Raw genomic sequence first — 54,730 nt, 5'->3', positions numbered from 1 at the left:
GAAGAGGGCATGCGGATTTTCCAGGACATCAAGCAAGCCTTTGGCGTACCGATCATCACCGATGTCCACGAGCCTGATCAGGCTGCGGTCGTCGCTGAAGTCTGCGACATCATCCAGTTGCCGGCCTTCCTGTCGCGCCAGACCGACCTCGTGGTCGCGATGGCCAAGACCGGCGCGGTGATCAACATCAAGAAAGCCCAATTCCTCGCGCCTCAGGAAATGAAACACATCCTGAACAAGTGCGTGGAAGCCGGTAACGATCAGTTGATCCTCTGCGAGCGTGGTTCGAGCTTCGGCTACAACAATCTCGTGGTCGACATGCTCGGCTTCGGCATCATGAAGCAGTTCGAATACCCGGTGTTCTTCGATGTGACCCACGCGCTGCAAATGCCCGGCGGTCGCTCCGATTCTGCTGGTGGTCGTCGTGCCCAGGTCACCGACCTGGCCAAGGCCGGCATGAGCCAGTCGCTGGCAGGTCTGTTCCTCGAAGCCCACCCGGACCCGGATAACGCCAAATGCGACGGCCCTTGCGCCTTGCGTCTGGACAAACTGGAACCCTTCCTGGCCCAACTCAAAGCACTGGACGAACTGGTGAAGAGTTTTCCGACGGTAGAAACCGCGTAAACCTCAATTCTCCGGTAAAGTACCGCACGATTTAATGCTCAGGCCCTCGGGCTTGAGCCTTATCGTCCGCAAGCCTGCCCGCTGTCTGTCGCTTGCCGACGATAAAAGATTTCCTTCAGCTGCGTCGTTTTCGTCAACTTTGGAGTGTTTACAACAATGGCAAAAATCGTCGACATCAAAGGTCGTGAAGTTCTCGACTCCCGTGGCAATCCCACTGTGGAAGCAGACGTGCTTCTCGATAACGGCATCATCGGCAGCGCTTGCGCGCCATCCGGTGCTTCCACTGGCTCGCGTGAAGCACTCGAGCTGCGTGATGGCGACAAGAGCCGTTACCTGGGCAAAGGCGTTCTGAAAGCCGTCGCCAACATCAACGGTCCGATCCGCGATCTGTTGCTGGGTGCAGACCCAAGCGACCAGAAAGCGCTGGATCACGCGATGATCAAGCTGGACGGCACCGAAAACAAAGCGACCCTGGGCGCCAACGCCATCCTCGCCGTTTCCCTGGCCGCGGCCAAGGCAGCAGCACAGGACCAGGACCTGCCGCTGTACGCACACATCGCTAACCTGAACGGCACTCCGGGTGTTTACTCGATGCCGGTTCCGATGATGAACATCATCAACGGTGGCGAGCACGCTGATAACAACGTCGACATCCAGGAATTCATGGTTCAGCCAGTAGGCGCCAAGTCTTTCTCGGAAGGTCTGCGCATGGGCACCGAGATTTTCCATCACCTTAAAGCTGTACTGAAGGCTCGGGGCCTGAGCACTGCCGTTGGTGACGAAGGTGGTTTCGCGCCGAACCTGGCCTCCAACGAAGACGCTTTGAAAGTGATCTCCGAAGCTGTGGCCAACGCCGGTTACAAGCTGGGCACCGACGTGACCCTGGCCCTGGACTGCGCTGCCAGCGAATTCTACGAAGACGGTAAATACAACCTGTCCGGCGAAGGCCAGGTGTTCACCGCTGAAGGTTTCGCTGACTACCTGAAAGGCCTGACCGAGCGTTATCCGATCATCTCCATCGAAGACGGTCTGGACGAGTCCGACTGGGCTGGCTGGAAAATCCTCACCGACAAGATCGGTGAGAAGACTCAGCTGGTAGGCGACGACTTGTTCGTGACCAACACCAAGATCCTGAAAGAAGGCATCGATAAAAAGATCGCCAACTCGATCCTGATCAAGTTCAACCAGATCGGCACCCTGACCGAAACCCTGGAAGCCATCCAGATGGCCAAGGCCGCTGGTTACACTGCCGTGATCTCGCACCGCTCCGGCGAAACCGAAGATTCGACCATTGCCGACCTGGCTGTGGGCACTGCGGCTGGCCAGATCAAGACCGGCTCGCTGTGCCGTTCCGACCGCGTTTCCAAGTACAACCAACTGCTGCGTATCGAAGAGCAGCTGAATGGCAAAGCCAAGTACAACGGTCGCAGCGAATTTCGCGGTTAATCGTTAACTGGTAAAAAGACACCGGATTGTGTCGAAAAAATCGCGACAGCGATGGATTTGCCACTAATCTGATGCCTTAAGAGCACAAGCCTGGTTCTTCCAGGCTTCGTGCTATCAGAAGCTTCAAAGTTTTGGCATGGCTGTCTTTTTTCACTGGATACCTGATATTCGATGCGCAGTCCCAATTGGTTGTTCCTCGTCTTGCTCTTGCTGCTGGCCGGCCTGCAGTACCGCCTGTGGGTGGGTAATGGCAGTCTGGCGCAAGTGGCCGAGCTGAAGCAGCAGATTGCGGATCAACACGCCGAGAATGAGGCGTTGCTGGAGCGTAATCGGGTGATGGACGCCGAAGTCAGCGAATTGAAAAAGGGCATGGAGACCGTTGAGGAACGGGCTCGTCATGAGTTGGGCATGGTCAAGGACGGTGAAACCCTTTACCAGTTGGCCCAATGATTAATTCGTTACCGGCCTTCTGGGCCGTGATTCCTGCCGCGGGCGTCGGTGCCCGTATGGCCGCGGACCGTCCCAAGCAATATTTGCAGCTGGGCGGGCGCACTATTCTCGAACACAGCCTCGGCTGTTTCCTCGATCATCCTGCCCTGAAAGGGTTGGTGGTCAGTCTTGCAATCGACGATCCTTACTGGCCGAACCTGGCGTGCGCTGCCGATCCGCGTATTCAGCGGGTTGAAGGTGGCGCCGAGCGTTCCGGGTCGGTGCTCAATGCCTTGCTGCATCTGCATGCCCAAGGCGCTGACGATCAGGATTGGGTATTGGTGCACGATGCTGCACGACCGAATCTGGCGCGTGATGATCTGGATAAACTGCTCAGTGAGCTGGCCGACGATCCGGTAGGCGGTCTGTTGGCGGTGCCTGCGCGCGATACCCTCAAGCGGGTCGACAAGCACGGGCGCGTGCTGGAAACGGTGGATCGCAGTGTGATCTGGCAAGCGTATACGCCGCAAATGTTTCGCCTTGGCGCGTTGCATCGGGCGTTGGCGGACAGTCTGGTGGCGGACGTTGTCATCACCGATGAAGCCTCGGCCATGGAATGGTCGGGCCAGGCGCCGCGCCTGATTGAAGGGCGATCCGATAACATCAAAGTCACTCGCCCTGAAGACCTTGAATGGTTGCGACAGCGTTGGGCCAACCGCCGCTAAAAGATCGCAGCCTTCGGCAGCTCCTACGGATGTACACATAACCATGTAGGAGCCGCCGAAGGCTGCGATCTTTTGATCTTAAACGCGATATTCCGCTCTTTCAGCCAACCCCTCCTTCAAGTAATCCACCAACTTTCGCACCTTTGGCGACAGATGCCGTTGCTGTGGGTAAAGCGCCCAAACGGCGGTGTTCGGCGGTTGATGGGCTTCCAACAGCGAAATCAATTCGCCGTTTTTCAGATATTCCAGTACGTAATAATCCGGCAACTGACACAACCCAACTCCTTGTAGCGCGGCATCCAACACTGCCTGCCCGCTGTTGCAGCGCCAGTTTCCCTGCACGCGCTGGGAAAATTCCCGACCGTTCTGTTCCAGTTGCCAGATGTCCGAGCTACCGATGAGGCAATTATGGCGACTCAGTTCCGACAAGCTGTGTGGGCGACCGTACCGTTCCAGGTAGGACGGCGAGGCGCACAGGTACATACGCCGCGGTGCCAGACGTGTGGCGACCAATCTTGAATCCTGCAGACGGCCGAGGCGGATGGCCAGGTCCAGCCCTTCATGCACCAGATCGAGCGGTCGATTGCTCAGTTCGATGTCGACGCGCAGTTGCGGATACAGCGCCATGAAGCGAGTCACCAGTGGCACGATGAATCGTTCGCCGTAGGCCACGGCACAAGTCATGCGCAGCATGCCCTTGGGTTCGCTAGTCAGGTCGCCGACAGCGCGCAACGCTTCTTCGCGACCGTCCTGCAACCGTTGGCAATGTTGCAGAAAGGTTTGCCCGGCTTCGGTCAGCGTGACCCGGCGGGTGCTGCGATAGAGCAAGCGGGTTTGCAGTCGCTCTTCCAGTCGTACGATTTGGCGACTGATGTGGGAGGAAGACACCCCAAGGCGTTCAGCCGCGGCGGTGAATTGGTTGCACTCTGCGACGGCGACGAACTCGTCGATGCCTTCCCAGCGGTTTTCGGACATCAGGATTATCCCTGTGTGGCAATAATGTTTTGCTTTTGTCCTGATTATTCATCGTAAGCCGCTGTATTACACTCCTTGTCTTGTTTTTATTCACTGGAGAGTCAGCATGATCAAGTCGCGCGCCGCCGTTGCCTTCGAGGCCAAGAAACCCCTCGAGATCGTTGAAGTCGATGTTGCCATGCCCAAGGCGGGTGAAGTCCTGCTGCGTGTAGTTGCCTCCGGTGTTTGCCATACCGATGCCTACACCCTCTCTGGCGCGGACCCGGAAGGTATCTTCCCGTCGATCCTGGGTCATGAAGGTGGCGCGGTGGTCGAAGCGATTGGTGAGGGCGTGACTTCGGTCGCGGTCGGCGATCATGTGATCCCGCTATACACCCCGGAATGTGGCAAGTGCAAATTCTGTCTGTCGGGCAAAACCAACCTCTGCCAGGCGATTCGTGCAACCCAGGGTAAAGGCCTGATGCCGGACGGCACTTCGCGCTTTTCCTACAAGGGCGAAACGATTTTCCACTACATGGGCACCTCGACTTTTTCCGAGTACACCGTGCTACCGGAAATCTCCGTGGCCAAAATTCCTAAAGAAGCCCCATTGGAAAAAGTCTGCCTGCTGGGTTGTGGCGTCACCACTGGTATCGGTGCGGTCATCAACACCGCCAAGGTCAAACCGGGTGACACCGTTGCCATCTTCGGTCTGGGCGGCATTGGTCTGTCAGCTGTGATCGGCGCGGTCAAAGCCAAGGCAGGGCGGATCATCGCCATCGATATCAATCCGGCCAAGTTCGAGATCGCCAGGCAATTGGGCGCGACCGATTGTGTAAACCCGAAAGACTTCGATCGTCCGATTCAGGAAGTGATCGTCGACATGACCGATGGCGGCGTCGACTTTTCCTTCGAATGCATCGGCAACGTCCAGTTGATGCGTGCCGCACTTGAGTGCTGCCACAAAGGCTGGGGTGAGTCGGTGATCATCGGCGTGGCCGGCGCCGGTCAGGAAATCTCCACCCGTCCGTTCCAGTTGGTGACCGGTCGCGTCTGGCGCGGTTCGGCATTCGGTGGTGTGCGTGGGCGTACCGAGTTGCCGAGCTATGTCGAAATGGCCCAGACCGGCGAGATCCCGCTGGATACCTTCATTACCCACACGATGGGCCTGGAAGATATCAACAAGGCGTTTGACCTGATGCATGAAGGCAAAAGCATCCGTAGCGTCATCCATTTCTGAGGTCGGTCATGAGCCTGGAAAATATCTCCTGTCAGAAAAGCTTCGGCGGCTGGCACAAGCGCTATCGGCACCGCTCCGACGTGCTCGGTTGCGACATGGTGTTTGCCGTATACCTGCCACCGCAAGCGGAGCAGGGCGGTAAGCTGCCGGTGCTGTATTGGTTGTCCGGCCTGACCTGCACCGACGAAAACTTCATGCAAAAGGCCGGCGCCATGCGCATGGCCGCCGAGCTGGGGCTGATCATCGTCGCACCGGACACCAGCCCGCGCGGCCCTGATGTGCCGGGTGATCCGGACGGCGCCTGGGACTTCGGTCTCGGTGCCGGGTTCTATCTGAATGCCACGCAGGAACCTTGGTCCCGGCACTATCGGATGCATGACTATGTCGTGCAGGAATTGCCGGCATTGGTCGAAGCGCATTTCCCGACATCGGACAAACGTGGCATCAGCGGTCACTCCATGGGCGGCCACGGTGCGTTGGTCTGTGCGTTGCGCAATCCGGGGCGCTATCTGTCGGTGTCGGCGTTCTCGCCAATCAATAATCCGATTGATTGCCCTTGGGGCCAGAAAGCCTTTTCCCGTTACTTGGGAGAGGACCGTTCGAAGTGGCGCGAATGGGATGCCTGTGCATTGATTGCCGAGGCTGACGAGAAGCTGCCGCTGCTGGTCGATCAGGGTGATCGCGATGATTTCCTGGCCACCCAGCTCAAGCCTGAAACCTTGCAGCAAGCCGCCAAACTGGCAGGTCATCCGCTGACGTTGCGTTTGCAACCGGGCTACGACCACAGTTATTTCTTCATCGCCAGCTTCATCGACGACCACTTGCAGCATCACGCGCGCGCTCTAGGCGCTTAATGCAGGTAGAATCACGCCCTGACAAAAATCGGGGCGTTTTTTTATGCGTATTGGCCACGGCTACGATGTGCACCGTTTCGCTGAAGGCGATTTCATCACTCTGGGCGGCGTGCGGATTGCACACAGCTTCGGGCTGCTCGCCCATTCCGACGGTGACGTTTTGCTGCACGCCTTGAGCGATGCCTTGCTCGGCGCTGCCGCGCTGGGTGATATCGGCAAGCACTTCCCGGACACCGACCCGCAATTCAAGGGCGCCGACAGCCGTGTGCTGTTGCGTCATGTCGTCGCACTGATCCACGCCAAAGGCTGGAAAGTCGGCAACGTCGATAACACCATCGTCGCCCAGGCCCCGAAAATGGCCCCGCATATCGAATCGATGCGCGCGCTGATTGCCGCGGATCTTCAAGTTGAGTTGGATCAAGTGAACGTGAAAGCTACCACCACCGAAAAGCTCGGCTTTGTCGGTCGCGAAGAAGGCATTGCCGTGCACTCCGTTGCCCTGTTGCTGCGCGCATGAACGAACTGCAATTGCTTGGCCCCCGGGCCTATGGTGAGGCTCTCGGCAGCGCGGTACTGAAAGCCACGGCGGAAGATTTTCAGGTCGATGAGGTGCTTGATATCCCCCTGAGCGGCGATGGCGAACACCTGTGGATCTGGGTGGAAAAGCGCGGTCTGAATACCGAAGAAGCGGCACGACGCATTGCCAAGGCGGCGGGTGTGCCGTTACGCACCGTCAGCTATGCCGGCCTCAAGGACCGTCAGGCGCTGACTCGCCAGTGGTTCAGCGTGCAGCTGCCGGGCAAGGCAGATCCTGATCTGTCGGCGGCGGAAAACGACACACTGAAAATCCTCAAGACCGGTCGGCACAAGCGCAAACTGCAACGCGGTGCCCACTCGGCCAACGGCTTCACCTTGCGCTTGACCCAGTTCGCCGGTGACAAGGCAGCGATTGAAGAGCGTCTGCAACTGATCGCCAAGCAAGGTATTCCCAATTATTTCGGCGCCCAGCGTTTCGGCTTTGATGGCGGCAACGTAGTCGACGCTCGTGCCTGGGCGGCGCGCAAAGCCCTGCCGGAGCAACGCAATGTGCGTTCGCGGCTGCTCTCCACCGCGCGCAGCTTTCTGTTCAATCAAGTGTTGGCGGCGCGCGTCGCCGATGGCACCTGGCAGCGCGCTCAGGTGGGTGATCTGCTGGCGTTCACCGACAGCCGCAGTTTTTTCCCGGCCGGTGAAGCCGAATGCAGCGACCCGCGCTTGGCGATTCTCGACTTGCACCCGACCGGCCCGCAGTGGGGCGAAGGTGACTCGCCGACGTCAGGCGCTGTCCATGAATTGGAGCAGGCAATCGCCGCGCGCGAAGCGGATCTGCGCGATTGGTTGATTAACGCCGGAATGAGCCACGAACGTCGCATCCTGCGGCTGCCCATTGGCGGGTTGACGTGGCATTATCCCCAGCCTGACATTCTGCAACTGGAATTCGTCCTGCCGGCCGGATGCTTCGCCACCGTATTGGTGCGTGAACTCGTCGATCTGGTGCCGGTGGGGCAGACGGACAGCCCATGCGTATTCTGATTTCTAACGACGATGGGGTAGCCGCACCCGGTCTCGCCGCGCTTTATGCTGCGCTGGCGGATTACACCGAATGCGTGGTTATCGCCCCGGACCAGGACAAAAGCGGCGCCAGCAGCTCGCTGACGCTCGACCGCCCGTTGCACCCGCAAACCCTGGCCAACGGCTTTATCAGCCTCAACGGCACACCCACCGACTGCGTGCACCTGGGCCTTAACGGCTTGCTGGAACTCGAGCCGGACATGGTGGTTTCCGGCATCAACCTGGGGGCCAACCTGGGGGATGACGTGCTGTATTCCGGCACCGTGGCGGCGGCCCTCGAGGGGCGTTTCCTTGGGCGTCCTTCGTTTGCCTTTTCGTTCGTCTCACGGCAAGTAGAGAACCTTCCCACAGCCGCCTATTTTGCGCGCAAACTGGTAGAGGCTCACGCGGACCTTGAACTGCCACCGCGCACGGTACTGAATGTGAACATTCCCAACTTGCCGCTTGAGCACATCCGCGGTATCCAGCTGACCCGCCTCGGCCATCGCGCCCGCGCCGCGGCACCGATGAAAGTGGTCGACCCGCGCGGTAAATCCGGTTACTGGATCGCCGCCGCGGGGGACGCTGAAGATGGTGGCCCGGGCACCGATTTTCATGCGGTGATGCAAGGCTATGTTTCAATCACGCCACTGCAACTGGATCGCACCTTTAATGATGCCTTCAGAAGTCTCGATGGCTGGCTGGAGGGTCTGCGTTAATGGCTCGTGAACAAGACCATATTCTGCATCGCGGTATCGGGATGACCTCTCAACGGACCCGTGAGCGTCTGATTCAGCGCCTCTATGAAGAGGGAATATCCAACGCCAAGGTGCTGGAAGTCATCCGCCGCACCCCGCGTCATCTGTTCGTCGATGAGGCGTTGGCCCATCGCGCCTATGAAGATACGGCGCTGCCGATCGGGCATAACCAGACCATCTCCCAGCCTTATATGGTGGCGCGCATGAGCGAGCTGCTGCTGGAAGCCGGTCCGTTGGACAAGGTGATGGAAATCGGCACCGGTTCGGGTTATCAGACGGCCGTGCTGTCGCAATTGGTCGAGCGGGTTTTTTCCGTGGAGCGCATCAAGGTGCTGCAAGACCGGGCCAAGGAGCGCCTAGTGGAACTGAACCTGCGCAACGTGGTGTTTCGCTGGGGCGATGGTTGGGAAGGCTGGCCGGCACTGGCGCCATACAACGGCATCATCGTCACCGCCGTGGCCACCGACGTGCCTCAGGCACTGCTCGATCAGCTGGCACCCGGCGGGCGACTGGTGATTCCGGTCGGCTCCGGTGAAGTTCAACAATTGATGTTGATCATCCGTGAGGAACAGGGCTTTTCCAGGCGTGTTCTGGGGGCGGTGCGCTTTGTGCCATTGCTCAATGGGCCGTTGGCCTGAGCATTTGTTTAAGCACGCTGAATTCTCTTCGATTGCCTGGGTCTTACAGCGGCATCAATTGGTTAAACGGAATTCATCGTCTGACAGCAAACGTGTGCCAGAAGCGAATCCGCTTCATTAAGGGTAAAGCCGGTTCGGCCCGTTTTACATGCGACATTTCGTGCCGAAGCACGACAATTCATATTTTTAGCCACCACAAAGGGAGCGGCGGGTGAGTCTCACAGTCATTGCGCAGCGAATGGGTATAACGAGCTTTCAGCGTCTGGTGACTGGCCTTGTCTTGAGTACCTTGCTGGTCGGATGTTCCAGCACAAAATCAGGGAGTGCGAGCGTCGTCGATCGCAATAACGCGGTCGCCCGACGTCCGGCCGTGACCACTGGCCAGTATGTTGTCCGGCCCAAGGACACTTTGTTCTCCATCGCCTTTCGCTACGGTTGGGACTACAAAGCCCTCGCGGCGCGGAACAATATTCCTACGCCTTACACGATCCATCCGGGTCAGACGATTCGCTTCGATGGTCGCAGCGGTTCAACGCCGACGGCAGTAGTGAGTTCGTCCAGTTCCTCGCCTTCGTCGTCGAGTAAAACCACCGTAATTCGGCGCCAGGCAAATGGCGCGACGACCAGCACAACAGTGCTTGCACCGTCCGTCGCCAACAAGCCGGCACCCGCGCCACTGCCTCCTGTCGGTCCGGCCCCGACGGGCTGGGGGTGGCCTTCTAATGGCATTCTCATTGGTAAATTCTCTTCAAACGGTAGTTTGAATAAAGGAATTGATATCGCCGGAGATTTGGGACAGCCTGTTTTAGCTGCGTCTGATGGGACGGTGGTATACGCCGGGAGTGGCTTAAGGGGCTACGGCGAATTAGTCATCATCAAACACAGCGATACCTACGTCAGTGCCTACGGACATAACCGCAGGCTGTTGGTTCGGGAGGGGCAGCAGGTCAAAGTCGGACAGACAATTGCCGAAATGGGGTCAACGGGTACAGACCGGGTGAAACTGCATTTTGAGATTCGCCGACAAGGTAAACCTGTAGATCCGCTGCAATTCCTGCCACGTCGTTGATTTGTTAGCCAGCCTGTTCCGTCACGTAGAGGGAACAGGCTCCAGCGTTGCCAGGGATAAAGGCGCCGCTTGAGCTTGAGGTCGAACTCACCAAAGGACTATAACAATGGCTCTCAGTAAAGAAGTGCCGGAGTTTGACATCGACGATGAGGTTCTCCTGATGGAGACCGGCATCGCCACGGATTCGATGTCGAATGATGAAGGGGATGCACCTCCTTCCGTTCGTGCCAAATCCAGACACTCCGCTTCGCTTAAGCAACACAAGTACATCGACTACACACGGGCACTCGATGCCACTCAGCTGTACCTAAACGAAATCGGCTTTTCCCCATTGCTCTCCCCGGAAGAAGAAGTTCATTTTGCGCGCTTGTCGCAAAGTGGCGATCCGGCCGGACGCAAGCGCATGATTGAAAGCAACCTGCGGCTGGTGGTGAAAATCGCCCGGCGCTACGTCAATCGTGGGCTGTCGTTACTGGACCTGATCGAAGAGGGCAACCTCGGACTGATCCGGGCAGTAGAAAAGTTCGATCCCGAACGTGGATTCCGCTTTTCGACCTACGCCACCTGGTGGATTCGTCAGACCATCGAGCGCGCGATCATGAATCAGACCCGGACCATCCGGTTACCGATCCATGTGGTCAAAGAGCTCAACGTGTACTTGCGCGCTGCACGGGAGCTGACTCAAAAGCTCGATCACGAACCCTCACCCGAAGAAATCGCCAACCTGCTGGAGAAACCGGTAGGCGAGGTCAAGCGCATGCTCGGCCTGAATGAGCGGGTTTCTTCGGTCGACGTCTCGCTGGGTCCGGATTCGGATAAAACCCTGCTGGACACCCTGACCGACGACCGCCCGACCGATCCATGCGAACTGTTGCAGGACGACGACCTGTCCCAGAGCATCGATCAATGGCTCTCGGAGCTGACCGACAAGCAACGCGAGGTGGTCATTCGCCGCTTTGGCTTGCGAGGTCACGAGAGCAGTACGCTTGAAGATGTAGGCCTGGAAATCGGCCTGACCCGGGAGCGGGTCAGGCAAATCCAGGTTGAAGGTCTCAAGCGTCTTCGGGAGATTCTCGAGAAAAACGGCCTGTCGAGTGAGTCGCTGTTCCAATAAGCAATTCGCTCAACCGGTAACAAATAGCCCCACCTGGTTGGGGCTTTTTGTTGTCTGGAATAGGGGAAGGGAGTTGTCTGGGACATCACCTCAAGTTTGTAGTCTCGTTTTGTAAGTCTTTGCTTACTCTTTCGTAAGTGTTCGTTATTTTTAAACCCAAGCAGTTGTCTATTTGACCTGTTGCTTATGTTTATCTTGTTGATTTATATGATTATTTTTTTAGATTAACGGCATGTGACAGCCGATTTCAGCGACAGAGGCCGATTGCCCTTAGTTGGGAATCCTCTAGTATCTGAACTGTGTCGACGGATAGACACGCCCTTCAAGGAAGAGGGGAACGGACATCGCAGGAAGCGGTTCATCAGGACGATGAAAAGGAACACAAGGAATAGGGAAAAAATGTGGGCGGGTCAAACCGCCCCTTTTTTTGTCCGCAGAAAAGCAAAAAGGCCCGCAAGGGGCCTTTTCGAGAACGCGAGGGAAATCAGCGTTCGAGGTGTTCGATTTTGTTTGGCTTGCCATCCCATTCAGCGGAATCGGGCAATGGATCTTTGCGTTCAGTGATGTTCGGCCATACCTCGGCCAATTCCATGTTCAGCTGAATGAAGTTTTCCATGCCGGCCGGTACTTCATCTTCGGAGAAGATGGCCACGGCAGGGCATTCTGGTTCGCACAGTGCGCAGTCGATGCACTCATCCGGGTGAATCACCAGGAAGTTCGGGCCTTCGTAAAAGCAGTCCACCGGACAGACTTCTACGCAGTCGGTGTACTTGCACTTGATGCAGTTGTCGGTGACGACGAAGGTCATTTCTAATTTTCTCCTCAGGCGGCGGCAGCGGAGCCCCTTCACGTTGGGGTCGCCAGGTTTGGGAGCGATAGTCTGCAGGTCAGGCTATTGGCCTGCAGCATCCCAAACCGCGCGAGATTCTAACAGCTTGCAGGCAAGTGCGTTAGATCCGTGTCTTTAGTGTATAGAGCATTTCGAGTGCACGACGCGGTGTTATGTCGTCCAGATCAAGTTTGGCCAGTTCATCCAGTACCGGATGCGGCAGGCTGGCGAACATGTCGCTCTGCTGCGGCGTAGCCGGTTTGCCTTTGGCCGGCTTCGGAACTTCATGAGGCAGTGCTGTGGATTCCAGTCGGCTCAGATGTTCACGAGCCCGCACGATCACTTCGCCCGGCACCCCGGCCAACTGCGCAACCGCCAGGCCATAGCTTTGGCTGGCGGGCCCGGGAAGTACGTGGTGCAGGAACACGATGCGTTCGTTGTGCTCAGTGGCATTGAGGTGCACGTTGGCCACCAGTGGCTGGGCTTCCGGCAGCACTGTGAGCTCGAAATAGTGAGTAGCGAACAGGGTGTAGGCCCGCAGGTGCGCCAGACGCTCAGCCGCGGCCCAGGCCAGGGACAGACCGTCGAAGGTGCTGGTGCCGCGACCGACTTCGTCCATCAGCACCAGACTGCGTTCGGTGGCGTTGTGCAGAATGTTCGCGGTTTCGCTCATTTCGACCATGAAAGTCGAACGCCCGCCCGCCAAGTCATCGCTGGAACCGATCCGGGTGAAAATCCGGTCTACCAGGGACAATTCGCAACTCGCCGCCGGCACGAAGCTGCCGATGTGCGCCAGCAGCACGATCAATGCGGTCTGACGCATGTAGGTGGATTTACCGCCCATGTTCGGACCGGTGATCACCAGCATGCGGGTGTTGTCGTCAAGGCTCAGGTCGTTGGCCACGAACGGCGTGGTGAGGACTTGCTCGACCACCGGGTGCCGACCCTGGGTGATGCGCATGCACGGCTCGCTGACGAAGCGCGGGCAGTTCAGGTCCAGATTCAGTGCACGCTCGGCAAGGTTGCTCAGCACGTCCAGTTCGGCCAACGCGGCGGCCGTGTCTTGCAAGGGCGGCAACTGGGCGATCAGGTCTTCGAGCAGCGCTTCGTAGAGCATCTTCTCGCGAGCCAGGGCGCGGCTCTTGGCCGACAGCGCCTTGTCTTCGAATGCTTTCAGTTCTGGGGTGATGAAGCGCTCGGCGCCTTTGAGGGTCTGCCGGCGAATATAGTCCGCAGGCGCCGATTCGGCCTGCTTGCTCGGCAACTCGATGAAGTATCCATGAATCCGGTTGTAGCCGACCTTCAGGTGCGACAGGCCGGTGCGGGCTTTCTCGCGTGCTTCAAGATCGATCAGGAACTGCCCGGCGTTTTCGCTGAGCGATTGCAGTTCGTCGAGTTCGCTGTCGTAACCGGTTTTCAACACGCCGCCATCACGAATGACGGCGGGCGGGTTGTCGATAATGGCTTTTTCCAGCAGGGCCGCCAGTTCCGGGTAGGTGCTGGTGGTGGTGGCCAGTTGAATGATGTGCGGGGCTTCAAGCTCGGCCATCGCGACCTGCAGCTCTGGCAGTGCACCGAGGGCATCGCGCAGACGCGCCAGGTCACGAGGACGGGCGTTACGCAGGCCGATTCGCGCCAGAATCCGCTCGATATCACCAATTTCCTTGAGCTGCGGTTGCAGTTTTTCGAAGCGGTAACCATCGAGCAGGCAAGTGATAGAACTCTGACGTGCCAGCAATACGGTCAGATCCCGTAGCGGACGATTCAGCCAGCGGGTCAGCAAGCGGCTGCCCATGGCGGTCTGGCAACGGTCGACCACCGATTGCAACGTGTTGTCGCGACCGCCGGCCAGGTTGGTATCCAGTTCCAGGTTGCGACGGCTCGCACCGTCCAGCACCACCGTGTCGTCCAGGCGTTCATGACGCAGGCTGCGCAAGTGCGGCAGGGCGGTGCGCTGGGTTTCTTTGGCGTAGCTGAGCAGGCAGCCAGCAGCGCCGATCGCCAGGGTCAGGTTCTCGCAGCCGAAACCTTTCAGGTCCTGGGTGGAAAACTGCTGGCAAAGACTTTTCAGCGCCGAGTCACGTTCGAAATCCCACGGCGCACGGCGACGAACCCCACGACGTTTTTCCGCCGGCAGGTCCTTCGGCCAGTCGTCCGGGATCATCAGCTCTACCGGATTGACCCGCTCCAGTTCCGCCAGCAGGTTTTCCCAGCCTTTGATCTCCAGCACGGTGAAGTTGCCGCTGGTGATGTCCAGCACCGCCAGACCGAACAGACGCTCATCACCCAGCACCGCCGCGATCAGATTGTCCCGACGCTCATCCAGCAGTGCTTCGTCGCTGACTGTGCCGGGGGTGATGATCCGCACCACCTGACGATCCACTGGGCCTTTGCTGGTGGCCGGGTCGCCGACCTGCTCACAGATCACCACCGACTCGCCGAGCTTCACCAGTTTCGCCAGGTAGCCTTCTGCGGCGTGGTAAGGAATCCCACACATCGGAATCGCCTGACCCGCCGATTGCCCACGAGCTGTCAGGGTGATGTCCAGCAACTTGGCGGCCTTCTTCGCGTCTTCATAGAAGATCTCGTAGAAGTCGCCCATGCGGTAGAACATCAGCTGGTCAGGGTGCTGGTTCTTCAGGCGCCAGTACTGCTGCATCATTGGCGTGTGGGAGGACAGATCGGAGAGGGCTTTATTCATCGGAAATTCAGGAAAACTCGTTGAAAGGTGTAGGGCAAAGGAGGGGCATCGGCCCGGCTTTTCCGCGATGGGCGCAAGGTTAACATGGGCAGTCCGACCTACGCAGGCATGAAAGCGCCAAGGCACACTTCTGCAAACTATGCACGATCTATGCAAATCAGCATTTGTCTTCCGAAAAAAGATCAAGCACTATGCGCGTTATGCAAAAACGCAATGTTTCAACCGTCTTAAGAGCGCTGCTCGATCAGCATGGGATCTCCCCCACGGAGCTTCACCGTCGCACCGGCGTGCCTCAATCCACTCTCTCGCGGATTCTCAGCGGGAAGATCGTCGATCCTTCGGATAAGCATATTTCGAAGATTGCCGAATACTTCGCCGTGAGCACCGATCAGTTGCGTGGCCGCGCGGATGTCGCGTACGCCGCCAGCGCTGGGCGCGATGAGTCGCATTCGGAACTCAAGGACATAAGCCTGTGGGACGACGATACGCCAGTCGATGATGACGAGGTGTCGGTCCCCTTTCTTCGCGAGGTTGAATTGGCTGCTGGATCAGGAAGATTCGTCATCGAAGAGAGCGAGCGCTCTAGCCTGCGCTTCGGCAAGCGAAGCTTGCGCCACAACGGCGTGCAGTTCGACCAGGCTAAATGCGTAACGGTGCGCGGCAACAGTATGTTGCCGGTCCTGCGCGATGGTGCCACGGTCGGGGTGAATGCCGGTAAATGCGGGATTGGCGACATCGTCGACGGCGACCTGTACGCCATCAACCACAACGGCCAGTTGCGGGTGAAACAGCTTTATCGCTTGCCGACCGGGATTCGCCTGCGCAGCTTCAATCGCGATGAGCATCCAGACGAGGACTACAGCTTCCAGGAAATCCAGGAAGAGCAGATAGTCATCCTCGGTCACGTCTTCTGGTGGGGCATGTACGCCCGTTAACCTCACCGCTGTCAGATAAAACCCGCTGCCCGGCGGTTTTTTTTTCGCCTATCGAAAACCATCAACGCCTTTGTTTGCGGGGGGCTCCATGCATCCGTGCATTCCTGATGCATAAATAAATGCATTTGTGCATTGACTGTATATGCATACATGCATATTCTTTGTCTCAAGCCGCCCAACAAGGCGGCTGGAAACAAAGCTCTTTAGTTCCACCACAAAGGCAGCGATGAACCGGCCTCAACGGTTCAGAGGGTTGGCAACTGACCCGGGTGTGCAGCGTAAAGCACCAGAAGCAGTTATCCGGCGGGCAGGGACCGCGGTCGGAAAAACAATTTGAATGGACTCGTACCGCGCCAGTAGCGCCGAAAGGTCAGCTTCCTTTTTGTACACAGGATTAAAGGAAGGCGAAGGACCGCATTACTGAAAAGCCCAGCGAGTGCCGGGCTTTTTGGAATGCCTACCTCAAGAGACATCGTTTGAACCCAACACACATCACTCATCAATCACCCCCAGGAGGCGTGACATGACAAACGAGCAACAAGCGTTGCTGGACATGCCGATCTGGCTGGTCATCGTTCTCGCCCTGGTGGGCGGGGTGTCCGGCGAAATGTGGCGTGCCGACAAGGAAGGCGCCCGTGGCTGGTCGCTGCTGCGGCGCCTGGCGCTGCGCTCCGGGGCCTGCATGATCTGCGGGGTCTCGGCCATCATGCTGCTGTACGCCGCCGGTGTGTCGATCTGGGCCGCAGGTGCCTTTGGCTGCCTGACGGCGATGGCCGGAGCGGATGTGGCCATCGGACTGTACGAGCGCTGGGCGGCCAAGCGGATTGGCGTTTGCGAAGTGCCGCCGCGCGATTCGCCTCAGGATCATTGAGGCCCCAACCTGAAGGAGCGTCATCCACAGTGCATACCGCACTGACCCGCAAGGACGCGGGTTTCCCACGGCCAGTACCGTTCACTCAAACCCGCCGCGGCGGGTTTTTTATTGCCCGGTGAAGAACCATGAAGATCACAGCCCTGATCACGCAACTGCGTGAACAATGCCCAACCCTGGCCAATCGCGTGGTGGCCGGCATCGACCTCGCCACGCTGCAAGCCAACACCCCGCTGCAAACACCCTGCGCCTATGTGGTGCCGATTGCCGATCTGGCGAGCAAAAGCGTTGCACAAAACCTGATGCTGCAACCCATCCGCGACCGCTTCGAAGTGACGCTGGTACTCGACACCACGGACGCTACAAAAGCGCTGGACCTGTTGCATGACCTGCGCGCCGAACTCTGGCGTGCTCTGGTGGGTTTCAAGCCCGGCAGCGACTACGAGGCCATCGAGTACGACGGCGGCGAACTGGTTTCCATCAACAGCAGCCGCGTGCTGTATCGCCTGCGCTTTTTTGCCGAATTCCAGCTCGGCCGCAATCTGCCGGGGCAACCGGCGGAGAGCTGGCACGAGCGTGAACTGGACGGTTTGTCGTCCTTTACCGGGGCCACCGTGCGGGTCGATGCGATTGATCCCGCGGACCCCAATCTGCAACGCCCAGGCCCCGACGGGCGCCTGGAACTGACTTTCTCTGGAGACGTAACCCCATGAGCAAACGCATCACCGTGCTGCCGGCCCCTGGCCGTGTCGTGCCGGACCCGGAAGCGGGCGATCTGTTGCCCCTCGAGGGCCGTGAAGTGCCGGACAACGCCTGGTGGCGTCGACGTCTGGCCGATGGCGATATCACTACCAAAGCCGTGAAAGCGGCGAAACCACAGGGAGCCAAATAATGGCGATCGGATTCAGCAACATCCCCGCGGACATTCGTGTTCCGCTGTTCTATGCCGAAATGGATAACTCGGCCGCCAATAGCGCGTCGTCGGCCATGCGCCGCCTGATCGTTGCTCAGGTCAACGACAACATCGCGCCGGCCGATGTCGGCAAATTGGTGTTGGTGTCCAGCGTGGCACTGGCCAAAAGCATTGGCGGCCAAGGCTCGATGCTCGCCTCGATGTACGAAACCTGGCGCAAGACCGATCCGATCGGCGAGATCTGGTGCCTGCCGCTGCACAACACTGAAGGCAGCATTGCCAAAGGTGTGCTGACCCTGAGCGGTGCGGCGACGCAAAGCGGCGTGCTCAACCTGTACGTCGGCGGCGTTCGCGTTCAGGCGGCCATCGTCAATGGTGCCACTGCGGCGCAAGCGGCCACGGCCCTGGCACTGAAAATCAATGCCTCCGCCGATCTGCCGGTCAGCGCTGCGGCGGTCGAAGGTGTGGTCACCCTGAGCGCCAAATGGACTGGCGACAGCGGCAACGACATCAGCCTGCAATTCAATCGCCTGGGCAAGAGCAACGGCGAAGAAACCCCGGCCGGCCTGACCTCGGCCATCACCGCCATGACCGGCGGCGCCGGTGTGCCGGATCAAGTGGCCGCCGTGGCGGCGCTGGGCGATGAACCGTTCGAGTTCATCTGCATGCCTTGGTCGGATCTGTCGACCCTCAACACCTGGCAAGCCGTCATGGATGACAGCACCGGTCGTTGGTCCTGGGCCAAGCAATTGTTCGGTCACGTCTACAGCGCCAAGCGCGGCAGCATCGGTACTCTGGTGGCGGCCGGTCAGGCGCGTAACGACCAGCACATGACCATCCAGGCGCTGGAGCCGGGCGTACCGCAACCGTTCTGGGTTCAGGCCGCTGCACTGGCTGCACGCACGTCAGTGTTTATCTCTGCCGACGCCAGCCGGCCGACCCAAAGCGGCAGCCTGCCAGGTCTGGACCCGGCTCCGGCGAGCGAGCGGTTTACCCTGACCGAGCGTCAGTCGCTGCTCAACTACGGCATCGCTACCGCGTACTACGAAGGCGGCTACGTACGAATTCAGCGTTCGATCACCACCTATCAGAAGAACGCCTACGGCCAGGCAGATAACTCCTATCTGGACAGCGAAACCATGCACCAGTCGGCGTTCATCGTGCGTCGTCTGCAAAGCGTGATCACCAGCAAATACGGTCGCCACAAATTGGCCTCCGACGGCACCCGTTTCGGCGCCGGTCAGCCCATCGTCACCCCGAGCACCATTCGCGGTGAGCTGATCGCCCAGTACGCCAAGCTCGAACTGGAAGGCCACGTGGAAAACGCCGAGCTGTTCGCCGAACACCTGATCGTCGAGCGCGATGTTCAGGACCCGAGCCGGGTCAACGTGCTGTTCCCGCCGGACTACATCAACGGCCTGCGCGTGTTCGCGCTGCTCAACCAGTTCCGTCTGCAGTACGACGACGCAGCCTGATCGCTGCCTTTGACTGTGTGATTTCAGCCCACCTCGCGTGGGCTTTTTATTTGAAGGGAGAAACACCATGGGTCAACTGATTGCGGGCACCTGCTACGTCAAAGTGGACGGCGCTCAATTGACTATCAACGGCGGCTGCGAAGCACCATTGATGGCCGTAAAACGGGAAACCGTCGTGCCGGGCTTCTACAAGGAAACCGACATCGCGCCGTCGTTCAAAGTGACGGCGCTGCACACCGCGGACTTCCCGCTCAAGCAACTGATTGCCGGTTCCGACATGACCGTCACCTGCGAATTCAGCAATGGCAAAGTCTATGTACTGGCTGGCGCCTATCTGGTGGAAGAGCCGGTATCCAAAGGCGATGACGCCACCATCGAACTGAAATTCGAAGGCATCAAGGGGACCTGGCAATGAGCAACGCCGTGAAGCTTCAAGTTGCGATCGAAGCCCACGGCGAGCCCTTGACCGAGCTCAACCTGCGCCGCCCGACGGTGCAGGAAGTGCGGGCGATCAAGGCGCTGCCGTACAAGATCGACAAGAGCGAAGAGGTCAGCCTCGACATGGACGTCGCGGCCAAATACATCGCCGTGTGCGCCGGCATTCCGCCGTCGTCGGTCAACCAGCTGGACCTGGCTGACCTCAACACGTTGAGTTGGGCCGTCGCGAGTTTTTTCATGAGTGCGGCGTCGGCGCCATCACCGACCTGATCGCAGTCGCCTATGACCTGGCCTGGTTCTGGAAGGTTGACCCCGAACAGATGATGGCCAGGCCACTGGATGTGCTCCGCGAATCGCTGGAGCACGCGCAACGGATCAATGCGATGCAGCAGGTGCAGTGATGGCAGACACAGAAACGAAAGAGAAAACGTCGGTGCTGCTCACGGGCATTGACGAACTGTCACCCAAACTCGGCGCCCTGCGGGCAAAGGTCGAGCGCTTCAAGAACAACCTGGAGCAGACCGGCCTCGGCAAACTGGATATCAGCGGTTTGTTCAAGGGCGGTAGCGTGATCACGCCGTTCATGGATGCGATCAAGGCGTCCGAGGCGTTCAAAGGCAAATTGACTGAGGTCAGCGAATCGGCCGAAGGCGTTGATTTGCCGAAGGCGCCGGCAAGCGTTACACAAAACATGAATGTGTTCAGCCGCTCGATGGAGCAGGTGTCGGTCGCGGCCAACACGGCCTTGCAGCCTGCCGTCGCTACGATAACGGCAGGTCTTCAACCTTTGTTGGTTGGGTTTGGCAGTCTGCTCGATGACAACCCGAAACTGGTCGAAGGCCTGGCGGCAGGGGCCATTGCGTTCTCGGCGATGCAAACCGCCGTGACCGGCGCGACGCAAGTGTTCGAGCTGATGAGCATGGTGCTCAAGACCAATCCGATCATGCTGATTGCCATGGGTATCGCCCTGGCGGCCGGTTTGATCATTGCCAACTGGGAGCCGATTTCGACGTTTTTCGCCGGGCTCTGGCAAAAGGTTGTCAGTTATTGGGCGCCGATCAGCGGAGTTTTCTCGGATATTTTTGATCGAGTAAAAGCGGTCGTGAGTGCGGGATTCGATTTCCTTAAAGCGTGGTTTGCCTGGACACCCTACGGAATGATCCTGAACAACTGGGGGGCCGTTGTCGGTTTGTTCGCGGCCATCTGGGATCTGCTCATGGCACTGACCGTGCCGGTAAAGGAGAAACTGCGCAGCCTGTTCGATTGGGTGCCGCTGGACGCCATTGCCGCGGCTTGGGATCAGGTGCCTGCCATATTCTCGGGCTGCTGGGAGTCAATCAAGCTTGGAGCGCAGGCGTTCTTTTCCTACCTCAGCGGGCTATTCAATTGGTCGCCCTTGGATGCACTGAGCGAAACATGGGCCTCTGTGGTTCAGTTTTTCAGTGAAAAAGCGGAAAAGCTCCGGGCCATTCTGGCGCCGATCCAGGAGATGCTGGGCGGTAGCGTTGGTGGTTTTATCGCCAAAATTACCGGCAAGGTCGAAGACTTCACCGAGGAGCAAAAGAAAACCAATGCCGAAGGCAAGGGTGAATTTGCGCCAGCAGCGGCGTTCTTTGGTGACGCTTCCGAGCCAGCCTCGAGCGCGCTGAGGGCTCCCGGCAGTTTGCCGATCAAGTCGCCGATGCAGCCCGATTCCCTGACACAAAACTCCAGCACCCTGATCCAGCAAACCGCCGCCAATAACCGCACGCAACTCGAAGGCGGCCTGACCGTGCGCTTCGAAAACGCGCCGGCCGGGCTGCGCACCGATCAACCGCAAACCAATCAACCGGGGCTGGCGCTCAACTCGCGTATCGGCTATCGCTCGTTGTCTCTGGGAGGTTCCAATGAACTGGCGTGACCGTTTGTTGCCGGCATCCTTTCGCGGTGTTGGTTTTTGGGTCGATCAGGCGAAAACCCCGGTCGGTAAAAAGGGTCAGTTGCACGAGTATCCGCAGCGGGATCTGCCGTTTTTCGAGGGCCTTGGCCAGCAGGCGAAGATCCATGATCTGACGGCGTTCATCGTCGGCCCCGATTGTCTGGAGCAGCGCGACAAATTGCTCAAGGCGTTGGAGCAGGGCAGTGGTGAGCTGGTCCACCCGTGGTTGGGGCGGCTGCAAGTCAAGGTCGGTGAATGCGACATGACCCAGACCCGCCAGGACGGCGGGCTGGTGACCTTTACGCTGAAGTTTTATCCCGATGAACCGCTGCCGTTTCCGACGGCCACGGTCAGCACGCAAAAGGTGCTGTTGGCATCGGCGGACACCTTGCTGGGCTCGGCGGTGGCGCGTTTCGAACAGGCCATGACCCTGATCAAGGCCGCGCGGATCGGCATCGCCAATCTGCGCAACAGCCTGACCGGGGTGTATGACGTAATCAAGGAACAGCTCAAACCGTTGATCGAGCAATATCGGCAAATCACCGAGCTGGTCAAAGCGGTCAAGGAATTACCCAAGGAAGTGGCGGCGGAATTCAAGGGCTTGCTTGGCGACATCAAATCGCTCAAGGACTTCGCGAAGGAGGGTTATCGTGGCGTGATTGCCGACGTCTCCCAACAGCTCGAAGCCATCCGCAAAGCCGATGCGCCGAAGCTCACCACCGGCAAGGACACCACGGCCGCGGCGCAAGCCATGGCCGATCTGGTGCAGGACACGCTGCTGGTGAAAGTGGCGCAATGGGTCGCCTCGATGCCAGTGGCGTCGACGCCGGTGAAACTGACGTCGCAGCCGTCGCTGGATCATCAGACGCTGCAGCCGGTCACCCGTCAGGAAGTGCCGGTCACTGACGATTTGCAGTTGTTGCAAAAGGAGTTGAACGAAGCGATCCAACTGGCACTGAACAAGGCCAGCCCCGCGCACTATCAGGCCATCAACGATGTTAAGCAGGCGTTGAATGCGCACCTAAAAGCCGTGGCGTCGTCCGGCGTGCGGCTGGTCAGTAAATCATTTCAGGAGAGCTTGCCCGCTGTCGTCGTGGCCTATCGGCAATTTGCCGACGCGACGCGGGTCATGGAGGTGACTCAGCGCAACGGTGTTGCCCATCCGTTGTTCCTGCCGCCGAACGATGTGAAAGTTTCCGGGAAGTGAACCATGAACGACATGGATAACCGGGTCACCCTGACCGTCGGCGGCCTGGAATACGGTGGCTGGAAAAGCGTGGAAATCACGGCGGATCTGGAGCGTCAGTTCCGCACCTTTAAACTCAACATCACCTGGCAATGGCCGGGGCAGACCGTGGACAAGCGGATCCAGCCAGGTGACGCCTGTGAAGTGCGCATCGGCCAGGATCTGGTGCTGACCGGGTATGTGTTCAAGGCCCCGATCAGCTATGACGGGCGCCAGATCAGCCTGAACATCGAAGGCAGTTCCTGTACCCAGGATCTGGTGGATTGCGCCGCGACCAACCGCCCGAACCAATGGCATGAGCAATCGCTGTTGAGCATCGTCGAAGCGCTGGCGATCACCTACAAGGTGTTTGTGGTCAGCGAAATTCCCGAGACCGCCCGGCTCAGCAGTCACACCATCGTGCCGGGGGAAACGGTGTTTCAATCCATCGACCGCTTGCTGACATTGTTTCGGGTGTTTTCCACCGATGATGCCCAGGGCCGGCTGGTGCTGGCCCGGCCCGGCAGTGGTGGGCGGGCCAGCGATGCGCTGGAGTTGGGCAAGAATATTCTCTCGGCCAACGCGCCGATGGATTACAGCCAGGTGTTCTCCGAATACCGGGTAATCGGTCAGCACAAGGGCACGGACAAGAAGAGCGGGGCAGCGGTCAGCGAGGTTGAATCGGTGTCCGCCGACCTGAGCTACAAGCGTCGGCGGGTCACGGTGATCAACGAAGGCATGCAGATCAATCCCGATCTTGCCTTGCAACGGGCCAACTGGGAAAGCGCCACCCGCGTGGGCAAGGCCAAAGCCACCACCTATCAGGTGCAGGGCTGGCGGCAATCGAACGGCGATCTGTGGCGTCACAACACACTGGTACGGGTCAAGGATCCGGTGCTGGGGTTTGATGACGACATGCTGATCTCGAAGGTGACCTACTCGCTGTCGGCGCAAGGTTCGGTCACCACCCTGCAAGTCGCACCGCCGCATACCTTCGACGCCAATCCCGAGCCTCCCAAAAAGGCCTGAGCCCGACACCAGAACCAGTGGGAGCGGGCTTGCCCGCGATGGCGGCGGCACATTCAACATCAAGGTGACTGACCCGCCGCTTTCGCAGGCAAGCCAGCTCCCACAAGAGCGGCGGTCGCCTTCAAGGAAAATCCAATGAGCCTACTGACACGCCTCCTGGCGCGCGGCACTGTCGTGCTCGCCAACTCGGCCACCAAGCTTCAATCGCTGCAAATGCGCCTCACCGCCGGCGAAGTTAACGACGACATGGAGCACTTCGAACCCTACGGTTTCACCAGCAATCCACTGGCCGGCGCCGAAGGTGTCGCCACGTTTCTGGGCGGTGATCGCTCCCACGCCATCGTGCTGGTGGTTGCCGACCGTCGCTACCGCCTCCAGTCCCTGGCTGCTGGCGAAGTGGCGATCTACACCGATGAAGGCGACAAAATTCACTTCAAGCGCGGGCGGATCATCGACATCGAAACCGCCACCCTGAACATCCGCGCCAGCAGCGCGGTGAACATCGACACACCGACCCTGACCCAGACCGGCAAGATCGTCTCCCAGGGCGATCAGATTGCCGGCGGTATCAGCCAGATCAAACACGTGCATGTCGGCGTTCAAGCGGGCAACGGCCAGACCGGCGCACCGGCGGGAGGGCAGTGATGTTGATCAGCCAAAACCTCCACGCCGCACTGACCCGCGCAGTGTTGATCAGCCTGTTCACCTGGCGCCGTGCCGCCGATGACGATGCCCTCGACGACGAAGAGCGTTTCGGCTGGTGGGGCGACAGCTTTCCTACGGTGGCCGACGACCGCATCGGTTCGCGGTTGTGGCTGTTGCGCCGGGTCAAGCTGACCCGACAAACCCAGATGGACGCCGAGTTCTATGCCCGCGAAGCCTTGCAATGGCTGATCGACGACGGCCATTGCAGCGCCATCGACATCATCAGCGAACGCCTCGACGCCCAGCGCCTGAACCTGCGCATGGTCCTGACCCTGGCCGACGGCGAACGTCTGGACATCAACCCTGATAACAGTTGGCAGGTGATCTATGCCGTTTGAAACCCCTTCGCTGCCGGTGCTGATCAAGCGCACCCAAAGCGACCTGGCCAGCGATTCGCTGCGCCAGTCCGATGCACAAGTGCTGGCCCGCACCCTCGGTGGCGCCGCCTATGGCCTGTATGGCTACCTGGACTGGATCGCCGAACAGATTCTCCCGGACAAGGCCGATGAGTCGACCCTGGAACGGATCGCCGCACTGCGCCTGAACCAGCCGCGCAAACCCGCACAAGCGGCCAGCGGCAGCGTCAGCTTCACCGCCAGCGTCGGTGCCGTGCTGGACGTCGACACCCTGCTGCAATCGAGCGACGGTCGCACTTACAAAGTGACCGCCGCGCGCACCACCAGCAATGGCCTCAACAGCACCACCATCGCCGCGCTCGAGGCCGGCAGCCTGGGCAATGCCGAGGCCGGTCTGGCGCTGATTCCGGTGCAGCCGATTGCAGGAATCGTCGGCAATAGCTTTACCGTGCTGGCGCCGGGACTCAACGGCGGGGTGGCGCGGGAAAGCCTGGAGTCATTGCGTGCACGGGTTATTCGCTCCTACCGCATCATCCCCCACGGCGGTTCGGCCCAGGACTATGAAACCTGGGCCCTGGAATGCCCTGGCGTGACTCGCGCCTGGTGTCGTGGCGGTTTGTTGGGGCCGGGCACGGTCAGCCTGTTCATCATGCGTGACGACGACCCGCAACCGGTGCCGAACGACGAACAACTGGCCGAAGTCCAGGCCTACATCGAGCCGCTGCGCCCGGTCACCGCCGAGGTGCATGTGCAACGGCCGGTTCAGGTACCGGTCGTCTATCACCTGACGCTGAGCCCCGACACCACAGCCATACGCGCCGCCGTCGAAGCGCAACTGCGAGACCTGCATAACCGTGAAGCCGACCTCGGCCAGAAATTGTTGATCAGTCACATCCGTGAAGCCATCAGCAGCGCCAGTGGTGAATACGACCACTCACTCACCTCGCCCGTCGCCGATGTCCCCGCCAATCAAAGCGAATTGCTGACATTCGGAGGTTGCGTATGGGGGGCATAAGAACCGCCGCGCAATACCACGCCCAACTGCGCAGCCTGCTGCCCAGCGGGCCGGCCTGGGATCCCGAACAAGTTCCTGAGCTCGAAGAAGTGCTCGAAGGCGTCGCCCAGGAACTGGCCCGCCTCGACGCCCGTGCCGCCGACCTGCTCAACGAAATGGACCCGGCCGGCGTCAGCGAGCTGGTGCCCGACTGGGAGCGGGTAATGAACCTGCCCGACCCATGCCTGGGCACCACGCCGCTGTTCGACGACCGCCGTCTCGCGGTACGCCGCCGCCTGCTCGCGGTCGGCAGCCAGGCCGTCGGCTACTACCTCGAAATCGCCAAAAGCCAGGGTTACCCGAACGCCACCATCACCGAACTGGAAGCCCCACGTATGGGGCGTTCGCGTTTCGGCGCGGCGCACTGGGGCACCTGGGAAGCGCAGTTCATGTGGACGCTCAATACCGGTGGGCGATTGCTGTTGGGCCGGCGTTTTGGGGCCAGTTACTGGGGCGAGCGCTTCGGCGTGAACCCGGGGTCTGCGCTGGAGTGTTTGATCCATCGCAGCGCACCGGCGCATACCAAGGTGCACATCAATTATGACTAGGGAGTAGAGGGATGGATTATCCGAAAAGTGTGCCCAGCGCCGGGTTGGTGAATGGGAAGTTTGTGGATGAGAACCCGCTGACCGGGACGCCGGGGTCGTTGATTCCGGCGGAATGGGGGAATGGGGTGACGCAGGAGATTGTGAACGTCATCAAGGCTGGGGAGTTGACTCCGGATGAGACAAAGTACGATCAGTTGCTGCAAGCCATTCGGAGCGTGTCAGCCAAGGGCTGGAATCTGGATTCGGCATTGCCGATCGGCTCATTGCCGCCGGCCACGGCGGCGACGGCGGATGGGCGTTTGGCGGTGACCCCGGCGGCAGTTTCGACCAACGGCGGCCGGGTGTCGATTCCGGCAGGGGTGTTGGTCAGCATTGGCCAGGAAGTCGCCGCGGGGCAATTGGGCAGGGCGCGGACGTTCACTACCCAAGCGTGGAGCAGTGATTTGTTGCCGACCTCCAGCTACTTTTTGCGGGCACAGGTGATCGGTGGTGTGCTGACGTTCTACATGCAGCGCGGAACAATCTATGACGCCACGCCCGAAGGTTTAAAGGGCACTGTCGATGGCGGGGCGGGGGGCGGTTTTCAATCCACGCCGCTGGATATCTGCATTGCCTGGGTGATGACGGCTGCGCCGGGTTCCGTGCCGATCATCAGGCCGATCTACAACCGTAACCGGTTGGCGTGGACGCAAACCGTCAACGGCAGCGGTGTGGTTTACCTGCCTCTGGATCCTCATGCCCGGGCGGCACGTCTGGTGGTGGGGAACCCGACACCTTCGGCGACGGAGATCTCGGCGGTGTCGTTTGCGCCAGCAGGTTGGGTTGGCGGCAACTACTGCTTTCTCTCACCGGCGCTGACCACCAGCTCCAATCACGATGCTGGTTGGACGAACCCGATGCCGTGCGTGATCTTTACCAATAACTTTGTCAACGACGTCACGGTCACGACCCTGACCGCCAGTTTCGACCATGCGCAATTGCGTTCGTTGTGGCAGTCCTATCAGGCCGAACACATGCTCGGTTCGACCAGCGCCGTCAGCGATGAGTTGCTGTTCAGTATGGGGATCAAGAACCACCCCGTGTCGGATTATGCCGCTGGAATCGCGGTCAACTTCTCGGCGGCAGTCAATGTCAGTCTTTCTTGGGAGTTGATTCGATGAACGTTATTCAAGAGCTGCATCAGTTCGAGGACGGTCTGCGTCCCGCACAGCCTTCTGCCGCCCATGATTGGGACGGTGAAAAATGGGTTCTGGACGCCGTGAAAGTCGCCCAGCTGGAACAACAGGAAACCGAACGCCTGTGCGCCAAAGTCGATGCCGCGGTAGACAAAGCACGCATTGCCCTGGCCGGTGATCCACTCAAAGCCATGGAATACGCCCAGGCCGCCGTCGACGCGCAGTCCTACAAGGACGCGGGCTACCCGAAAAAAGACGTGCCGCTGGCCGTCGCTGCATGGGTAGTTAAAGGCCGGACGGCCAAACAGGCCGCCGAGCAGATCCTGAGCAAAGCCGCACAGTTGAGCGACAACCTGCTGACCCTGCGCACATTGCGCCTCAAGGCCAAAATGCAAATTCGCGCGCACGCGGCCAAGGGCAAGTTGGATCTGGCCCGCAGCGTGGGCGATGACGCGTTGGTGGCTATTCGTGAATTCGTCAGCGGCTTGGCTGACTAGGCGAGAGCCATTCAATTGCGCTGTTCAGGGCCCACGTATTCGTGGGTTTTTTTTTGAAAAAAGCGTGGGCGCGATTGCACTGACAACTGCGTCGACACGGACCATTTGTTATTTCAGAGGAACGATAGACGTATGGACTATCCAAAAAGCGTCCCCAGTGTCGGGCTGGTCGATGGCCGGTTTGTCGATGAAAACCCCCTCGCCGGGACGCCGGGATCGTTGATCCCGGCAGTATGGGGAAACAGTGTGACCGAAGAGCTTCTGGCCGTTATTACAGCGGCCGGAATGACGCCATCCGAAGGTGTTAACGATCAATTGTTGGCGGCCTTGAAGACGCTCCTGAATCTGGCCAGTCCCATGTCTTCGCGAGTGACTGAAGTATCGACATCAAAGGCGTTGATGCCAGAAGAGTTGGGGCTGGTACTAATTAACGCCAGTGCGACGGAGACGACTATCACCCTGCCGGCAGCGAGTTCGTTGTCAGGTGTTCGGGATGTCGTTGTTCGACGGACTGACAACAGTGTTAATCGCTTGGTAGTACAGGCCTCAGGTAATGATCGAATCAAGTTCCACACGCACTTGTCCTCAAACGGATACCCGTTTCTGGTCTTAATGGGGGCGGGGGACTGGTGGCACCTACGAAGCGATGGAACGGGCAATTGGTGGCCCGTCGGGCGATTCGATGCAACACCATTGGGAAGGATTGTTTATGAGACGACAACCGCGTTCAGCCCCGGTGGCTATGGCGCATTGAACGGCAGAGAGTTTCTTCGCTCCGAATGGCCCTGGCTTTGGGATCACGCCGTTCAGTCCGGAATGTTGCGCGCGGAAGTCGACCGCGCCGGAGGTTGGAGCAGTGGCGATGGGATCAAAACATTCCGCGCCCCGGAAGTTCGAGGTGAGTTTATCCGCGTTCTCGATGAACAGCGCGGTGTCGATACCGCTCGCGGAGCCGGTGCCTGGCAGATAGGCACGAACATTACAGGCGATAACGGAGCAGCTCCAGCGGTTCAGGGGATTGGCAACCTTGCGACAGTGGGGGTGGACCCAACAACCTTTTCTGGTCTGTCTTACTACTCTTCCGCCGCGTTTACCGAGAATCTGAGCAGTGGTTATTGGGGGATGAGTCGCCCCAGGAACATTGCTTATCCAGGTCGAATGAAACTAATTTGAGGTGCATATGGCTTATTACTATTTAAATGAAAGTTCTCAAGAGTTGACCGGCCCAGTCGAGTTGCCGGTCATTCCTGGTATGGGCGTTGTATTGCCGGGCAATGCGATCGAGTTGCCGGAAGTTCTGCCACCAGCCGAAACTGGTTATGTATGGGTGTGGCGTAACGGTGCCGCGTCGCAACTGATCGATTTGCGCAACCACCTGGTGTATCGCAAAGACACCGGCGGTCCTCAATATTGGTACGAATTGGGTCCGTTGCCTGACTATCTGACTGTCAAGCCTCGCCCCGGCGAATACTATGTTTGGCTGAATGATGACTGGGCGCTGGACTTGGCTGCCGAACGAACAGGCAAAACCGCTCAAGCCGGCGCCGAGCGAGACAATCGTCTGCGTGAGGTGGTTATTCGCGTCGCACCGCTGCAATACGCTTATGAACTGGGTGAGGCTACCAATGTTCAACTGGCCACTCTGCAAGAGTGGAAACGCTATACGCTCAAGTTGATGAACATTGAACAGCAACCTGATTTTCCACTGATCATTGACTGGCCGGCTTCGCCTGTCAGCATACGTAGTCGTATAAACCCCGAAACTTACTAATAACTGGAAGTGCAGCCTTGTGTTGCCAGCACGCGGCTGCCTGCAAAATACCAACGGAAGGATATACCGTGGACTATCCCAATAGCGTCCCCAGCGCCGGACTGGTGGACGGCAAGTTTGTCGATGAAAACCTGATTGCGGGGACTCCGGGTTCTTTGATCCCAGCCAGCTGGGGTAACGGTGTCACTCTGGAGTTGTTGAAAGTCATCGAGGCTGCCGGTATCAAACCGTCAGAGGCAAGTAACGATCAACTGTTGACAGCGTTGCGCAGTAACAAGCTGTTTGTGACCGCGCCACAGTTCGACAGTGATCAGTCGGTCGCCACCACTGAATTCGTGACCCGCAGCGGTCTACAGTTTTCAGGTTTCAACGCCTTTCCCGCGAGCGCTGCGCTGACCGCAGCCAACGTGGGCGGGGTGGCGAGTTTTGGCAGCGCCACGCCGATCACGGCGACGTTGCCGTCCATCAATGGACTTGCCCATGCCAGCACAATCCATGTCATCAACGTCGGAAACGGCGTGCTGACCATCAACCCGGCTGGCGCCGAATTCATCGAGACCTGTAACGGCACGTTCGGGCCGGTCAAGCTCGGCCTCGGTGATTCGGCGCACTTCATCAAACTAAATAGCGAGTGGCGCCTATATGGGGGCTCGGTCAGCGACAAGTACGCTTCGTCCTTCTCCGGCGTTTACGGCAACGTCGGTTACCAGAAGTATCCCAGTGGCAACATTGAACAATGGGGCGTTGGCACCACGGATGCCAATGGCGATGTCTATATCACTTTCCCGATCTCGTTTCCGACGTCTTTTTCTTCGCTCGTCGCCACCCATGTGGGGGGCGACGGGGCGATGGTCATACTGGTCGGGGGCTCCGGGACCAAACAGGGCTGCCGCCTGAGAGTCCGGAATTTTTCCGGTCAGGCGCAGGCGGGATGGAGCGTGAATTATTTTGCAAAGGGCTATTGAATGAACGCGTTCAATGTTTTGTTTAGCGCAAGCACCTGTGGTGTTTATGTGCCAGGAATCAATGCGTCGGATATTCCTTCCGATGTCATCGAAATCCCCCAGGGTTATTGGATTTCGTTACTCCAAGAGTTGGCTGTAACCCCGAAAATGATTTCGGTGCGAGCCGATAACGGCTATCCCGTTCTTGTCGATACACCGCCTCTTGCGCCGGAGGAAGCCGCGAAGGCCGAGCGTCTTTGGCGTGATAGCCAGTTATCGGTCACTGACAGCATGGTTGCCCGCGACAGGGACGAACTGGAGGACGGCGGCGGCACGACATTGACCACCGATCAATACGCCGAGTTGCAGGCGTATCGCCGTGCACTTCGGGATTGGCCGCAAGGGTCATTCTTTCCTTTCAGCGAGCATCGACCCAGCGCGCCACTTTGGCTGGCTGGATATCTTTGACACGAACCAGACACTGGTCAGGGCCTGTGCAGAGACGACCCTTTTGGGGAGCTATATGACCGTTACGCAGCAACAACTACAGATCGTTATGCCCAACGCCCGCCACCAAGCGGGCGTTTTCATTTCCGCCCTCAACACCGCCATGTCTCACCGCAACATCAACACCCCCAAACGCATCGCCGCCTTCCTCGCGCAAGTCGGTCACGAATCGGGGCAGTTGCAGTACGTACGTGAACTGGGCAGTACTCAATACCTGAGCAAATACGACACTGGCACCCTGGCCGCGCGCCTGGGTAACACTCCAGCACCCGACGGCGACGGCCAGAAATACCGTGGCCGAGGCCTGATCCAGATCACCGGGCATAACAACTACCGCCAATGCAGTCTCGGCCTGTTCGGCGATGAGCGTCTGCTGGCTCTGCCTGAACTGCTGGAGCAGCCTCAGTGGGCAGCCGAATCAGCGGCGTGGTTTTGGGAGCAAAACGGCCTGAATGAACTGGCCGACCGTGACCAGTTCAACAGCATCACCCGCCGGATCAACGGCGGGTTGAACGGGCTGCAGGGTCGTCTGGAAATCTGGGCGCGGGCGAGGGCGGTGTTATGCCAGCCTTCGGTCTGATCGGCTGGCGACTGATCGGTCTGCTGGTGCTGGTCGGTTGTTCGGCGACGTTGGCCTGGCAGTTTCAGGATTGGCGCTATGGCCGGCAACTGGCGGAGCAGGCCAGGATGCACGCCGAAACCCTTAATCAACTGACTCTGGCCGCCGCCACCCAGCAACAGGCCGAGCAGGACAAGCACCTGGCGCTGGAGCAGCGACTGTCGGCCAGTGAACAAACACATTATCGAGCGCTTAGCGATGCCGAACGTGATCAAGGTCGCCTGCGCGATCGTCTTGCCACTGCTGATGTGCGCTTGTCAGTCCTCCTCGATGACGCTGCCTCAATCGGTGCAGTGCCAGCCGCCTCCGGCACCGGCGGCGTGGATCATGGCGCCCCGCGAGCCAGACTTGACCCGGCGCATGCTCAACGAATTATCGCCATCACCGACGCAGGTGACCGCGGACTGATTGCCCTGCAGGCGTGTCAGGCCTACGTCAGAGCCCTCGCACGCTAACATTTTGATCGATCCTGAACCTTGCAAGCGTGATCGGCTCGTGTACGGTAGGCCTCATTCCGCTCGATCAGGAGAGAGTCGTGAAAGATATCACTCAGCTGGCCGCTGAACTTGGCAGACGCTTGCAGGTTCTCAATGCCCACGTCACCACCGCCGAATCCTGTACCGGTGGCGGGATTGCCGAGGCGATCACCCGTATTCCGGGGAGTTCGGCGTGGTTCGAGGCCGGTTATGTCACGTACTCCAACCGCCAGAAAACCCAGCAACTGGATGTCCCGCCCGAATTGTTTCCAACGGTCGGGGCGGTCAGTCGCGAGGTGGTCGAGGCCATGGTCCGCGGTGCGCAGGAAAAAAGCCGGGCGCGGTTTGCCGTGGCGGTCAGTGGTGTGGCTGGGCCGGACGGCGGTTCGCCGAGCAAGCCCGTGGGCACGGTGTGGCTGGCCTGGGGCGTCGGTGAGCAAGTGTTCAGCGAGGTGCAGTACTTTCCCGGTAACCGTGACGAGGTCCGCCGACAAACGGTGAAGGCCGCGCTAGAGGGGCTGCTGCGACATACCGCTGGAGAAATCTCAAATCAGGGGTAGGCGATCCTGAAACGCTGTGGAATAATACTGGCTACTTATACAGGTGTTGGCCGTCAGGCCTTATTGATTACGTGAGGACTTTAATGGACGACAACAAGAAGAAAGCCTTGGCTGCGGCCCTGGGTCAGATCGAACGTCAATTCGGCAAGGGTGCCGTAATGCGTATGGGCGATCAGGACCGTCAGGCGATCCCGGCTATTTCCACTGGCTCTCTGGGTCTGGACATCGCGCTCGGCATTGGCGGTCTGCCAAAAGGCCGTATCGTTGAGATCTACGGTCCTGAATCCTCCGGTAAAACCACCCTGACGCTGTCGGTGATCGCCCAGGCTCAAAAAGCCGGCGCGACCTGCGCATTCGTCGATGCCGAACACGCCCTCGACCCTGAGTACGCCGGCAAACTGGGCGTCAACGTCGACGATCTGCTGGTTTCCCAGCCGGACACCGGTGAGCAGGCCCTGGAAATCACCGACATGCTGGTGCGTTCCAACGCGGTAGACGTGATCATCGTCGACTCCGTGGCCGCTCTGGTGCCAAAGGCAGAAATCGAAGGCGAAATGGGCGACATGCACGTGGGCCTGCAAGCCCGTCTGATGTCCCAGGCGCTGCGTAAAATCACCGGTAACATCAAGAACGCCAACTGCCTGGTGATCTTCATCAACCAGATCCGTATGAAAATCGGCGTGATGTTCGGCAGCCCGGAAACCACCACCGGTGGTAACGCGCTGAAGTTCTACGCATCGGTTCGTCTGGACATCCGCCGTACTGGCGCGGTGAAAGAAGGTGATGAAGTCGTCGGTAGCGAAACCCGCGTCAAAGTCGTGAAGAACAAGGTGGCTTCGCCGTTCCGTCAGGCCGAGTTCCAGATTCTTTACGGCAAGGGCATCTACCTCAACGGTGAGATGATCGACCTGGGTGTTCTGCACGGTTTCGTCGAGAAATCCGGTGCATGGTATGCCTACGAAGGCACCAAGATCGGTCAGGGCAAGGCCAACTCGGCCAAGTTCCTGGCGGACAACCCGGAGATCGCCGCGAAACTTGAGAAGCAACTGCGCGACAAGTTGCTGTCTCCAGCGCCGGACGTCAAAGCATCGCCGGTCAAAGAGACGGCTGATGACCTGGCTGACGCTGATATCTGATTGATCCGATGACCGCCGTACTCGATACACTCGTCGCGGTGCGGCGAACCGCGATGGACCTGCTCGCGCGACGCGAGCACGGTCGAGTCGAGCTGACGCGTAAACTGCGTCAGCGCGGCGCCCTCCCTGAAATGATCGACACAGCACTCGACCGCTTGACGGAAGAGGGCCTGTTGTCCGAGTCCCGTTACCTCGAGAGCTTCGTTTCCTACCGTGCCCGTTCCGGTTATGGCCCTTTGCGAATTCGCGAAGAGTTGAGCCAGCGCGGTCTGCAACGTACTGACATCGAACTGGCGTTACGCGAGAGCGGTATCAATTGGCAGGAACAACTGGAAGACACCTGGCGGCGCAAATTTGCTGGGCACCTACCGATAGACGCCCGGGAACGTGCCAAACAGGGCAGGTTCCTGAGTTATCGGGGGTACTCCATGGAAATGATCAGCCGCTTGTTCAGCGGCCGAGGGATGGACGATTAAATAAAACGGCCCGCTATTTCGATAGCGGGCCTTTTTTTGCTTCACGTCACCTTGAACGGCTCACGCGCGCGTTGTTTCGCCTGGGGTTTGGACTGGGCCCAGTTTTCCGGCAGGTTGATGTAATCCACCAACTCCCGTAGACGACCATGATCACGGGCGTTGAAGGTGAAGGCCAGTCGCGCCAGATGGCTGAACTGTGCTTCGTCGTGCTCCTCACCGCTGTAGGCATGTTGATGGAAATGATCGCTCAGGCACAGGTCGGCGAACGCCTCTTGCATGTGTTCGAGTGCCCGGTCGCTGAGTTTGTGGTTCATGCGAATCACGAACTGATGCTTGAGCCAGCGGCTGGAGTGGAAGTTGCTGTAGAACTGGTTGATCTGCTCCACTGCCTCTTCGGCGCTGTAGACCAGACTCAACAGCTTCATGTCGGTCGGCAGGATGTAGCGATTCTCCTCCAGTTGGTGGTGAATGAAATCCAGCGCGCCTTGCCAGAACTTGCCGCCCGGCGCATCCAGTAGCACCACGGGCACCAATGGGCTTTTGCCGGTCTGGATCAGGGTCAGCACTTCCAGCGCTTCATCCAGCGTACCGAAACCGCCCGGGCACAGGACCAGCGCATCGGCTTCCTTGACGAAGAACAGCTTGCGGGTAAAGAAAAAGTGGAAGGGCAGCAGATTCCCGGTGCCATTGACCGTGGGATTGGCATGTTGCTCGAAGGGCAGGGTGATATTGAATCCCAAGCTGTGTTCCAGGCCGGCACCTTCGTGGGCCGCCGCCATGATGCCGCCGCCGGCACCGGTGATGACCATCATGTCCGAGCGTGCCAGAGCGGCGCCAAGCTCTCGGGCCAAACCATACAATGGGTGTTCTATCGGCGTGCGGGCCGAGCCGAAAACGGTGACTTTGCGTCGTCCCTTGAACTGCTCCATCACACGGAAGGCATGCTCGAGTTCGCGCAAGGCTTGCAGGGTGATCTTGGCATTCCAGCGGTTGTGATCTTCCTGGGCCATGCGCAGCACAGTGAGGATCATGTCGCGGTAAATCGGGATGTTGGGGCTGTTGGGTGAAACCAGGTTGAGTTGTTCTTCGACCTTGCTGGTGAGGTCGTGGCCGCTTTCTTGAAAATGACGGCTCAGGAGGTCATTCGGTTGGTAAGGCATTCAACTTCTCCTTCTGCACAGAACCCTTGGCCCGACAAAACAGTCGTCGGCGCCGCGACACCCCTTGTGTCGCTGTCTGCCCAAGCCCTTGCCTGGGCGCTCCACCTGACTCGTTTGCAATCGAGCCATCCATACGGGCTCTGCTTATCCCTTGAATGAAAGAAACGTTTGCACAATAAGACACGCAATGGGCAGCCCCTTTTCTGCCCTGAAAAAAATCAACGTGAACACTATGAATTTAGACCCTCGCAACGATTTGCGCTGCTTGATCATTGCGCCGCAAAGTCTTTCCTGGCAACCGCTTATTGACGATTTGCAAGGTGCTTTCACCGCTCGTCTGAACGCAAGCCGTATGTCCTGCGCTCTGATTTACTAAGTTACAGGCGTGACACGACAACTTTGCGTCAATGGCAGGACGCAACGTTCAAGCAATTCAGGGATTTTTCGCGTGATCAACGACGATCAATGCGTGCAAGGAGGCGGGAAACCATGCCCAGAGTCACTCTGGAAATCGATGCGCAACTGTATCGATTGCTGAAGTTATCAGCCGAGACCAATCATTTGAGTCTCGAAGAGGAGTGCTGCCGACGTCTGGGGGGCGGAGAGCGACGTTCGCGCTACTTGCAGGCGCTGTTGGCAGAACTGCGCGCCGAGGATGAACAGCGGCGCGCTACTTCCCGATAGTTACTTCTTCTTCGTCGGGGTCGCTTTCGGGCAATCCGATTCCTGGAAGCTTGCGGAGCCGACCGGGCGGTTGGTTTTCACTTCGGTGAAGTCATAACGCATGATCGCACCTTTGGCCATCAGCTTGCGGAAGCCTTCGTTTCTGCAGACGGAGGCGCCTAGCTGGAAGTACACGGCTTTCGGATCGGCGCGCATTTTGTCGGCGTGGCTGCTTTGAACGCTCAGATGGTTGATCAGCTGTTTGCCTTCGACGGTATAACCCTGATCCAGAATGTCTTCGTTGATCGCACGTGGCGTGCCGACACTGCTTTGTACGGCGACGTTTCGCAGCTCTCTGTTGAGATTCTGCTCACTCAAGGACGCAGCCTGGGCACTGAAGGACGACGCCAGCAAAACGGCAGCGGTGGGAACGATAAGGCGCAGCATGAAACTCTCCTGGTTCAGTGACTGGTGGTTCGACCAGCCACGTGACTGTGCGTTCAGTGGCGGCGAATTATAGGGGAGGTGGCCTGGTCGGTACAGGCTTGCGCCGACCGCTCTGGTAAACTGCTGGCCTTTATTGCCTTGCCGAGTGCCGCTTGTGTCGAGTTTTCCTGTCTGCCGGTGTTGCCCACGATGAACCACGCCCCCAACGCCGTAGCCCGCTTGCGCGATCAGCGAGAGGAAGAGGGCATCAAGCCAATTCAGGCCCGTGGCTGGCGAGCAACCCGTTGCCGTGCCTGCCGTGTGATCGAGAGCCACTGTCTGTGCGCCTGGCGCCCGCAGGTCGACACCCGTAGCGGCGTGTGCCTGATCATGACCAATAAAGAAGTGTTTAAACCAAGCAACACCGGTTGGCTGATTGCCGATGTGGTGCGCGACAACCATGCATTCATCTGGTCACGTACTGAAATCGATGAACAACTGCTGGCGCTGTTGGCCGACCCGCAATGGCAGCCATATCTGGTGTTTCCGGGCGAATACGTCGAGCCCGAGCGAGTTACCCACAGCGTCGAGGTCGATAGCACCAAGCGTCCATTGTTCATTCTGCTGGACGCCACCTGGACCGAAGCCCGGAAGATTTTCCGCAAAAGCCCCTATTTTGATGCGTTCCCGATTCTGAGCCTGCTTCCTGAGAAACTTTCACGGTACCGATTGCGCAGGTCCACTCGTAGCGAGCACCTGTGCACGGCCGAAGTGGCGGCGCTATGCCTCGATCTTGCTGGTGATACAGACGCTGCATCGGCACTGGACGCTTATTTTGATGTGTTCAGCCAGCATTACCTGGACGCTAAACATCAGCTGGATATGAATGTTGCAACACCGGCCCATGCCGAGCTGATGCCCTTTGTGCAGCACGCGGCGCCCGTCATCTGCTGAGCATCGCCCATACTGCAGAGAACCAGGCTCGTTGGCGGGGCCACGCAACTTGACCACCCCGGCTTCGCTGGGCATGCTTGGCGCCGATTAGGGCGCGGCCAAAGTTTGAAACGCTGCTTTTTTTACGTGATTGGCGTTGAACGTGCCCTGTTGGTGTCGCTGCGTGGCTGCACCTCGAGTTGTTCTGGCGAGGCCTGAAATGCATCAGGCGTCCCATAAAAAACAGGATCATTTGAAAAATGGCCACATACGAAATCCTGATTGCCGATGACCATCCTCTTTTTCGTAGCGCCCTGCATCAAGCGTTGACCCTGGGCCTGGGCCCGGATGTCCGTCTGGTGGAAGTGGCGAGCATTGCCGAGCTGGAAACCCGTCTGGACGAAAAGGCCGACTGGGATCTGGTACTGCTGGACCTGAACATGCCGGGGGCGTACGGCTTTTCCGGGTTGGTGCTGTTGCGTGGGCAGTACCCGCAGATTCCGGTGGTGATGGTGTCGGCTCAGGAAGAAGCGTCGATCATGGTGAAATCCCGTGAATTCGGCGCCAGCGGTTTCATTCCCAAGTCCAGTGATTTGAGCGTCATTCAGAAAGCCGTACGCGCGGTGCTGGATGGCGACGTTTTCTGGCCGCCCCAGGCCTTCGAAGCGGTCAGCGTTTCCGCCGAAGCCAAGGCCGCCAGCGAAGGCCTTGCCAGCCTGACACCCCAACAGTTCCGGGTGTTGACCATGGTCTGTGAAGGTTTGCTGAACAAGCAGATTGCTTACGAGTTGAGTGTTTCCGAAGCGACGATCAAGGCCCATGTCACGGCAATTTTCCGTAAGCTGAATGTGCGGACCCGGACTCAGGCAGCACTGCTCTTGCAACAACTTGAGTCAATTTCGAGCAACTAAGACGCTACGTGTTCACGCTTTTTTGACTTTGCTTAATCTAGCTTTCCCACTCCTTTTTGGTCAGTTGCCTACTTTATGTCACCTTTCAAAGGCCAGACCGGCCTCAAACGCATCCTCAACGCCTCGGGCTACTCCCTGGACGGCCTGCGCGCGGCCTTCACCGGTGAAGCGGCCTTCCGGCAACTGGTGTTGCTCAACGTTATCCTGATTCCGCTGTCGTTCTTCCTGAACGTCAGCCGTGTCGAGCAGGCGCTGCTGATTGCAGTCTGCCTGTTGGCCTTGATCGTCGAGTTGCTCAATTCGGCGGTGGAAGCGGCCATTGACCGCATTTCCCTTGAGTTGCACCCACTGTCCAAGAACGCCAAGGACATGGGCAGCGCCGCTCAATTCGTTGCGTTGAGCATGATCGCGCTGGTGTGGGCGGTGATTCTGCTTTAGGCGATGGTGGGCAGGACGATCTCGTCGCTGCGCTGAACCCCGGCGGTGAACGCGCGGCACAGGTCGAGGAATTCGCGCATGGCCGATGTCTGATATTTCTGTTTGTGCCAGATGAAATAAAACTGTCGCGCCAGGTCCAGATCCGGTGTTTCCACCGGCACCAGGCTGCCGCGGCGGAACGCATCGCGTAGCGCCAGGCGCGAAATGCAGCCAATCCCCAAACCTGATTCCACCGCGCGCTTGATCGCTTCGGTGTGTTCCAGCTCCAGGCGAATGTTCAGCGCGCTACGATGGTGTCGCATGGCCTGGTCGAACGTCAGTCGTGTGCCCGAGCCTTGCTCGCGGAGAATCCACGCCTCATGACTCAGCTCCTCCACGGTCGCTATACCGCGTTTGGCCAGCGGATGCTGGGGCGCACAGAACACCACTAGCTCATCCTCGACCCAACTCTGCACTTCGATGTCCGGATGACTGCAATCGCCTTCGATTAGACCCAGATCAATTTCATAGTGCGCGACCTGTTGCACGATGTTGGCAGTGTTCTGCACATGCAGCTTCACTTGGCTTTCCGGATGGCGCTGCATGAAGCTGCCGATCAGCAGCGTTGCGAGGTAATTGCCGATGGTCAGGGTCGCGCCGACCGCCAGAGAGCCGAAACCGGACTTGCCGTTGAGCAGGTCTTCGATTTCCTTGGCCTGATCGAGCAGGGCCACCGCTTGCGGCAACAGCTGTTTGCCGAGGGCGTTGAGGCTCAGCCGTTTGCCGGCGCGATCGAACAGCTGACAGCTGCACTGGCGCTCTAGCTCGGTGATCGAGGTGCTCGCCGCCGATTGCGAAAGGTTGAGCGTCAGGGCAGCACGGGATACGCTTTCCTGCTGGGCGACGGCGACGAATACTTGAAGTTGACGGAGAGTAAATCGCATATCGATATAACCGATAACCCTTATCTTAATAATCCAGTTAACAGATATTGTCGCTGCCATTAGAATGCGCTGCAATTGCGCACATCATCGGCGCAGGCAAATCTCCAGGAGTCCCACGTACATGAGCAACATGAACCACGAGCGTGTCCTCAGTGTTCACCACTGGAACGACACTCTGTTCAGCTTCAAGTGCACCCGCGATCCGGGCCTGCGCTTCGAGAACGGTCAGTTCGTGATGATCGGCCTGCAACAGCCCAATGGCCGCCCGCTTATGCGCGCTTACTCGATTGCCAGCCCGAACTGGGAAGAGCATCTCGAGTTCTTCAGCATCAAGGTGCCTGATGGCCCGCTGACTTCCCAGTTGCAGCATCTGAAGGAAGGCGACGAGATCATCATCAGCAAAAAGCCTACCGGCACCCTGGTGCTGGATGACTTGAAGCCTGGCAAACATTTGTACCTGCTCAGCACCGGTACCGGTCTGGCGCCGTTCATGAGCGTCATCCAGGACCCGGAAACCTATGAGCGTTTCGAAAAAGTGATCCTGTGCCACGGCGTGCGTTACGTCAACGAAGTCGCGTATCGCGAGTTCATCACCGAGCACCTGCCGCAGAACGAGTTCTTCGGCGAGGCCCTGCGTGACAAGCTGATCTACTACCCGACCGTGACCCGCGAGCCATTCGAGAACGAAGGCCGCCTGACCGACCTGATGCGCAGCGGCAAGCTGTTCAGCGACATCGGCCTGCCACCGATCAACCCGCAGGACGACCGCGCCATGCTGTGCGGCAGCCCGAGCATGCTCGACGAAACCAGCGAAGTGTTGAACAGCTTCGGCCTGAAAGTTTCGCCACGGATGCGCGAGCCGGGTGATTACCTGATCGAGCGTGCGTTCGTCGAGAAGTAAGACGTTGTTTGGGTGACGCAGAGCGTCACTGGATGCATTCCCACGCGGAGCGTGGGAACGATCAGCCCCCATTGCCTGTGCAGGCAATGGGGGCTTTTTTATGCCCGACACAAACCTACAGGTTGGACACGGGAATGACTTCGAGGACGCGGATAAGGCCAGGCGTAGGGTAATGCCAGCGCACATCCACATCCCAGAACTGCGCGCCGTATTCCCTTTCCGGTGCAGGAATCTGGTACGCCGGGCGTGGGTCTTGTGCCAGGCATTGCTCGATCAGCTCGACCAAGGGCTCATCAAGCCGCTGAGCATGGCTCTGAGCCTGTTGCAGTGCTGAGTCTGTCCACTGCACGGGAATCAGCGATGGCGGGGCGCTGGCGATGCTGTTGGACGCTGTGTCGATGATATCGGCGTAGGGCACGTAGGGTTTGATGTCGAGAATCGGCGTCCCGTCGAGGAGGTCGATGCCGGAGATCCACAGCCGATTGGCTTCGACTTTGTCCAGCTTGACCACCGATTGACCGATGCCATTGGGCCGGTGCGTCGCCCGAGTGGCAAATACGCCCATGGATTTATTGCCGCCCAGGCGTGGAGGGCGGACTTTTAGACGTGGCTTTTCTTCCAGGGCCTGATGGAACAGGAACAACAGCCAGACATGGCTGACCTGCTCCAGTCCCTGCACCGCATCACCCTGATCGAACGGTGCCACCAATTCCAGCACGCCTCGAGCGGCCGGGGCCAGTTGCGGCTGGCGCGGAATGGCGAACTTCTCCTTGAAGCAGGAGCGCACGAAGCCGATGGGGGAAACGCTGTAGGTCATGGTTGGGGTCGAGTCGGGATTGGGGCGGGCATGATAACCCACGCAATGATCGTTCCCATGCTCCGCGTGGGAATACAGCCGGGGACGCTCCGCGTCCCAAAGCGGACGCAGAGCGTCCATTGAGGCATTCCCACGCAGAGCGTGGGAACGATCATCCGGAAGAGATCAGAGGCTGAACCCACCATCCAGTGGGATGATGTTCCCGGTCATATACGCCCCAGCCTTACTCGCCAGACTGATCGCCAACGCCGCCATCTCTTCTTCCCGGCCCCAGCGTTTCATCGGAATCAGCGCCGTATCCTCTGCCAGCGCCTGCTCATCATCGCCGATGTGCTGCGTCATCTTGCTTGGAAAGCGTCCCGGCGCAATCACATTGACGTTGATGTGCTGGCCCACCAGTTCCCGCGCCAGAATCCGCGACAGTTGATGCAGGGCAGCCTTGCTCGGGCCGTAGGCATATGCCTGTTCGCCGAAGGATGAAATCCCGGCCACTGAACCGATGTTGATGATCCGCGCCGGATTCGCTTCGGAGCCAGCCTTGCGCAGCATCGGCAGAAACTGCTGGATGCAGTTGAACACCGAGGTCACATTGAGCTGCATGACCTTTTCCCAGCCCTTGACCGGGTAACTCTCCAACGGCGCGCCCCAGGTGGTGCCGGCATTGTTCACCAGAATATCCAGCTGACCGATCTGTTCACTCAGGCGTGCAGCCAATTGCTGGACGCCTTCTTCGTGGGCCAGGTTGGCAGCTACCGCGTGACAAACCCCGAAGGCACTCAGTTCGTTGGCAGTTTGCTGACAGGCGTCGGCATCGCGGGCACACACGTACACAGTGGCGCCAGCCTCGACATAAGCCTTGGCGATCATTTTGCCGATACCGCGGGTGCCGCCGGTCACCAGAGCGGTGCGGCCTGCGAGAGAAAAATACGGGTGCATAGGGCGAGTCCTGAGGGCAAAGGGTCAGTACACCCTAGTCGTCAGCCGCCAGAAGCGGAGCCACTATTTTTGCGAGGAATGAGGGTCTATACAGCCTTGAACTGCCACCGCCCTTGTAGGAGCACAGCTTGCTGGCGAAGGCGTTTTGAAGATCGCCTTCGCGGGCAAGCCTCGCTCCTGCAGGGACCGTGGCGTTCGTGGGCGATTTACTGCGGGCGAACGCGCAGGGTCAGGCCCTTGAGGAAGTTGCGCAGCAACTGGTCGCCGCAGGTGCGGTAGTTGGTGTGGCCGAACTTGCGGAACAGCGCGCTCAGCTCAGGCTTGGACACCGGGAACTCGGCGGCCTTGAGGATGGCGTGCATGTCGTCTTCTTTCAGTTCGAAGGCCACGCGCAGTTTCTTCAGGATGATGTTGTTGGTCACTGGCACTTCGATCGGCTGCGGCGGACGGCTTTCGTCCTTGCCGCGCTTGAAGATCACCAGGCCATCGAGGAAATGCGCCATGACTTCGTCCGGGCAGCGTACGAAGCCTTCCTCGTCTTCCTCTTTCTTGTCGAGGTAAGTCAGCAAGTCTTCCAGGGACACGTCCATGCCACCGATCTTGATGATTTCGATGACTTTCTTGTCGCTGATGTCGAGCATGTAGCGCACGCTGCGCAGTACGTCGTTATGAATCATGGTGTGCAGTCCTGATATTCAGCAGTGGGCGCCGCATAAACAGCGACGCCAAAATGTGTGGCGGCGTGAAAAGTCTTAGAACTTCTCTTTGCCGGACAGGTAACGCCATTGCCCCAACGGCACTTTGCCGATGGACACGCCGCCGATGCGGATGCGGCGGATGGCGACGACCTTCAGGCCAACGGCCTGGCAAAACAGGGCGATCACGCCCGGTTGCGGGTTCTTCATCGCAAAGCGCAGGCGATTTTCGTTCTGCCAGCTGGCCTTGACCGGTGGCAGTTCCTTACCTTTGTAGGTGAGGCCGTGGTTCAGGCGGTTGAGGCCGTGAGCCACCATGTCGCCTTCTACCTCGACGACATATTCTTGTTCGATCTTGGCGGAATCGGCGGTGAGCTTGCGCAGGATCTTCCAGTCCTGGGTAAACACCAGCAAACCGCTGGCATTGGCCTGCAGATCGGTACTGGCGGTCAGGCGCAGGAAGTGGCCCTTGAGCGGACGTTTGCTGAAGCGATGTTCTTCGCTCAGGGTCTCGGCGCTGATGGTCGCCATGGCCGTTTCCGCGTCCATGCCCGCAGGCACGTTGAACAGGATGGTCACCGGCTCCGGCGCTGTGGCCTTGGCTTCGGGGTCGAGCTCGACTTTTTGGGTGTCGACCTTGAACTGCGGCTCGTCGATAACTTCGCCGTCCACGGTGACCCAGCCGCCCTCGATGAACAGCTCAGCCTCCCGACGGGAACAGCCGACGAGTTCGATGAGGCGTTTGGAGAGACGAATCGGGTCAGTCATGACAGGGCCGTAACAAAAAAGGGGTGGGCATTGTACCTGCCTGGCGTCGGTTAATCCCGGCTCCATTTCACCGTTTGGCTTTTTGTGTGAGCTGGCTTGCCTGCGATGGCATCGCTGCGACCTGACAGACAAACCGCGTCGTCTGTATCGCAGGCAAGCCAGCTCCCACATTGTTCTATGTTGGGTCAGCCATTAACCATTACGCGTCAGTTGTTGAGACTGACGCAAACGCATGTGCAACAACGGATAGGGCTGACCCATACCGTCGTGCTCGGAGCGACCGATCACCTCAAAGCCCTGTTTGAAGTAAAACCCCAAGGCCTGCGGGTTCTGCTCGTTGACGTCCAGTTCATCGGCGTTCAGGTGTTCCAGGGCATAGCGCAGCAATTGCTTGCCCAGGCCTTTGCCACGATGCGCTGGGTCAATGAAGAGCATTTCGATCTTGCCCGCCGCCACGCCGGCGAATCCGGTGATGCGCTGGCGCGAGTCTTTGGTGCAGATCAGCATCACCGCGTCGAGGTAGCGGGTCAGCACCAGATTCTTAAGCAGCTCGATGTAGCTGTCGGGCAGAAAGTCATGGGTGGCGCGCACCGAGGCTTCCCACACTTGGGTGAGTTCTTCGTAGTCGCTCTGTTTCGGTGTGTGAATGACCGAGTGTTGGGGCATGCCCGCTTGCCTCTTCCGTGGATGACGCGAGTTCTTTCTCTCACAAAACGATAGACGTAAAAAAGCCCCGCATCTCGTCAAGAGAGCGGGGCTTTTTGTTTTTTTTTTTAGATCTGTTCAGCCCACAGGTCGTATTCGTCGGCGTCGGTCACTTTGCACCAGACTTTGTCGCCCGGCTTCAAGTTGCTGCCGTTGTCGATGAACACGTTGCCGTCGATTTCCGGGGCATCGAAGAAGCAACGGCCGACCGCGCCTTGCTCGTCGACTTCATCGACCAGCACTTCGATTTCACGGCCGATGCGCATTTGCAGGCGCGCCGAGCTGATGGCCTGCTGGTGCGCCATGAAGCGGTCCCAACGGTCTTGCTTGACGTCGTCCGGCACGATGGCCGCGTCCAGCAGGTTGGCCGGTGCGCCTTCGACCGGCGAGTACTGGAAGCAGCCGACGCGATCGAGTTGCGCTTCGGTCAGCCAGTTCAGCAGGTACTGGAAGTCTTCTTCGGTTTCGCCGGGGAAGCCGACGATGAAGGTCGAACGGATGATCAGGTCTGGGCAGATTTCGCGCCAGTTCTTGATCCGCGCCAGGGTCTTGTCTTCGAAGGCCGGGCGTTTCATCGCTTTGAGGACTTTCGGGCTCGCGTGCTGGAACGGGATGTCCAGATACGGCAGGATCTTGCCGGCGGCCATCAGCGGGATCAGCTCGTCGACGTGCGGGTACGGGTAAACGTAGTGCAGGCGCACCCAGACACCAAGGGTGCTCAGGGCTTCGCAGAGTTCGGTCATGCGGGTTTTCACCGGCGCGCCGTTCCAGAAGCCGGTGCGGTATTTCACGTCGACGCCGTAGGCGCTGGTGTCCTGGGAAATCACTAACAGCTCTTTGACGCCGGCCTTGACAAGGCGCTGGGCCTCGTCGAGCACATCACCGACCGGGCGGCTGACCAGTTTGCCGCGCATCGACGGGATGATGCAGAAGCTGCAGCTGTGGTTGCAACCTTCGGAAATCTTCAGGTAGGCGTAGTGGCGCGGGGTCAGTTTGATCCCTTGCGGCGGCACCAGGTCGATCAGCGGGTTGTGATCCTGACGCGGCGGCACGGCGTCATGCACGGCGTTGACCACTTGCTCGTACTGCTGCGGACCGGTCACGGCCAATACGCTTGGGTGCACGTTGCGGATGTTGCCTTCTTCGACGCCCATGCAGCCGGTCACGATGACCTTGCCGTTTTCCTTGATGGCTTCGCCAATCACTTCAAGGGACTCAGCCTTGGCCGAGTCGATAAAGCCGCAAGTGTTGACCACCACGACGTCGGCGTCCTGATAAGTGGACACAACGTCATAGCCTTCCATGCGCAGCTGGGTAAGGATGCGCTCGGAGTCGACCAGTGCTTTCGGGCAACCCAGGGATACGAAGCCAACCTTTGGATTGGCCGGCGCAGGAGTGGTGGACATGTCTAACCTCGGTATTTTGGGACGCCTCCAGCCGAGAACGGCAAGGCGACTGACGGGCGCTAGTGGCGCCTCTGATCAAAAAGTGCGCAATTCTAGCGATGGGCGGCCCACTTGACCAGCTTTATGCAGGGAAATACGACGAGTGCTGCGCTATGCTCCGCGCCGTCACGCTTTACAGATTTTCTACAGTCAACAAAACGTCTGTAACAACAAGTAAAGCAGCGCATGCTGCACGGCAGAGCATAGTGTGTCTTTCGAAGAAGTCCGGGTTTGGTAGTAGGAGCGGTGGATGGGGCAGGCAAGTAGTCAGGCGGTCGCCAACGGGCATTCGGCGGCGAAGCCGATCAGCATGCTGGTGGCGGCGGCGGGAGTGGTTTACGGCGACATCGGCACCAGCCCGTTGTACACCATCAAAGAAGTGTTTTCCGGACAATACGGCGTGCAAGTCAATCATGACGGTGTCTTCGGTATTCTGGCGTTGATTTTCTGGTCGCTGATCTGGGTGGTCTCGATCAAGTACGTATTGTTCATCCTGCGTGCCGACAACCAGGGCGAAGGCGGCATCATGTCGCTGACAGCGCTGGCTCGCCGGGCTGCGGCGCCCTATCCAAAATTGCGTACCCTATTGGTGATTCTCGGGCTGATCGGTGCCTCGCTGTTTTATGGCGACAGCATGATTACCCCGGCGATTTCGGTTCTATCGGCAGTGGAAGGTCTGGAAGTCGCCTTCGATGGCCTTGAGCACTGGGTAGTGCCCATGTCGTTGGTAATATTGGTGGCCCTGTTCCTGATCCAGAAACATGGCACCGACCGGATCGGCAAGCTGTTCGGGCCGGTGATGGTGCTGTGGTTCGTGGTCCTTGGGGGGTTGGGCATTCACGGCATTGCCCAGCACCCGGAAGTGCTTAATGCCCTGAACCCGGCCTGGGGTGTGCGCTTTTTCGTCGTTCACCCGGGCATGGGCGTGGCGATTCTCGGTGCAGTGGTGTTGGCTTTGACTGGCGCCGAAGCGTTGTACGCCGATATGGGCCATTTCGGCCGCAAGCCGATTGCCCGTGCCTGGTTCGCCCTGGTGCTGCCGGGTCTGGTACTCAATTACTTCGGTCAGGGGGCTTTGCTGCTGGAAAATCCAGAGGCCGCGCGCAACCCGTTTTACCTGCTGGCCCCGAGCTGGGCCCTGGTGCCACTGGTGGTGCTGTCGACCCTGGCCACGGTGATCGCTTCCCAAGCGGTGATCTCCGGAGCATTTTCGCTGACCCGCCAGGCCATCCAGCTGGGTTACATCCCGCGCATGCATATTCAGCATACCTCCAGTGCCGAACAGGGGCAGATCTACATCGGTGCGGTGAACTGGGCGCTGATGGTCGGCGTGATTCTGTTGGTGCTGGGCTTTGAATCGTCGGGTGCCCTGGCGTCGGCTTATGGCGTGGCCGTGACCGGAACCATGTTGATCACCAGCATCCTGGTGTCGGCAGTGGCGCTGCTGTTGTGGAAGTGGCCGCCGCTACTGACCGTGCCGCTGCTGATTGGCTTCTTGTTGGTGGACGGGCTGTTCTTCGCCGCCAACGTGCCGAAGATCCTCCAGGGCGGTGCGTTTCCGGTGTTGGCGGGGATTGTGCTGTTTATCCTGATGACCACCTGGAAGCGCGGCAAGGAGTTGCTGGTCGAGCGCATCGATGAGGGCGGGTTGCCGCTGCCGGTCTTTATCGGCAGCATCCGTGTGCAACCGCCCCACCGGGTTCAGGGCACGGCGGTCTTCCTCACCGCCCGCCCGGATGCTGTGCCTCACGCGCTGTTGCACAACCTGCTGCATAACCAGGTGCTGCACGACCAAGTGGTGCTGTTGACAGTGGTGTACGAAGACATTCCGCGCGTCCCGCCGCAACGGCGTTTCGAGGTCGATTCCTACGGCGAAGGCTTCTTCCGGGTGATCCTGCACTTCGGCTTCACTGACGAGCCTGATGTGCCTGAGGCCTTGAAACTGTGCCATCTGGATGACCTGGATTTCAGTCCGATGCGCACCACCTACTTCCTCAGTCGCGAAACGGTCATTGCCTCAAAACTCGAAGGCATGGCCCGCTGGCGCGAGGTGTTGTTCGCGTTCATGTTGAAGAATGCCAACGGCAATCTGCGCTTCTTCAATCTGCCGCTGAACCGGGTGATTGAACTGGGTACGCAAGTCGAGATGTAAGCCACATGAAAAAGCCCCCGTTGCCGTGAAGGTAGCGGGGGCTTTTTATTGACCGGCATTTGATCCCAATCCCAACGAAAAACCCTGTGGGAGTGGGCTTGCCCGCGATGACGGCAGTAAATCCAACATTGATGTGGCAGACATACCGCTATCGCGGGCAAGCCCGCTCCCACAGGTAATTTCAGTGTCTGCTGGAACGCGGCTTTTCCGTCCCTGTGCCTTTACTGGCTTTCAGGCAGCTCTTCTTCAGATTCGGTCTTTGTCCGGGCAGGTCGCGGTGTCAGCACCTTCACCACATCATCAATCACAGCCTTGGACATAGCCGTCAAATAATGCGCGGCCCAGGCGTGGCGGTCGGTGTCTTTTATGTAGGCTGCATCCTCGGTAAATGATTTGGCGAGGAACAGCAGATCGGAGGCTTGTGACAATGCATCAACGATGGGGACGCCGGCGCGGACGTTGAATAACGCCTGATCCGAGCAGTAAATGAGCGGGGTGAAGCCGATGGTTTTTAATTCTGAAATCGCGGAAGCATCAATTTTAGTCATAGTCAAAAATCCTAGTTGAGGAGCTGACTCATTCGTTTCCAAGCGAATGGGTGACAGCTGTACGCAGGTTGGAAAACCGGGAACTAGGAAACCGGCACGCCCGAGGGCGTCCCACGCACAGCTGCCATAACTCATGATCACAAAAAGCGCATGCAATCATGAAGGGGCGCTGTTGCGGCTAGTATCCGACGGGTTTCCAAGCCCGATCGCTGAATGGTCAGCGATGTCCGGAGAGTATCCCGTCGAAGAAAAGCGCAACAAGGCGGCAAAGTGCCCAAAAAGCGAGATTCGGAGTTTGCCTACAAGGTCTGTGGGCGTCATCTGATATTGCGACATCTTCAATAAACAAAACTAAACATATCCCGTGAGCTTGAAAACACAGGTTGGCATATTCGCGTTTCTTGCTGCTTGATGTATGACTAATTAAGCGCAATACTCTGCGTAGAACTGTGTGTTCAAATTTGCATGATAGAGAGGTGAGTATGACGGCATTACTGGAACGTGCTGACCAGGCGATTTCGGTGACTGCGATGGTCAGGGGGTTCAGCGCGAGGCTCAAAGAGATTTCCAGCCGGGCCACCGAACGGCTGGTCATCTTCAAAGACAATCAGCCAGCAGCGGTCATTATCAATGTCGATGCGTATCAGGAAATGCTCGACGAGCTTGAGAATCTTCGGGTTGAAGCAGCGGCCCGGGAGCGACTGATCGGTTTTGACCAGTCCAAGGCGATTAGCCATGACGATATGCGGGCAAGGTACGCCAGGAAAGACTAAAGGAGCTATGGATGGTTTGGGGCGTTATCTATCATCCGGAGGTTCAGAAGGATCTGGATCTGCTGGGAGCTGTGGCGGCGAACCGCATTCTTGATGTTATCGAAGAGCGGATTATCAATGGTGAGCCGGACAAGAGCGGCAAGCCCCTGAGAGCCAGTCTTGCGGGCTGTAGACGGATCCGGACAGGCGACACGCGGATTGTTTATAGGGTCGATGGCAAGGCCATTCAGGTATTGATCGTCGCAGTCGGGGCCCGACGTGACGAAGAGGTCTATGACGCCGCAGAGCGTCGCCTATAGTAGAAAGCCCCCGTTGCCGTGAAGGTAGCGGGGGCTTTTTTTGTGTTCGGTGATTTTGAATCCACTGACCATCCCCTGTGGGAGCGAGCTTGCTCGCGATAGCGGTCTGTCAGTCGACATCAATGGCGACTGCTCGTCCGTCATCGCGAGCAAGCTCGCTCCCACAGGGGATTTATTGTGTCTTGGGAGTTACTTACTTTGAGGTAGTTCTTCTTCGGATTCGGTCATTGTCCGGGCTAGTCGCGAGGTCCGGACCAATCGGACGGTCTTGACGGCTCGATATTTTCAATAAAAAAGTGTCCACGTTTTATGGAATGTGGACACTTGGAGTTTCTGGTTTCAAGAAGAGTCAAGACGTTTTACTTTTGTTATATGTTTGCATGTAAAAAAGCCCCCGCGACCAAACGGCTACGGGGGCTTTTTCGTGGGCGCGCCTCAGATCACTCCTGAGCCGTCTCGCCCTTGGCCTGGCGCTTCTCGATGATGTCCACCAACCGCTTGGCCAGCGCCGGGTAGTTCTCATCAAAGTGATGGCCGCCAGGCAGTTTCATCGCTTCGCCCACGGCGGTCTTGTCGGTGCAGCCGCTCTCGTCGACTTCTTCCTCACCGTAGATGCACACCACTTTTGCAGGCGGCAGCTTGGCCATTTCCGGGCCGGTGGCGGCTTCTTTGCCGGCGTTGCCGAGCCAGCCTTCGACTTCGATTTCGAAGCTTCCGGTGCGGGCGAAGGCCAGCAGGATGATTGCATCGACGCGCTGCTGTTCGGCTTCTGGCAGGCGGTTGTAGATGGCGGGCAGTACGTCCGCGCCGAACGAGTAACCGGTCAGGATGAAGCGCTTGGTGCCCCATTTCTGCCGGTAGTGCTGCATCAGTTCGGTCAGGTCCAGAGCGCTTTGTTCCGGGCTCTTGTGCTGCCAGTAGTAGCGCAGGGTGTCGATGCCGACCACCGGGTAGCCGATCTTCGCCATCTCACCGGCCACGTCGCGGTCCAGGTCACGCCAGCCGCCGTCGCCGGAGAGGAACAGGGTGACGGTGTCCTTGGCCTGGCCGGCCGGGACTTCGACCACGGGGATCTGCAGGCCGCCAGCGGCTTTGTCGCCACCGACGAGGAGCTTGCGCAGTTCGTTGTTCAGCACTTGCGGCAGGTTGATGTCGTAGTCGCTGATGCTGGTTTCGGCGTTGGGCTGGTCACGCACGAAGCCGGCGCTGGTGTCATCCGGGTTGTCGTTCCAGGCCACCAGCCAGTGGCCGTGGGCGGCGCTTTTCGGCAGCAGGTGAGTGCAGCCGGGTTTTTCCAGGGCCAGGTCAACCGAAATCGCCTGGGCCTTTTCGTCCTTCTGCTCAGCCAGCCAGCGCCACGCCAGCACGGCGCCAGGGCCGATGCCGCTGACCAGGGTTGCCGGGCCTTGGAGTTGCTTGAGGCCTGCTTGCAAGGCGCGACCTTGCAGGATGCAGTCCTTGGGCAGGATCACCTGGACGATCTGCGCCGAGCCGCTGCGGCTCAGGGTCAGCAATTGTTTGTCGCTGAGCTTCTGGTCTTCATTGACCGCCACCAGCACTTGGGCGCGTGGCGTGGTGCCGGGGATGACGCGGGTCATCGCGGCGCCATCGGCCGGGGTCAGCAGTTCGAGGGTCGGTTCCGGTGCCGGGCGTTTCAGGTACCAGTAACCGCCACCGACCATCAGGGCCAGCACTACCAGTGTGGCCAGTACGTACCGCAGGGAGCGTTGAATCATCAGCGTTTCACCAATCCAGTCAAGCCACCCGCAATCAGGGCGGCAGTGTCGGCCAGGGCCACCAGCGGATCGAGTCCGGCGGGCACGGCCATATAACGGGGTTCCCAGTCGGGCTGGAACTTGTCTTTGAAGCGGCGCAAACCTTGGAAGTTGTACAGCTGCTCACCACGGCGGAATACCATCGAGCCCAGGCGCTGGGTCAGTGGTGCACCACGCCGGGGTTGTAACCCCGACAACGGCACCATGCCCAGGCTGAAACGCGCGTATCCATGATTTTTATAATGTTGAATCAGGCCGACCATCATGAACTCCATGGTCAGCTTGGGGGCGTCGGGGTGCGCGCGCATCAGGTCGAGGCTGGCCAGTTCATGGTCGTAGGTCTCGAGCAGGTTGGCGAACGCCACCGGGCGCCCTTCGAAACGAATCACCGCGACGCGGAAGTGCTTGAGGTAGTCATCACTAAAACGCCCGAGCGAGAAGCCTTTCTCGCGCACATTCTTGCCGGTCAGCCAGGCGTCCGAAATAGCCTTGAGCTCATCCATCGGCGCTTGCCCCGGCTCATGGATCTCCAGCGACAGGCCGTCACGGGTGCCACGGTTCCAGGTGTAGCGCAGCTCCTTCATCTCTTTGCCCTTGGCCTCGAGATCGAAACGCTTGAGGTCGACCCGGGCTTCCTCGCCGAGCTTGATCGCGGTCAGGCCGATGTCCATGTAGTACGGCAGGTTCTCGGCACGCACTTGATAGAACACGGGGCGGGCGTGGTGGATATCGCACAGGTCACGGAACTGCCAGATCATTTCCGCCCGTTGCTGGCTCGGGCCGATCGGGTCATACAGCGCCACCAGGCTGCGGCCACGGCGGGCGTACATCAGGAACGCCTCGTCGTTGGGATGAAACAGCAGCGCCTTGTCACCGGTCAGTGCCAGGCCACCGTCCGGTTGCGCGGAGGCCATCAGGATCTTTACCGCGCGATCCAGCTCATCCGGCGTCGGCAAGTGAATCACCGGGCGCGCGGTGCGCAGTAGCCACGTCAGGGATACCACCACCAGCAGGACCGCGGCGCCAAGCAGCGAGCGCAGGCCACGCGGGGCATCGGCGTCGAGGGTGAACTGCCACCAGAGTTGATGGCTGTACGGAACATCCTGATAGGCGAACAGCAGCAACCAGATAGACGCGCCCAGTACGCAAAGGCTGGCCACCAGATACAGCGGCGAAAATGGCACTTCGGTCAGGCGACTGGGGCGATAGAACGAGCGCCGGAAAACTCCCAGCAAACTCGCCGTCAGGGTCATCAGGCAAGCCTCTTCCCAGTCGAAGCCTTTAAGCAGAGAGAGCAGGGCGCCGACCAACAACAGAATGGTGGTCAGCATCCACGCGGCTGACAGGCGGCGACGCAGCCCCTGAGCCAGCAGCAGGCAGAGCACGCCCACCAGGCTGGCACCGAAGTGCGAGGCGTCGACCAGTCGGTGCGGAATCAGAAAACCAATGTGTTCAAGGCGGGTATCGATCTCTGGCGTCACGCCGGAAAACAGCAGCACCACGCCGGACAGGAACACCAGCACCGCCAGAATCGGCGCGGCCATGCCAGATGCAGCACGCAAGGACTGGCGCGATTGAAACAGGCGCTGACCTTCATTAACCAGCAGCAGTACGCAAGCCACCAGCAGCGGCAACACCACGTAGATCAGGCGGTAGAGCAACAGGGCAGCAGCCAGTGGCGCGGCGCCGAGTTTGTCGGCGAAGGCGGCGAGCAAAATCGCCTCGAACACCCCGACACCACCCGGCACATGGCTGAGCACGCCAGCGGCCAGGGCCAATAGATAGACCAGCAGGAACGCACCGAAGGGCGGCGCTTCCGGCAGCAACAGATAGAGCACGATCGCGGCGGCGGCCACGTCCAGAGCGGTGATGACCAATTGCAGGAACGTCAGGCGGCGACCCGGCAGGCGCAAGGTGCGGCGACCGACCTTGACCAGCAGGTTGTCAGGGTAGGGCTGCTCGGGCAATCGGCGGCGATAGATACCGATAGCCAGTACCACGGAGAGCAACAGCACGGCTACTGCAATCGCGCCCAGCAATGTTTCGGAGAAACCCAGGGCCACGGAGGCGGCGGGCAGGTTGCTGAGGGTGGCGAGGGCGGCCAGGGGCGGGAGGGCGCAGCCGAGCGAAAGGCTGGCAAACAAGGTCATGTGTGCGACTTCCGACGCCCCCACGCCATGACGTGCATACAAACGGTAGCGAACCGAGCCGCCTGACAGCAGCGAAAGGCCGATGGCATTGCCAATGGCAAATGCGGTGAAACCGCCCAATGCCAATATTCGCGGTGCGAGCGTCACGCCGGCATAACGGCTGGCCGACCATTCGTAACCCAGCAGAATGATGAAGCCGATGACGGTTGCGCCGAGCGCACCCAGCAAGGCCGGTTTTGGCACTTCCAGAATCGAGTCGTGCAGCGCGTATAGATCGAGTTCGCTCAGCAGGTGACGACAGGCAATCAACGCGATGGCGAACAACAGCAAAGTGACCGCCAGACCGATGGGCTGACGGTATTTGCTGATTCGATCCAGCAAGCGCAGGCGCTCGGCTTTGATCGGTTGTGTCGCTGTGACGGTGTCTTGTGGATCAGACGAGTTGGCGCGCATCAATCACCTCTTGGATTGTGCGCGACAGGATGGAGGTATCCAGCCAAGTTACCAATCCCTGTAGAAAAAAATAATCACAAATATTAACGCCTCTCACCGGATGTGGGCGATGGCGCGTCATCAGTCGTAGAGGGTTCCGTCTGCGGTTCAGCCTGACGATCCCGAACGGCTCGCTGCACAGTGACAGATCATTGTTGCGAAAGGACTTTTTCAACAGATACAAAAAAGGCCACTCTTTCGAGTAGCCTTTTTTGATGTTT

General features: G+C 59.0%; 62 protein-coding genes (1 of these 62 cut by a window edge). 46 read left to right on the top strand and 16 right to left on the bottom strand.

Annotated elements, in window-relative coordinates; translation table 11 throughout:
- The 4 genes from kdsA to ispD all read left to right on the top strand — a co-directional run.
- Positions 1-624 carry the 3' portion of a 3-deoxy-8-phosphooctulonate synthase gene (kdsA, locus tag MMG91_RS20635; protein WP_015093773.1) on the top strand. Its footprint begins 222 nt before the window's first position, so only the last 624 of its 846 coding nucleotides appear in the window; the start codon falls outside the window, past its left edge; the stop codon is at positions 622-624.
- A 156-nt stretch (positions 625-780) separates the two neighbouring features.
- On the top strand, positions 781-2,070 hold the full coding sequence (gene eno, locus MMG91_RS20630; protein WP_007907175.1) for a phosphopyruvate hydratase: 1,290 nt from the start codon (positions 781-783) through the stop codon (positions 2,068-2,070).
- A 171-nt stretch (positions 2,071-2,241) separates the two neighbouring features.
- Entirely contained in the window at positions 2,242-2,520 is a 279-nt protein-coding gene (gene ftsB / locus MMG91_RS20625; protein ID WP_007907178.1) for a cell division protein FtsB, read from the top strand.
- The gene (gene ispD / locus MMG91_RS20620; protein WP_310660538.1) at positions 2,517-3,224 is read left to right on the top strand and encodes a 2-C-methyl-D-erythritol 4-phosphate cytidylyltransferase; all 708 of its coding nucleotides are present in this window, start codon (positions 2,517-2,519) and stop codon (positions 3,222-3,224) included. Before ftsB ends, ispD begins: the two co-directional genes overlap by 4 nt.
- Positions 3,225-3,302: 78 nt before the next feature.
- On the opposite strand, the gene MMG91_RS20615 is transcribed toward ispD, so the two are convergent.
- Positions 3,303-4,199, bottom strand: coding sequence for a LysR substrate-binding domain-containing protein (locus tag MMG91_RS20615; RefSeq protein ID WP_310660537.1), 897 nt, complete (start codon positions 4,197-4,199; stop codon positions 3,303-3,305).
- 106 nt (positions 4,200-4,305) lie between these two features.
- On the opposite strand from MMG91_RS20615, the gene MMG91_RS20610 reads away from it, so the two are divergent.
- From MMG91_RS20610 to rpoS, 8 genes are all read left to right on the top strand, one after another.
- Positions 4,306-5,418, top strand: coding sequence for an S-(hydroxymethyl)glutathione dehydrogenase/class III alcohol dehydrogenase (locus MMG91_RS20610; RefSeq protein ID WP_018927002.1), 1,113 nt, complete (start codon positions 4,306-4,308; stop codon positions 5,416-5,418).
- 8 nt (positions 5,419-5,426) lie between these two features.
- The gene (gene fghA / locus MMG91_RS20605; protein ID WP_310660536.1) at positions 5,427-6,272 is read left to right on the top strand and encodes an S-formylglutathione hydrolase; all 846 of its coding nucleotides are present in this window, start codon (positions 5,427-5,429) and stop codon (positions 6,270-6,272) included.
- 43 nt (positions 6,273-6,315) lie between these two features.
- Positions 6,316-6,789: a 2-C-methyl-D-erythritol 2,4-cyclodiphosphate synthase gene (gene ispF / locus MMG91_RS20600; protein WP_038979164.1), complete on the top strand. Its 474-nt coding sequence runs from the start codon at positions 6,316-6,318 to the stop codon at positions 6,787-6,789.
- A complete protein-coding gene (truD, locus tag MMG91_RS20595) occupies positions 6,786-7,844 on the top strand; it encodes a tRNA pseudouridine(13) synthase TruD (protein WP_305504765.1) in 1,059 nt (352 codons plus the stop codon). The genes ispF and truD overlap by 4 nt, the downstream gene beginning before the upstream one ends.
- Complete coding sequence (gene surE / locus MMG91_RS20590) at positions 7,832-8,581, top strand: 5'/3'-nucleotidase SurE (RefSeq protein ID WP_305448401.1); 750 nt, start codon at positions 7,832-7,834, stop codon at positions 8,579-8,581. Before truD ends, surE begins: the two co-directional genes overlap by 13 nt.
- Positions 8,582-8,622: 41 nt before the next feature.
- On the top strand, positions 8,623-9,258 hold the full coding sequence (locus MMG91_RS20585; protein ID WP_177318845.1) for a protein-L-isoaspartate(D-aspartate) O-methyltransferase: 636 nt from the start codon (positions 8,623-8,625) through the stop codon (positions 9,256-9,258).
- Positions 9,259-9,469: 211 nt separating this feature from the next.
- On the top strand, positions 9,470-10,327 hold the full coding sequence (locus tag MMG91_RS20580; RefSeq protein ID WP_310660535.1) for a peptidoglycan DD-metalloendopeptidase family protein: 858 nt from the start codon (positions 9,470-9,472) through the stop codon (positions 10,325-10,327).
- A 106-nt stretch (positions 10,328-10,433) separates the two neighbouring features.
- Complete coding sequence (gene rpoS / locus MMG91_RS20575) at positions 10,434-11,441, top strand: RNA polymerase sigma factor RpoS (protein ID WP_105340288.1); 1,008 nt, start codon at positions 10,434-10,436, stop codon at positions 11,439-11,441.
- A gap of 484 nt (positions 11,442-11,925) precedes the next feature.
- On the opposite strand, the gene fdxA is transcribed toward rpoS, so the two are convergent.
- Complete coding sequence (gene fdxA, locus MMG91_RS20570; RefSeq protein ID WP_305423187.1) at positions 11,926-12,249, bottom strand: ferredoxin FdxA; 324 nt, start codon at positions 12,247-12,249, stop codon at positions 11,926-11,928.
- Between the two features lie 142 nt (positions 12,250-12,391).
- Positions 12,392-14,971, bottom strand: a complete 2,580-nt coding sequence (mutS, locus tag MMG91_RS20565) for a DNA mismatch repair protein MutS (RefSeq protein WP_310660534.1) — start codon at positions 14,969-14,971, stop codon at positions 12,392-12,394.
- Positions 14,972-15,171: 200 nt separating this feature from the next.
- Here mutS and MMG91_RS20560 point away from each other — a divergent pair, with 200 nt between their 5' ends.
- The 26 genes from MMG91_RS20560 to recX all read left to right on the top strand — a co-directional run bounded on the left by MMG91_RS20560 (position 15,172) and on the right by recX (position 34,599).
- Entirely contained in the window at positions 15,172-15,906 is a 735-nt protein-coding gene (locus MMG91_RS20560; RefSeq protein ID WP_305506767.1) for an XRE family transcriptional regulator, read from the top strand.
- 523 nt (positions 15,907-16,429) lie between these two features.
- Positions 16,430-16,777 (top strand): phage holin family protein, encoded by a 348-nt coding sequence (locus tag MMG91_RS20555; RefSeq protein ID WP_123719835.1) that lies wholly within the window; start codon positions 16,430-16,432, stop codon positions 16,775-16,777.
- A gap of 128 nt (positions 16,778-16,905) precedes the next feature.
- The gene (locus MMG91_RS20550; RefSeq protein ID WP_310660533.1) at positions 16,906-17,490 is read left to right on the top strand and encodes a hypothetical protein; all 585 of its coding nucleotides are present in this window, start codon (positions 16,906-16,908) and stop codon (positions 17,488-17,490) included.
- Positions 17,487-17,669: a DUF2635 domain-containing protein gene (locus tag MMG91_RS20545; RefSeq protein WP_007907211.1), complete on the top strand. Its 183-nt coding sequence runs from the start codon at positions 17,487-17,489 to the stop codon at positions 17,667-17,669. Before MMG91_RS20550 ends, MMG91_RS20545 begins: the two co-directional genes overlap by 4 nt.
- Positions 17,669-19,165 carry a phage tail sheath subtilisin-like domain-containing protein gene (locus MMG91_RS20540; protein ID WP_305448418.1) on the top strand — a complete coding sequence of 499 codons (1,497 nt, stop codon included), beginning with the start codon at positions 17,669-17,671 and terminating at the stop codon, positions 19,163-19,165. Before MMG91_RS20545 ends, MMG91_RS20540 begins: the two co-directional genes overlap by 1 nt.
- A gap of 67 nt (positions 19,166-19,232) precedes the next feature.
- The gene (locus MMG91_RS20535) at positions 19,233-19,580 is read left to right on the top strand and encodes a phage tail tube protein (RefSeq protein ID WP_018926973.1); all 348 of its coding nucleotides are present in this window, start codon (positions 19,233-19,235) and stop codon (positions 19,578-19,580) included.
- Positions 19,577-19,873, top strand: coding sequence for a phage tail assembly protein (locus MMG91_RS20530; protein WP_105340306.1), 297 nt, complete (start codon positions 19,577-19,579; stop codon positions 19,871-19,873). Before MMG91_RS20535 ends, MMG91_RS20530 begins: the two co-directional genes overlap by 4 nt.
- Positions 19,819-20,004: a hypothetical protein gene (locus MMG91_RS20525; RefSeq protein WP_105340307.1), complete on the top strand. Its 186-nt coding sequence runs from the start codon at positions 19,819-19,821 to the stop codon at positions 20,002-20,004. Before MMG91_RS20530 ends, MMG91_RS20525 begins: the two co-directional genes overlap by 55 nt.
- Complete coding sequence (locus MMG91_RS20520) at positions 20,004-21,503, top strand: phage tail protein (RefSeq protein ID WP_310660532.1); 1,500 nt, start codon at positions 20,004-20,006, stop codon at positions 21,501-21,503. Before MMG91_RS20525 ends, MMG91_RS20520 begins: the two co-directional genes overlap by 1 nt.
- Positions 21,490-22,728, top strand: a complete 1,239-nt coding sequence (locus MMG91_RS20515; RefSeq protein WP_310660531.1) for a DNA circularization N-terminal domain-containing protein — start codon at positions 21,490-21,492, stop codon at positions 22,726-22,728. Before MMG91_RS20520 ends, MMG91_RS20515 begins: the two co-directional genes overlap by 14 nt.
- A gap of 3 nt (positions 22,729-22,731) precedes the next feature.
- Positions 22,732-23,775, top strand: a complete 1,044-nt coding sequence (locus tag MMG91_RS20510) for a phage baseplate assembly protein (protein WP_310660530.1) — start codon at positions 22,732-22,734, stop codon at positions 23,773-23,775.
- A 135-nt stretch (positions 23,776-23,910) separates the two neighbouring features.
- Positions 23,911-24,420: a phage baseplate assembly protein V gene (locus MMG91_RS20505; protein WP_310660529.1), complete on the top strand. Its 510-nt coding sequence runs from the start codon at positions 23,911-23,913 to the stop codon at positions 24,418-24,420.
- On the top strand, positions 24,420-24,818 hold the full coding sequence (locus MMG91_RS20500; protein WP_310660528.1) for a phage GP46 family protein: 399 nt from the start codon (positions 24,420-24,422) through the stop codon (positions 24,816-24,818). Before MMG91_RS20505 ends, MMG91_RS20500 begins: the two co-directional genes overlap by 1 nt.
- The gene (locus tag MMG91_RS20495; RefSeq protein WP_310660527.1) at positions 24,808-25,851 is read left to right on the top strand and encodes a baseplate J/gp47 family protein; all 1,044 of its coding nucleotides are present in this window, start codon (positions 24,808-24,810) and stop codon (positions 25,849-25,851) included. Before MMG91_RS20500 ends, MMG91_RS20495 begins: the two co-directional genes overlap by 11 nt.
- Positions 25,839-26,438: a putative phage tail protein gene (locus MMG91_RS20490; RefSeq protein ID WP_310660526.1), complete on the top strand. Its 600-nt coding sequence runs from the start codon at positions 25,839-25,841 to the stop codon at positions 26,436-26,438. The genes MMG91_RS20495 and MMG91_RS20490 overlap by 13 nt, the downstream gene beginning before the upstream one ends.
- A gap of 11 nt (positions 26,439-26,449) precedes the next feature.
- Positions 26,450-27,598, top strand: coding sequence for a phage tail protein (locus MMG91_RS20485; protein WP_310660525.1), 1,149 nt, complete (start codon positions 26,450-26,452; stop codon positions 27,596-27,598).
- Entirely contained in the window at positions 27,595-28,110 is a 516-nt protein-coding gene (locus MMG91_RS20480; RefSeq protein ID WP_310660524.1) for a phage tail protein, read from the top strand. The genes MMG91_RS20485 and MMG91_RS20480 overlap by 4 nt, the downstream gene beginning before the upstream one ends.
- Positions 28,111-28,242: 132 nt before the next feature.
- Positions 28,243-29,283 (top strand): phage tail protein, encoded by a 1,041-nt coding sequence (locus MMG91_RS20475; RefSeq protein ID WP_310660523.1) that lies wholly within the window; start codon positions 28,243-28,245, stop codon positions 29,281-29,283.
- A gap of 7 nt (positions 29,284-29,290) precedes the next feature.
- The gene (locus MMG91_RS20470; protein WP_310660522.1) at positions 29,291-29,881 is read left to right on the top strand and encodes a tail fiber assembly protein; all 591 of its coding nucleotides are present in this window, start codon (positions 29,291-29,293) and stop codon (positions 29,879-29,881) included.
- Between the two features lie 68 nt (positions 29,882-29,949).
- A complete protein-coding gene (locus tag MMG91_RS20465; protein WP_310660521.1) occupies positions 29,950-30,846 on the top strand; it encodes a phage tail protein in 897 nt (298 codons plus the stop codon).
- Positions 30,847-31,293, top strand: a complete 447-nt coding sequence (locus MMG91_RS20460) for a phage tail assembly chaperone (RefSeq protein ID WP_305504897.1) — start codon at positions 30,847-30,849, stop codon at positions 31,291-31,293.
- A 55-nt stretch (positions 31,294-31,348) separates the two neighbouring features.
- Positions 31,349-31,912 carry a glycoside hydrolase family 19 protein gene (locus tag MMG91_RS20455; protein ID WP_310660520.1) on the top strand — a complete coding sequence of 188 codons (564 nt, stop codon included), beginning with the start codon at positions 31,349-31,351 and terminating at the stop codon, positions 31,910-31,912.
- Positions 31,894-32,406, top strand: coding sequence for a lysis system i-spanin subunit Rz (locus tag MMG91_RS20450; RefSeq protein ID WP_310660519.1), 513 nt, complete (start codon positions 31,894-31,896; stop codon positions 32,404-32,406). Before MMG91_RS20455 ends, MMG91_RS20450 begins: the two co-directional genes overlap by 19 nt.
- An 80-nt stretch (positions 32,407-32,486) precedes the next feature.
- On the top strand, positions 32,487-32,987 hold the full coding sequence (locus MMG91_RS20445) for a CinA family protein (protein ID WP_310660518.1): 501 nt from the start codon (positions 32,487-32,489) through the stop codon (positions 32,985-32,987).
- Between the two features lie 83 nt (positions 32,988-33,070).
- Positions 33,071-34,123, top strand: coding sequence for a recombinase RecA (gene recA, locus MMG91_RS20440; protein ID WP_008072704.1), 1,053 nt, complete (start codon positions 33,071-33,073; stop codon positions 34,121-34,123).
- Between the two features lie 8 nt (positions 34,124-34,131).
- Entirely contained in the window at positions 34,132-34,599 is a 468-nt protein-coding gene (recX, locus tag MMG91_RS20435; protein WP_048393833.1) for a recombination regulator RecX, read from the top strand.
- Between the two features lie 41 nt (positions 34,600-34,640).
- Here the strand turns inward: recX and MMG91_RS20430 are convergent, their stop codons facing one another.
- Positions 34,641-35,759 carry a TIGR00730 family Rossman fold protein gene (locus tag MMG91_RS20430; RefSeq protein ID WP_305504904.1) on the bottom strand — a complete coding sequence of 373 codons (1,119 nt, stop codon included), beginning with the start codon at positions 35,757-35,759 and terminating at the stop codon, positions 34,641-34,643.
- 489 nt (positions 35,760-36,248) lie between these two features.
- On the opposite strand from MMG91_RS20430, the gene MMG91_RS20425 reads away from it, so the two are divergent.
- Complete coding sequence (locus tag MMG91_RS20425; RefSeq protein WP_305448436.1) at positions 36,249-36,443, top strand: hypothetical protein; 195 nt, start codon at positions 36,249-36,251, stop codon at positions 36,441-36,443.
- Here MMG91_RS20425 and MMG91_RS20420 read toward each other — a convergent pair whose 3' ends face one another.
- Positions 36,444-36,869 (bottom strand): PA3611 family quorum-sensing-regulated virulence factor, encoded by a 426-nt coding sequence (locus MMG91_RS20420; RefSeq protein WP_305448437.1) that lies wholly within the window; start codon positions 36,867-36,869, stop codon positions 36,444-36,446.
- Between the two features lie 189 nt (positions 36,870-37,058).
- Between MMG91_RS20420 and MMG91_RS20415 the strand changes: the two genes are divergently transcribed.
- From MMG91_RS20415 to MMG91_RS20405, 3 genes are all read left to right on the top strand, one after another.
- Complete coding sequence (locus MMG91_RS20415; protein WP_008072711.1) at positions 37,059-37,802, top strand: tRNA-uridine aminocarboxypropyltransferase; 744 nt, start codon at positions 37,059-37,061, stop codon at positions 37,800-37,802.
- Between the two features lie 239 nt (positions 37,803-38,041).
- Entirely contained in the window at positions 38,042-38,692 is a 651-nt protein-coding gene (gene erdR, locus MMG91_RS20410; RefSeq protein WP_007907284.1) for a response regulator transcription factor ErdR, read from the top strand.
- Positions 38,693-38,767: 75 nt separating this feature from the next.
- Positions 38,768-39,130 carry a diacylglycerol kinase gene (locus MMG91_RS20405; RefSeq protein WP_008010143.1) on the top strand — a complete coding sequence of 121 codons (363 nt, stop codon included), beginning with the start codon at positions 38,768-38,770 and terminating at the stop codon, positions 39,128-39,130.
- Here the strand turns inward: MMG91_RS20405 and MMG91_RS20400 are convergent.
- Complete coding sequence (locus MMG91_RS20400; RefSeq protein ID WP_305448439.1) at positions 39,127-40,053, bottom strand: LysR family transcriptional regulator; 927 nt, start codon at positions 40,051-40,053, stop codon at positions 39,127-39,129. The genes MMG91_RS20405 and MMG91_RS20400 overlap by 4 nt on opposite strands.
- A gap of 121 nt (positions 40,054-40,174) precedes the next feature.
- Between MMG91_RS20400 and fpr the strand changes: the two genes are divergently transcribed.
- Positions 40,175-40,954: a ferredoxin-NADP reductase gene (fpr, locus tag MMG91_RS20395; RefSeq protein ID WP_003443014.1), complete on the top strand. Its 780-nt coding sequence runs from the start codon at positions 40,175-40,177 to the stop codon at positions 40,952-40,954.
- A 115-nt stretch (positions 40,955-41,069) separates the two neighbouring features.
- On the opposite strand, the gene tsaA is transcribed toward fpr, so the two are convergent.
- The 6 genes from tsaA to rimO form a co-directional block, all read right to left on the bottom strand.
- A complete protein-coding gene (gene tsaA, locus MMG91_RS20390; protein ID WP_310660599.1) occupies positions 41,070-41,771 on the bottom strand; it encodes a tRNA (N6-threonylcarbamoyladenosine(37)-N6)-methyltransferase TrmO in 702 nt (233 codons plus the stop codon).
- A 165-nt stretch (positions 41,772-41,936) separates the two neighbouring features.
- Positions 41,937-42,707, bottom strand: coding sequence for an SDR family oxidoreductase (locus MMG91_RS20385; RefSeq protein WP_310660517.1), 771 nt, complete (start codon positions 42,705-42,707; stop codon positions 41,937-41,939).
- Positions 42,708-42,913: 206 nt separating this feature from the next.
- Positions 42,914-43,384: a DUF1456 family protein gene (locus tag MMG91_RS20380; protein ID WP_123719811.1), complete on the bottom strand. Its 471-nt coding sequence runs from the start codon at positions 43,382-43,384 to the stop codon at positions 42,914-42,916.
- Between the two features lie 75 nt (positions 43,385-43,459).
- Entirely contained in the window at positions 43,460-44,170 is a 711-nt protein-coding gene (locus MMG91_RS20375) for an rRNA pseudouridine synthase (protein ID WP_090187685.1), read from the bottom strand.
- A 192-nt stretch (positions 44,171-44,362) separates the two neighbouring features.
- Positions 44,363-44,836, bottom strand: coding sequence for a GNAT family N-acetyltransferase (locus MMG91_RS20370; RefSeq protein ID WP_310660516.1), 474 nt, complete (start codon positions 44,834-44,836; stop codon positions 44,363-44,365).
- Between the two features lie 107 nt (positions 44,837-44,943).
- Positions 44,944-46,281, bottom strand: coding sequence for a 30S ribosomal protein S12 methylthiotransferase RimO (gene rimO / locus MMG91_RS20365; RefSeq protein ID WP_123499342.1), 1,338 nt, complete (start codon positions 46,279-46,281; stop codon positions 44,944-44,946).
- Between the two features lie 289 nt (positions 46,282-46,570).
- Between rimO and MMG91_RS20360 the strand changes: the two genes are divergently transcribed.
- Entirely contained in the window at positions 46,571-48,472 is a 1,902-nt protein-coding gene (locus MMG91_RS20360) for a potassium transporter Kup (RefSeq protein ID WP_310660515.1), read from the top strand.
- A 221-nt stretch (positions 48,473-48,693) separates the two neighbouring features.
- Here the strand turns inward: MMG91_RS20360 and MMG91_RS20355 are convergent, their stop codons facing one another.
- Positions 48,694-49,020 (bottom strand): DUF3077 domain-containing protein, encoded by a 327-nt coding sequence (locus MMG91_RS20355; RefSeq protein WP_310660514.1) that lies wholly within the window; start codon positions 49,018-49,020, stop codon positions 48,694-48,696.
- A 482-nt stretch (positions 49,021-49,502) separates the two neighbouring features.
- Here MMG91_RS20355 and MMG91_RS20350 point away from each other — a divergent pair, with 482 nt between their 5' ends.
- Together MMG91_RS20350 and MMG91_RS20345 are read left to right on the top strand one after the other, a co-directional pair.
- Positions 49,503-49,793, top strand: a complete 291-nt coding sequence (locus tag MMG91_RS20350; RefSeq protein ID WP_310660513.1) for a type II toxin-antitoxin system Phd/YefM family antitoxin — start codon at positions 49,503-49,505, stop codon at positions 49,791-49,793.
- Between the two features lie 11 nt (positions 49,794-49,804).
- Positions 49,805-50,092, top strand: coding sequence for a type II toxin-antitoxin system RelE/ParE family toxin (locus MMG91_RS20345; protein ID WP_038979200.1), 288 nt, complete (start codon positions 49,805-49,807; stop codon positions 50,090-50,092).
- Between the two features lie 440 nt (positions 50,093-50,532).
- Here the strand turns inward: MMG91_RS20345 and MMG91_RS20340 are convergent, their stop codons facing one another.
- The 3 genes from MMG91_RS20340 to MMG91_RS20330 form a co-directional block, all read right to left on the bottom strand.
- On the bottom strand, positions 50,533-51,828 hold the full coding sequence (locus tag MMG91_RS20340) for a virulence factor family protein (RefSeq protein ID WP_310660512.1): 1,296 nt from the start codon (positions 51,826-51,828) through the stop codon (positions 50,533-50,535).
- A complete protein-coding gene (gene mprF, locus MMG91_RS20335) occupies positions 51,828-54,470 on the bottom strand; it encodes a bifunctional lysylphosphatidylglycerol flippase/synthetase MprF (RefSeq protein ID WP_310660511.1) in 2,643 nt (880 codons plus the stop codon). The genes MMG91_RS20340 and mprF overlap by 1 nt, the downstream gene beginning before the upstream one ends.
- The coding region (locus MMG91_RS20330) for a hypothetical protein (protein ID WP_310660510.1) at positions 54,451-54,730 on the bottom strand (280 nt) is incomplete at its 5' end. The genes mprF and MMG91_RS20330, both read right to left, overlap by 20 nt.

Source organism: Pseudomonas sp. JL3, assembly GCF_031570575.1.
In the GTDB taxonomy this organism is placed as follows: domain Bacteria; phylum Pseudomonadota; class Gammaproteobacteria; order Pseudomonadales; family Pseudomonadaceae; genus Aquipseudomonas; species Aquipseudomonas cucumis.
The sequence above is the reverse complement of the archived record's forward strand: the minus strand, read 5'-3'. Positions and strand labels throughout refer to the sequence as shown.

Bases quoted from the DNA above. Each gene is read 5' to 3' on its own strand.
- eno (WP_007907175.1), top strand. From the start codon at position 781: ATGGCAAAAATCGTCGACATCAAAGGTCGTGAAGTTCTCGACTCCCGT.
- ftsB (WP_007907178.1), top strand. From the start codon at position 2,242: ATGCGCAGTCCCAATTGGTTGTTCCTCGTCTTGCTCTTGCTGCTGGCC.
- ispD (WP_310660538.1), top strand. From the start codon at position 2,517: ATGATTAATTCGTTACCGGCCTTCTGGGCCGTGATTCCTGCCGCGGGC.
- MMG91_RS20615 (WP_310660537.1), bottom strand. From the start codon at position 4,199: ATGTCCGAAAACCGCTGGGAAGGCATCGACGAGTTCGTCGCCGTCGCA.
- MMG91_RS20610 (WP_018927002.1), top strand. From the start codon at position 4,306: ATGATCAAGTCGCGCGCCGCCGTTGCCTTCGAGGCCAAGAAACCCCTC.
- fghA (WP_310660536.1), top strand. From the start codon at position 5,427: ATGAGCCTGGAAAATATCTCCTGTCAGAAAAGCTTCGGCGGCTGGCAC.
- ispF (WP_038979164.1), top strand. From the start codon at position 6,316: ATGCGTATTGGCCACGGCTACGATGTGCACCGTTTCGCTGAAGGCGAT.
- truD (WP_305504765.1), top strand. From the start codon at position 6,786: ATGAACGAACTGCAATTGCTTGGCCCCCGGGCCTATGGTGAGGCTCTC.
- surE (WP_305448401.1), top strand. From the start codon at position 7,832: ATGCGTATTCTGATTTCTAACGACGATGGGGTAGCCGCACCCGGTCTC.
- MMG91_RS20585 (WP_177318845.1), top strand. From the start codon at position 8,623: ATGACCTCTCAACGGACCCGTGAGCGTCTGATTCAGCGCCTCTATGAA.
- rpoS (WP_105340288.1), top strand. From the start codon at position 10,434: ATGGCTCTCAGTAAAGAAGTGCCGGAGTTTGACATCGACGATGAGGTT.
- fdxA (WP_305423187.1), bottom strand. From the start codon at position 12,249: ATGACCTTCGTCGTCACCGACAACTGCATCAAGTGCAAGTACACCGAC.
- mutS (WP_310660534.1), bottom strand. From the start codon at position 14,971: ATGAATAAAGCCCTCTCCGATCTGTCCTCCCACACGCCAATGATGCAG.
- MMG91_RS20560 (WP_305506767.1), top strand. From the start codon at position 15,172: ATGCAAAAACGCAATGTTTCAACCGTCTTAAGAGCGCTGCTCGATCAG.
- MMG91_RS20555 (WP_123719835.1), top strand. From the start codon at position 16,430: ATGACAAACGAGCAACAAGCGTTGCTGGACATGCCGATCTGGCTGGTC.
- MMG91_RS20550 (WP_310660533.1), top strand. From the start codon at position 16,906: ATGAAGATCACAGCCCTGATCACGCAACTGCGTGAACAATGCCCAACC.
- MMG91_RS20545 (WP_007907211.1), top strand. From the start codon at position 17,487: ATGAGCAAACGCATCACCGTGCTGCCGGCCCCTGGCCGTGTCGTGCCG.
- MMG91_RS20540 (WP_305448418.1), top strand. From the start codon at position 17,669: ATGGCGATCGGATTCAGCAACATCCCCGCGGACATTCGTGTTCCGCTG.
- MMG91_RS20535 (WP_018926973.1), top strand. From the start codon at position 19,233: ATGGGTCAACTGATTGCGGGCACCTGCTACGTCAAAGTGGACGGCGCT.
- MMG91_RS20530 (WP_105340306.1), top strand. From the start codon at position 19,577: ATGAGCAACGCCGTGAAGCTTCAAGTTGCGATCGAAGCCCACGGCGAG.
- MMG91_RS20520 (WP_310660532.1), top strand. From the start codon at position 20,004: ATGGCAGACACAGAAACGAAAGAGAAAACGTCGGTGCTGCTCACGGGC.
- MMG91_RS20515 (WP_310660531.1), top strand. From the start codon at position 21,490: ATGAACTGGCGTGACCGTTTGTTGCCGGCATCCTTTCGCGGTGTTGGT.
- MMG91_RS20510 (WP_310660530.1), top strand. From the start codon at position 22,732: ATGAACGACATGGATAACCGGGTCACCCTGACCGTCGGCGGCCTGGAA.
- MMG91_RS20505 (WP_310660529.1), top strand. From the start codon at position 23,911: ATGAGCCTACTGACACGCCTCCTGGCGCGCGGCACTGTCGTGCTCGCC.
- MMG91_RS20500 (WP_310660528.1), top strand. From the start codon at position 24,420: ATGTTGATCAGCCAAAACCTCCACGCCGCACTGACCCGCGCAGTGTTG.
- MMG91_RS20495 (WP_310660527.1), top strand. From the start codon at position 24,808: ATGCCGTTTGAAACCCCTTCGCTGCCGGTGCTGATCAAGCGCACCCAA.
- MMG91_RS20490 (WP_310660526.1), top strand. From the start codon at position 25,839: ATGGGGGGCATAAGAACCGCCGCGCAATACCACGCCCAACTGCGCAGC.
- MMG91_RS20485 (WP_310660525.1), top strand. From the start codon at position 26,450: ATGGATTATCCGAAAAGTGTGCCCAGCGCCGGGTTGGTGAATGGGAAG.
- MMG91_RS20480 (WP_310660524.1), top strand. From the start codon at position 27,595: ATGAACGTTATTCAAGAGCTGCATCAGTTCGAGGACGGTCTGCGTCCC.
- MMG91_RS20475 (WP_310660523.1), top strand. From the start codon at position 28,243: ATGGACTATCCAAAAAGCGTCCCCAGTGTCGGGCTGGTCGATGGCCGG.
- MMG91_RS20470 (WP_310660522.1), top strand. From the start codon at position 29,291: ATGGCTTATTACTATTTAAATGAAAGTTCTCAAGAGTTGACCGGCCCA.
- MMG91_RS20460 (WP_305504897.1), top strand. From the start codon at position 30,847: ATGAACGCGTTCAATGTTTTGTTTAGCGCAAGCACCTGTGGTGTTTAT.
- MMG91_RS20455 (WP_310660520.1), top strand. From the start codon at position 31,349: ATGACCGTTACGCAGCAACAACTACAGATCGTTATGCCCAACGCCCGC.
- MMG91_RS20450 (WP_310660519.1), top strand. From the start codon at position 31,894: ATGCCAGCCTTCGGTCTGATCGGCTGGCGACTGATCGGTCTGCTGGTG.
- recA (WP_008072704.1), top strand. From the start codon at position 33,071: ATGGACGACAACAAGAAGAAAGCCTTGGCTGCGGCCCTGGGTCAGATC.
- recX (WP_048393833.1), top strand. From the start codon at position 34,132: ATGACCGCCGTACTCGATACACTCGTCGCGGTGCGGCGAACCGCGATG.
- MMG91_RS20430 (WP_305504904.1), bottom strand. From the start codon at position 35,759: ATGCCTTACCAACCGAATGACCTCCTGAGCCGTCATTTTCAAGAAAGC.
- MMG91_RS20425 (WP_305448436.1), top strand. From the start codon at position 36,249: ATGCCCAGAGTCACTCTGGAAATCGATGCGCAACTGTATCGATTGCTG.
- MMG91_RS20420 (WP_305448437.1), bottom strand. From the start codon at position 36,869: ATGCTGCGCCTTATCGTTCCCACCGCTGCCGTTTTGCTGGCGTCGTCC.
- MMG91_RS20415 (WP_008072711.1), top strand. From the start codon at position 37,059: ATGAACCACGCCCCCAACGCCGTAGCCCGCTTGCGCGATCAGCGAGAG.
- erdR (WP_007907284.1), top strand. From the start codon at position 38,042: ATGGCCACATACGAAATCCTGATTGCCGATGACCATCCTCTTTTTCGT.
- MMG91_RS20405 (WP_008010143.1), top strand. From the start codon at position 38,768: ATGTCACCTTTCAAAGGCCAGACCGGCCTCAAACGCATCCTCAACGCC.
- MMG91_RS20400 (WP_305448439.1), bottom strand. From the start codon at position 40,053: ATGCGATTTACTCTCCGTCAACTTCAAGTATTCGTCGCCGTCGCCCAG.
- fpr (WP_003443014.1), top strand. From the start codon at position 40,175: ATGAGCAACATGAACCACGAGCGTGTCCTCAGTGTTCACCACTGGAAC.
- tsaA (WP_310660599.1), bottom strand. From the start codon at position 41,771: ATGACCTACAGCGTTTCCCCCATCGGCTTCGTGCGCTCCTGCTTCAAG.
- MMG91_RS20385 (WP_310660517.1), bottom strand. From the start codon at position 42,707: ATGCACCCGTATTTTTCTCTCGCAGGCCGCACCGCTCTGGTGACCGGC.
- MMG91_RS20380 (WP_123719811.1), bottom strand. From the start codon at position 43,384: ATGATTCATAACGACGTACTGCGCAGCGTGCGCTACATGCTCGACATC.
- MMG91_RS20375 (WP_090187685.1), bottom strand. From the start codon at position 44,170: ATGACTGACCCGATTCGTCTCTCCAAACGCCTCATCGAACTCGTCGGC.
- MMG91_RS20370 (WP_310660516.1), bottom strand. From the start codon at position 44,836: ATGCCCCAACACTCGGTCATTCACACACCGAAACAGAGCGACTACGAA.
- rimO (WP_123499342.1), bottom strand. From the start codon at position 46,281: ATGTCCACCACTCCTGCGCCGGCCAATCCAAAGGTTGGCTTCGTATCC.
- MMG91_RS20360 (WP_310660515.1), top strand. From the start codon at position 46,571: ATGGGGCAGGCAAGTAGTCAGGCGGTCGCCAACGGGCATTCGGCGGCG.
- MMG91_RS20355 (WP_310660514.1), bottom strand. From the start codon at position 49,020: ATGACTAAAATTGATGCTTCCGCGATTTCAGAATTAAAAACCATCGGC.
- MMG91_RS20350 (WP_310660513.1), top strand. From the start codon at position 49,503: ATGACGGCATTACTGGAACGTGCTGACCAGGCGATTTCGGTGACTGCG.
- MMG91_RS20345 (WP_038979200.1), top strand. From the start codon at position 49,805: ATGGTTTGGGGCGTTATCTATCATCCGGAGGTTCAGAAGGATCTGGAT.
- MMG91_RS20340 (WP_310660512.1), bottom strand. From the start codon at position 51,828: ATGATTCAACGCTCCCTGCGGTACGTACTGGCCACACTGGTAGTGCTG.
- mprF (WP_310660511.1), bottom strand. From the start codon at position 54,470: ATGCGCGCCAACTCGTCTGATCCACAAGACACCGTCACAGCGACACAA.